56 protein-coding genes (1 of these 56 only partly in view) are annotated in these 57,671 nt (G+C 42.2%); 15 read left to right on the plus strand and 41 right to left on the minus strand.

Annotated elements, in window-relative coordinates:
- Positions 1 to 62: 62 nt before the first annotated feature.
- The 4 genes from MTO98_RS10955 to MTO98_RS10970 form a co-directional block, all read right to left on the minus strand.
- Positions 63 to 668: a nucleotide exchange factor GrpE gene (locus tag MTO98_RS10955; RefSeq protein WP_243486693.1), complete on the minus strand. Its 606-nt coding sequence runs from the start codon at positions 666 to 668 to the stop codon at positions 63 to 65.
- A 266-nt stretch (positions 669 to 934) separates the two neighbouring features.
- Positions 935 to 1,615: a cell division ATP-binding protein FtsE gene (locus tag MTO98_RS10960; protein WP_121229733.1), complete on the minus strand. Its 681-nt coding sequence runs from the start codon at positions 1,613 to 1,615 to the stop codon at positions 935 to 937.
- Between the two features lie 5 nt (positions 1,616 to 1,620).
- Positions 1,621 to 1,824 carry a fructose-6-phosphate aldolase gene (locus tag MTO98_RS10965; RefSeq protein WP_121229732.1) on the minus strand — a complete coding sequence of 68 codons (204 nt, stop codon included), beginning with the start codon at positions 1,822 to 1,824 and terminating at the stop codon, positions 1,621 to 1,623.
- A 123-nt stretch (positions 1,825 to 1,947) separates the two neighbouring features.
- Positions 1,948 to 2,973 (minus strand): acyl-CoA reductase, encoded by a 1,026-nt coding sequence (locus MTO98_RS10970; RefSeq protein WP_243486694.1) that lies wholly within the window; start codon positions 2,971 to 2,973, stop codon positions 1,948 to 1,950.
- 101 nt (positions 2,974 to 3,074) lie between these two features.
- Here MTO98_RS10970 and MTO98_RS10975 point away from each other — a divergent pair, with 101 nt between their 5' ends.
- On the plus strand, positions 3,075 to 3,428 hold the full coding sequence (locus MTO98_RS10975; protein WP_121229730.1) for a 4Fe-4S dicluster domain-containing protein: 354 nt from the start codon (positions 3,075 to 3,077) through the stop codon (positions 3,426 to 3,428).
- A 254-nt stretch (positions 3,429 to 3,682) separates the two neighbouring features.
- Positions 3,683 to 4,444, plus strand: a complete 762-nt coding sequence (locus MTO98_RS10980) for a C40 family peptidase (RefSeq protein WP_243486695.1) — start codon at positions 3,683 to 3,685, stop codon at positions 4,442 to 4,444.
- Between the two features lie 13 nt (positions 4,445 to 4,457).
- Here MTO98_RS10980 and MTO98_RS10985 read toward each other — a convergent pair whose 3' ends face one another.
- From MTO98_RS10985 to MTO98_RS11040, 12 genes are all read right to left on the minus strand, one after another.
- A complete protein-coding gene (locus tag MTO98_RS10985) occupies positions 4,458 to 7,769 on the minus strand; it encodes a T9SS type A sorting domain-containing protein (RefSeq protein WP_243486696.1) in 3,312 nt (1,103 codons plus the stop codon).
- Positions 7,770 to 8,139: 370 nt separating this feature from the next.
- Complete coding sequence (locus MTO98_RS10990; RefSeq protein ID WP_243486697.1) at positions 8,140 to 9,051, minus strand: WD40 repeat domain-containing protein; 912 nt, start codon at positions 9,049 to 9,051, stop codon at positions 8,140 to 8,142.
- 81 nt (positions 9,052 to 9,132) lie between these two features.
- Complete coding sequence (gene hisIE, locus MTO98_RS10995; protein ID WP_243486698.1) at positions 9,133 to 9,720, minus strand: bifunctional phosphoribosyl-AMP cyclohydrolase/phosphoribosyl-ATP diphosphatase HisIE; 588 nt, start codon at positions 9,718 to 9,720, stop codon at positions 9,133 to 9,135.
- Positions 9,721 to 9,868: 148 nt separating this feature from the next.
- Positions 9,869 to 10,624: an imidazole glycerol phosphate synthase subunit HisF gene (gene hisF / locus MTO98_RS11000; RefSeq protein WP_121229720.1), complete on the minus strand. Its 756-nt coding sequence runs from the start codon at positions 10,622 to 10,624 to the stop codon at positions 9,869 to 9,871.
- 115 nt (positions 10,625 to 10,739) lie between these two features.
- Entirely contained in the window at positions 10,740 to 11,489 is a 750-nt protein-coding gene (locus MTO98_RS11005) for a HisA/HisF-related TIM barrel protein (protein ID WP_243486699.1), read from the minus strand.
- A 5-nt stretch (positions 11,490 to 11,494) separates the two neighbouring features.
- Positions 11,495 to 12,085, minus strand: a complete 591-nt coding sequence (gene hisH, locus MTO98_RS11010; RefSeq protein WP_243486700.1) for an imidazole glycerol phosphate synthase subunit HisH — start codon at positions 12,083 to 12,085, stop codon at positions 11,495 to 11,497.
- Between the two features lie 96 nt (positions 12,086 to 12,181).
- Positions 12,182 to 13,324 (minus strand): bifunctional histidinol-phosphatase/imidazoleglycerol-phosphate dehydratase HisB, encoded by a 1,143-nt coding sequence (gene hisB / locus MTO98_RS11015; protein WP_243486701.1) that lies wholly within the window; start codon positions 13,322 to 13,324, stop codon positions 12,182 to 12,184.
- A 45-nt stretch (positions 13,325 to 13,369) separates the two neighbouring features.
- Positions 13,370 to 14,416, minus strand: a complete 1,047-nt coding sequence (gene hisC / locus MTO98_RS11020; protein WP_243486702.1) for a histidinol-phosphate transaminase — start codon at positions 14,414 to 14,416, stop codon at positions 13,370 to 13,372.
- Positions 14,417 to 14,545: 129 nt separating this feature from the next.
- Entirely contained in the window at positions 14,546 to 15,832 is a 1,287-nt protein-coding gene (gene hisD / locus MTO98_RS11025) for a histidinol dehydrogenase (RefSeq protein ID WP_243486703.1), read from the minus strand.
- Between the two features lie 91 nt (positions 15,833 to 15,923).
- Positions 15,924 to 16,775 (minus strand): ATP phosphoribosyltransferase, encoded by an 852-nt coding sequence (gene hisG / locus MTO98_RS11030; protein ID WP_243486704.1) that lies wholly within the window; start codon positions 16,773 to 16,775, stop codon positions 15,924 to 15,926.
- A gap of 699 nt (positions 16,776 to 17,474) precedes the next feature.
- Positions 17,475 to 18,995 (minus strand): hypothetical protein, encoded by a 1,521-nt coding sequence (locus MTO98_RS11035; RefSeq protein ID WP_243486705.1) that lies wholly within the window; start codon positions 18,993 to 18,995, stop codon positions 17,475 to 17,477.
- Positions 18,996 to 19,256: 261 nt separating this feature from the next.
- Complete coding sequence (locus MTO98_RS11040) at positions 19,257 to 19,922, minus strand: D-glycero-alpha-D-manno-heptose-1,7-bisphosphate 7-phosphatase (RefSeq protein WP_371825414.1); 666 nt, start codon at positions 19,920 to 19,922, stop codon at positions 19,257 to 19,259.
- Positions 19,923 to 20,032: 110 nt separating this feature from the next.
- On the opposite strand from MTO98_RS11040, the gene MTO98_RS11045 reads away from it, so the two are divergent.
- Positions 20,033 to 20,362: a YbjQ family protein gene (locus MTO98_RS11045; RefSeq protein ID WP_243486706.1), complete on the plus strand. Its 330-nt coding sequence runs from the start codon at positions 20,033 to 20,035 to the stop codon at positions 20,360 to 20,362.
- 70 nt (positions 20,363 to 20,432) lie between these two features.
- Here MTO98_RS11045 and MTO98_RS11050 read toward each other — a convergent pair whose 3' ends face one another.
- The 4 genes from MTO98_RS11050 to MTO98_RS11065 form a co-directional block, all read right to left on the minus strand.
- The gene (locus MTO98_RS11050; protein WP_243486707.1) at positions 20,433 to 21,302 is read right to left on the minus strand and encodes a collagen-like protein; all 870 of its coding nucleotides are present in this window, start codon (positions 21,300 to 21,302) and stop codon (positions 20,433 to 20,435) included.
- A 307-nt stretch (positions 21,303 to 21,609) separates the two neighbouring features.
- Positions 21,610 to 21,807, minus strand: a complete 198-nt coding sequence (locus MTO98_RS11055; RefSeq protein ID WP_243486708.1) for a hypothetical protein — start codon at positions 21,805 to 21,807, stop codon at positions 21,610 to 21,612.
- 45 nt (positions 21,808 to 21,852) lie between these two features.
- Positions 21,853 to 22,338: a hypothetical protein gene (locus MTO98_RS11060; RefSeq protein ID WP_243486709.1), complete on the minus strand. Its 486-nt coding sequence runs from the start codon at positions 22,336 to 22,338 to the stop codon at positions 21,853 to 21,855.
- Positions 22,339 to 22,449: 111 nt separating this feature from the next.
- Positions 22,450 to 22,641, minus strand: coding sequence for a hypothetical protein (locus MTO98_RS11065; RefSeq protein ID WP_243486710.1), 192 nt, complete (start codon positions 22,639 to 22,641; stop codon positions 22,450 to 22,452).
- 357 nt (positions 22,642 to 22,998) lie between these two features.
- Between MTO98_RS11065 and MTO98_RS11070 the strand changes: the two genes are divergently transcribed.
- On the plus strand, positions 22,999 to 23,943 hold the full coding sequence (locus tag MTO98_RS11070; protein WP_243486711.1) for a hydroxypyruvate isomerase family protein: 945 nt from the start codon (positions 22,999 to 23,001) through the stop codon (positions 23,941 to 23,943).
- On the opposite strand, the gene MTO98_RS11075 is transcribed toward MTO98_RS11070, so the two are convergent.
- Entirely contained in the window at positions 23,936 to 24,862 is a 927-nt protein-coding gene (locus MTO98_RS11075; RefSeq protein WP_243486712.1) for a hypothetical protein, read from the minus strand. The genes MTO98_RS11070 and MTO98_RS11075 overlap by 8 nt on opposite strands.
- Before the next feature lie 86 nt (positions 24,863 to 24,948).
- Between MTO98_RS11075 and MTO98_RS11080 the strand changes: the two genes are divergently transcribed.
- The 3 genes from MTO98_RS11080 to MTO98_RS11090 all read left to right on the plus strand — a co-directional run bounded on the left by MTO98_RS11080 (position 24,949) and on the right by MTO98_RS11090 (position 27,031).
- Entirely contained in the window at positions 24,949 to 26,100 is a 1,152-nt protein-coding gene (locus MTO98_RS11080) for a M28 family metallopeptidase (protein WP_243486713.1), read from the plus strand.
- A 23-nt stretch (positions 26,101 to 26,123) separates the two neighbouring features.
- Positions 26,124 to 26,675 (plus strand): GNAT family N-acetyltransferase, encoded by a 552-nt coding sequence (locus tag MTO98_RS11085; RefSeq protein WP_243486714.1) that lies wholly within the window; start codon positions 26,124 to 26,126, stop codon positions 26,673 to 26,675.
- Positions 26,676 to 26,815: 140 nt separating this feature from the next.
- A complete protein-coding gene (locus MTO98_RS11090) occupies positions 26,816 to 27,031 on the plus strand; it encodes a hypothetical protein (RefSeq protein WP_090526601.1) in 216 nt (71 codons plus the stop codon).
- 145 nt (positions 27,032 to 27,176) lie between these two features.
- Here the strand turns inward: MTO98_RS11090 and MTO98_RS11095 are convergent, their stop codons facing one another.
- Together MTO98_RS11095 and MTO98_RS11100 are read right to left on the minus strand one after the other, a co-directional pair.
- Positions 27,177 to 27,938: a hypothetical protein gene (locus MTO98_RS11095; RefSeq protein WP_243486715.1), complete on the minus strand. Its 762-nt coding sequence runs from the start codon at positions 27,936 to 27,938 to the stop codon at positions 27,177 to 27,179.
- A 14-nt stretch (positions 27,939 to 27,952) separates the two neighbouring features.
- The gene (locus MTO98_RS11100; RefSeq protein ID WP_243486716.1) at positions 27,953 to 28,651 is read right to left on the minus strand and encodes a YdeI/OmpD-associated family protein; all 699 of its coding nucleotides are present in this window, start codon (positions 28,649 to 28,651) and stop codon (positions 27,953 to 27,955) included.
- A gap of 84 nt (positions 28,652 to 28,735) precedes the next feature.
- Between MTO98_RS11100 and MTO98_RS11105 the strand changes: the two genes are divergently transcribed.
- Positions 28,736 to 29,413: a GNAT family N-acetyltransferase gene (locus MTO98_RS11105; protein ID WP_243486717.1), complete on the plus strand. Its 678-nt coding sequence runs from the start codon at positions 28,736 to 28,738 to the stop codon at positions 29,411 to 29,413.
- A gap of 108 nt (positions 29,414 to 29,521) precedes the next feature.
- Here the strand turns inward: MTO98_RS11105 and MTO98_RS11110 are convergent, their stop codons facing one another.
- Positions 29,522 to 30,052 carry an RNA methyltransferase gene (locus MTO98_RS11110; RefSeq protein ID WP_243486718.1) on the minus strand — a complete coding sequence of 177 codons (531 nt, stop codon included), beginning with the start codon at positions 30,050 to 30,052 and terminating at the stop codon, positions 29,522 to 29,524.
- A 99-nt stretch (positions 30,053 to 30,151) separates the two neighbouring features.
- The gene (locus MTO98_RS11115; protein WP_243486719.1) at positions 30,152 to 31,318 is read right to left on the minus strand and encodes a galactokinase; all 1,167 of its coding nucleotides are present in this window, start codon (positions 31,316 to 31,318) and stop codon (positions 30,152 to 30,154) included.
- A 149-nt stretch (positions 31,319 to 31,467) separates the two neighbouring features.
- Between MTO98_RS11115 and MTO98_RS11120 the strand changes: the two genes are divergently transcribed.
- Entirely contained in the window at positions 31,468 to 31,758 is a 291-nt protein-coding gene (locus MTO98_RS11120; protein WP_243486720.1) for a YciI family protein, read from the plus strand.
- A 101-nt stretch (positions 31,759 to 31,859) separates the two neighbouring features.
- Here MTO98_RS11120 and MTO98_RS11125 read toward each other — a convergent pair whose 3' ends face one another.
- From MTO98_RS11125 to MTO98_RS11150, 6 genes are all read right to left on the minus strand, one after another.
- On the minus strand, positions 31,860 to 32,267 hold the full coding sequence (locus MTO98_RS11125; protein ID WP_243486721.1) for a hypothetical protein: 408 nt from the start codon (positions 32,265 to 32,267) through the stop codon (positions 31,860 to 31,862).
- 565 nt (positions 32,268 to 32,832) lie between these two features.
- On the minus strand, positions 32,833 to 33,696 hold the full coding sequence (locus tag MTO98_RS11130; protein WP_243486722.1) for an aldo/keto reductase: 864 nt from the start codon (positions 33,694 to 33,696) through the stop codon (positions 32,833 to 32,835).
- Between the two features lie 210 nt (positions 33,697 to 33,906).
- Positions 33,907 to 34,311, minus strand: coding sequence for a DUF1761 domain-containing protein (locus tag MTO98_RS11135; RefSeq protein WP_243486723.1), 405 nt, complete (start codon positions 34,309 to 34,311; stop codon positions 33,907 to 33,909).
- Between the two features lie 205 nt (positions 34,312 to 34,516).
- Positions 34,517 to 37,240 (minus strand): carboxypeptidase regulatory-like domain-containing protein, encoded by a 2,724-nt coding sequence (locus MTO98_RS11140; protein WP_243486724.1) that lies wholly within the window; start codon positions 37,238 to 37,240, stop codon positions 34,517 to 34,519.
- A 158-nt stretch (positions 37,241 to 37,398) separates the two neighbouring features.
- Positions 37,399 to 38,361 (minus strand): hypothetical protein, encoded by a 963-nt coding sequence (locus MTO98_RS11145; RefSeq protein ID WP_243486725.1) that lies wholly within the window; start codon positions 38,359 to 38,361, stop codon positions 37,399 to 37,401.
- A gap of 291 nt (positions 38,362 to 38,652) precedes the next feature.
- Positions 38,653 to 39,618 carry a hypothetical protein gene (locus tag MTO98_RS11150; RefSeq protein WP_243486726.1) on the minus strand — a complete coding sequence of 322 codons (966 nt, stop codon included), beginning with the start codon at positions 39,616 to 39,618 and terminating at the stop codon, positions 38,653 to 38,655.
- A gap of 86 nt (positions 39,619 to 39,704) precedes the next feature.
- Here MTO98_RS11150 and MTO98_RS11155 point away from each other — a divergent pair, with 86 nt between their 5' ends.
- Positions 39,705 to 40,172 (plus strand): CYTH domain-containing protein, encoded by a 468-nt coding sequence (locus MTO98_RS11155; protein WP_243486727.1) that lies wholly within the window; start codon positions 39,705 to 39,707, stop codon positions 40,170 to 40,172.
- Positions 40,173 to 40,179: 7 nt separating this feature from the next.
- On the opposite strand, the gene MTO98_RS11160 is transcribed toward MTO98_RS11155, so the two are convergent.
- Positions 40,180 to 40,473, minus strand: coding sequence for a DUF3892 domain-containing protein (locus tag MTO98_RS11160; RefSeq protein WP_243486728.1), 294 nt, complete (start codon positions 40,471 to 40,473; stop codon positions 40,180 to 40,182).
- A 277-nt stretch (positions 40,474 to 40,750) separates the two neighbouring features.
- Here MTO98_RS11160 and MTO98_RS11165 point away from each other — a divergent pair, with 277 nt between their 5' ends.
- Entirely contained in the window at positions 40,751 to 41,089 is a 339-nt protein-coding gene (locus MTO98_RS11165; RefSeq protein WP_243486729.1) for a helix-turn-helix transcriptional regulator, read from the plus strand.
- Positions 41,086 to 41,508 carry an SRPBCC domain-containing protein gene (locus tag MTO98_RS11170; RefSeq protein ID WP_243486730.1) on the plus strand — a complete coding sequence of 141 codons (423 nt, stop codon included), beginning with the start codon at positions 41,086 to 41,088 and terminating at the stop codon, positions 41,506 to 41,508. Before MTO98_RS11165 ends, MTO98_RS11170 begins: the two co-directional genes overlap by 4 nt.
- A 138-nt stretch (positions 41,509 to 41,646) precedes the next feature.
- On the opposite strand, the gene MTO98_RS11175 is transcribed toward MTO98_RS11170, so the two are convergent.
- The 4 genes from MTO98_RS11175 to MTO98_RS11190 all read right to left on the minus strand — a co-directional run bounded on the left by MTO98_RS11175 (position 41,647) and on the right by MTO98_RS11190 (position 49,211).
- The gene (locus MTO98_RS11175) at positions 41,647 to 42,066 is read right to left on the minus strand and encodes an ester cyclase (protein WP_243486731.1); all 420 of its coding nucleotides are present in this window, start codon (positions 42,064 to 42,066) and stop codon (positions 41,647 to 41,649) included.
- 224 nt (positions 42,067 to 42,290) lie between these two features.
- Positions 42,291 to 43,769, minus strand: coding sequence for a glutamate synthase subunit beta (locus MTO98_RS11180; protein WP_243486732.1), 1,479 nt, complete (start codon positions 43,767 to 43,769; stop codon positions 42,291 to 42,293).
- Positions 43,770 to 43,772: 3 nt separating this feature from the next.
- Entirely contained in the window at positions 43,773 to 48,290 is a 4,518-nt protein-coding gene (gltB, locus tag MTO98_RS11185; protein WP_243486733.1) for a glutamate synthase large subunit, read from the minus strand.
- Positions 48,291 to 48,929: 639 nt separating this feature from the next.
- A complete protein-coding gene (locus tag MTO98_RS11190; protein ID WP_243486734.1) occupies positions 48,930 to 49,211 on the minus strand; it encodes a pyrimidine/purine nucleoside phosphorylase in 282 nt (93 codons plus the stop codon).
- A 164-nt stretch (positions 49,212 to 49,375) separates the two neighbouring features.
- Here MTO98_RS11190 and MTO98_RS11195 point away from each other — a divergent pair, with 164 nt between their 5' ends.
- Together MTO98_RS11195 and MTO98_RS11200 are read left to right on the plus strand one after the other, a co-directional pair.
- Positions 49,376 to 49,939 (plus strand): DUF6252 family protein, encoded by a 564-nt coding sequence (locus MTO98_RS11195; protein ID WP_243486735.1) that lies wholly within the window; start codon positions 49,376 to 49,378, stop codon positions 49,937 to 49,939.
- A gap of 155 nt (positions 49,940 to 50,094) precedes the next feature.
- Positions 50,095 to 50,649 carry a hypothetical protein gene (locus MTO98_RS11200; protein WP_243486736.1) on the plus strand — a complete coding sequence of 185 codons (555 nt, stop codon included), beginning with the start codon at positions 50,095 to 50,097 and terminating at the stop codon, positions 50,647 to 50,649.
- Here MTO98_RS11200 and MTO98_RS11205 read toward each other — a convergent pair whose 3' ends face one another.
- Entirely contained in the window at positions 50,650 to 50,898 is a 249-nt protein-coding gene (locus MTO98_RS11205; RefSeq protein WP_243486737.1) for a hypothetical protein, read from the minus strand. It lies immediately after the preceding gene.
- A gap of 109 nt (positions 50,899 to 51,007) precedes the next feature.
- Positions 51,008 to 51,943, minus strand: coding sequence for a DUF5996 family protein (locus MTO98_RS11210; RefSeq protein ID WP_243486738.1), 936 nt, complete (start codon positions 51,941 to 51,943; stop codon positions 51,008 to 51,010).
- 206 nt (positions 51,944 to 52,149) lie between these two features.
- Here MTO98_RS11210 and MTO98_RS11215 point away from each other — a divergent pair, with 206 nt between their 5' ends.
- Positions 52,150 to 53,373 (plus strand): CehA/McbA family metallohydrolase, encoded by a 1,224-nt coding sequence (locus MTO98_RS11215; RefSeq protein WP_243486739.1) that lies wholly within the window; start codon positions 52,150 to 52,152, stop codon positions 53,371 to 53,373.
- A gap of 241 nt (positions 53,374 to 53,614) precedes the next feature.
- Here MTO98_RS11215 and MTO98_RS11220 read toward each other — a convergent pair whose 3' ends face one another.
- The 3 genes in view from MTO98_RS11220 to MTO98_RS11230 are tightly spaced (at most 29 nt apart) and all read right to left on the minus strand, a layout consistent with a single transcriptional unit that may run on beyond the window.
- The gene (locus MTO98_RS11220) at positions 53,615 to 54,559 is read right to left on the minus strand and encodes a DUF1735 domain-containing protein (RefSeq protein WP_243486740.1); all 945 of its coding nucleotides are present in this window, start codon (positions 54,557 to 54,559) and stop codon (positions 53,615 to 53,617) included.
- A gap of 18 nt (positions 54,560 to 54,577) precedes the next feature.
- The gene (locus MTO98_RS11225; protein WP_243486741.1) at positions 54,578 to 56,029 is read right to left on the minus strand and encodes a SusD/RagB family nutrient-binding outer membrane lipoprotein; all 1,452 of its coding nucleotides are present in this window, start codon (positions 56,027 to 56,029) and stop codon (positions 54,578 to 54,580) included.
- Positions 56,030 to 56,058: 29 nt separating this feature from the next.
- Positions 56,059 to 57,671, minus strand: partial view of a SusC/RagA family TonB-linked outer membrane protein gene (locus MTO98_RS11230; protein ID WP_243486742.1) — the 3' end only. The gene runs 1,633 nt beyond the window's last position; only the last 1,613 of its 3,246 coding nucleotides appear in the window; the start codon falls outside the window, past its right edge — the gene reads right to left on this strand; its stop codon occupies positions 56,059 to 56,061.

Consider the following 57,671-nt stretch of genomic DNA (forward strand, 5'->3'; position numbering starts at 1 on the left):
AACTGAATTCGGCAAACAAGCATCAATCACTAATTCGCTAATTCAATAATTCACTAATTAATTTACGCTCCAACTACCACTTTGGCAAAGCGGATCACTTTGTCATTCAGGGTATAGCCTTTTTCCATTTCGTCCATTACCTTGCCTTTAAGGTCATCGGTAGGTGCCGGAATATTGGTAATAGCTTCATGCAGGTCGGCATCAAAGGCGTTGCCTATCGATGTCATTTCTTTCAGGCCTTTCTGGCCCAATATGTTTTTTAGCTTGTTTTGGATCAAAGTAACGCCCTCTTTAACAGGTGCTACTTCGGTAGCCTTATCCATTGCACGCTGTGCGCGTTCAAAATCGTCGAGTACAGGTAATAAAGCCACAATCACGTCTTTACCTTCGGTTTTGCGGGCTTCCTCGCGTTCTTTAATGGTACGCCTTCTAAAGTTATCAAATTCGGCATATAAACGCAAGTACTTGTCATTAGCCTGTGCCAGTTCGTCTTTCAGCTTTTCTTCGGCTGTTGGGGCAGCAGTTTCCTGTTGGGTTTCTGTAGCTTCAGTTTCCTGGGCTTGTTCCTGTCCTTCGTTTTGTAATTGCTCGTTATTCACTTCGTTTATATTTTCAGTATTATCCGTATTTTCTTTCTTCTTTTTCTTCAACATATCGTTAAATTTCATAGCGAGTAGTGCCAATCAAGTATCCTGCCATAGCTGCAAAGCGGTCAAGCTGTCAGTGGCATGAAGCAATTTTAAGAAATGGTGACATAATGCACCGCTGATTTGTCACCGCTGGTTTTTTGATTACGATGATTGCATTGATTGCTTTTGATGCGTGTTACGATTTTGTTAACCGGCTTAGATCTGCTGGCAAAGTCAAAACATCAATCAATAAATCATTAAAATAAAAACTCAGCGAAATCAACGTAATCATTAACAATCAGTGGTCATATCTCTACATCTTCCAAAACCTTACCATTTTCGCATTTAATAATGCGTGAGGGGAAGGCGCGGATAATGTGATAATCGTGGGTTGCTACCAGTACGGCTGTGCCCGATTGACTGATCTGTTTTAGCAGTAATACGATCTCTTCGGATGTTTCAGGGTCGAGGTTACCTGTTGGTTCATCGGCCAGGATTATTTCGGGATCATTAAGCAGGGCGCGGGCAATAACCACACGCTGTTGTTCGCCGCCCGAAAGCTCATGCGGCATTTTCTTTAATTTTGAACGCAAACCAACTTTTTCAAGCACATCAAGAGCTTTATCGGCTATTAGCTTTTTGTCGTTCCAACCGGTGGCCCGCATCACAAAATTCAGGTTTTGTTCAATAGTACGATCGGTAAGTAACTGAAAATCCTGAAAAACTATACCCAGTTTACGGCGCAGATATGGAATTTCGCGGCTGGGAAGCTTGCTCAGCTCATAGCCGCAGGCATGGCCGGTGCCGGCTTTAATTCCTAAATCGCCATAAATTACTTTCAGCAGGCTGCTTTTGCCTGATCCTGTCTGGCCTATCAACCAAACAAAATCGCCTTTGTCAACATGTAAATTTACGTTTGAAAGTACCAGGTGCGCCTGTTGAAAAATATCAACGTTGTTTAGTTTTATTATAGAATTTCCAATCATCGTTTTTATAGCTCTAATTTTAAGATCTGCCCAAAAGGAAGGTCTTTGATAATATTCATGATGTGCTCGGCCTTATCACCTAATCCCACCTTATCCAGCGATTTTTCCGGCCTGTCAACCCTGAAATAAGCCAGCAGCGTAAACTTATCATCGCGCAGCTGTACATAATCGGGTATTTTGGCAACGCCTTTAACTTTTATGATATACATGTTTTTAAGGTTAAAGCTGCTTTTAAGGTTAAAGGACAAAGGCGAAAGGTAAAAGGTAGGAACCTTTCACTTTTAACCTTTTGCCTTTGTCCTTTCACCTTCCTTCCCAAAGGTATTATTTATTTAAAGACTTGACAAAAATTCCATCGTATCCACACCATCGGCATAATCCCATAATTTAGGTTGCTGGCTTTGGCCAAAACCTACTACCTGGTTTTTTACATGCAAGGGCAGGGTACTCACTATACACTGGATGTTTTCGGCATTCTGGCTGATCATGTTTTCGGCTTCTGCCATGTCATGGTAGTAGTTAAAGAATAATGCTGACAGCGGAGATGTCAGCCTGTCATCTTCTTTAACCATTAAAAAGCCGTTGTCTAAATGCTTATCACTGTTAACCAGGTATATGGATTTGTTATAATCGTAATTGTTATTGTATTTATGATGGTTGATGATTGCTTTATGATCTTCTATCGATTCAAAAAAGAAAGTGAAATCATAACCCTCAGGCACCAGTATTTTGGATACATTACGGCAGCCAAGGCCATAATAATCTAAAATATCATGGCCCAGGTTAAAAAGATCGTCGGCGGTTTCCTTGCCACTTAAAACAGCAATGCTGTTACGGTTTTTGCGGATGATATTGGGCACCTTGCCAAAGTAATAATCAAAATAGCGCGAGCTGTTGTTGCTGCCGGTGGCAATAATGGCATCAAAGCCTTGCAACCTGTCAACAAAGCTGAAAGTATCTGCAAAAGCAGGATCAATAACTACCAGTTTTTCGAGTACCGCTTTGATGAGCCGGGCATCCTGCGATGATGCCTTGATTAGCGCTTTATTACCCGATGCTATAACACAGAGTACGTCATGAAAACCAACCAGCGGGATATTGCCGGCCAGGATCAGCCCTACGTTTTTGGCGGGCTTATCTGTTTCAAAGTCATATTTTGAAAGCCAGGTGCTTAGGTCAACTTCGTTGAGCATATTACCTATGGCCGTTACGGCTTCCGAAACGCTTGCCGGTGTAAACCAGGCGTTATGATATTGTTCGTTTTCAATAAGGGCGTTTAATGCAGTATCTGGAGATAGAAGTTGCCTGCCCAGTTCCGAAAATGAATTTATTGAGTTTTTTGGATTAATTTTTGACATATATATGTTAGGGGATTAAACCCTTAAAGCCTTTTTTTGTTATATTTGTGCGCTTGCAATTTGCAGGCAAAGTTAATTGAGATTATTAGATATTTAGAAATATGGCGATTAAAATCACCGACGAATGCATAAACTGCGGGGCCTGCGAACCGGAATGCCCTAATAATGCTATTTATGATGCAGGAGCGGCCTGGCGTTTTAGCGACGGGACGGGCCTTAAAGGGGTAATTGATTTTGGCGATGGCAATACCCTGAATGCTGAAGAAACACAAGCTGCCTTATCTGACGATATATATTATATAGTACCCGATAAGTGTACCGAATGTGTTGGTTTTCATGATGAGCCTCAGTGTGCAGCAGTTTGCCCGGTTGATTGTTGTGTTGATGATGAAGATATCCGCGAAAGCGAAGAAGAACTGCTTGCCAAAAAAGATTGGCTGCACATGAACGAATAAGATTTATTTTTCAATGATATTGTAAGGGATATGCTATGCATGTCCCTTTTTTGTTTAGTAGTAAATTAAATTTTATGAATTGTTAGGCTGCTCAGGTTTGATTGAAAATTCTAAAAATATTTGTATTATCGTATAGTTTTTACCCCCTGGGCTACCGATACCAATTATAAAAGTAACATCATATTAAAATGCTAACCGTGTATTTGTTTTAAAATGCGCGCAGAATTTTTGTTTATTTGACATTTACAGAAACTATGGAGTACGGGATTTGTAACCTGTCCGTGATCCCTGTTAGGGCCGAGCCTAACGAACGGAGCGAACAGGTGTCGCAATTATTATTTGGCGAAGCATTTGAAATTACCGAGTGGCAAAACAACTGGGTTAAGATAATTGCCGAAAGTGACGGATATGTGGGCTGGATAGGCAGGCTGCAATTTGCAATGCTTGGTCATATAGCTTATAAAAATATCAGGAACCATCCACCAAAGCTTACTTATCATGCGGTTACACAAGCCTGGAAGATAAGCGATAACAGCGTTGTTTATTTACCTGCTGGCAGCTCGCTTGCTTTTTTAGAAGGTACTTCATGCCGTGTTGGTAACGAGCGGTTTGAAATAATTGGAAAAGTTGGCGAGCCCGAGGATATTGCTGCTACCGCAAAATCGTTTCTTAACTCGCCCTATTTGTGGGGAGGCCGCACACATTTTGGCATTGATTGCTCTGGCTTTACCCAGATAGTGTATAAACTTAAAGGCCTTAAGCTTAAACGTGATGCCAGTATGCAGGTAAAAGAAGGTAATAAAGTTGAGTCGATAAAAGATGCCAGACTGGGCGACCTGGCTTTTTTTGATAATACCGAAGGCCGGGTAACGCATGTGGGTATTATGCTCAATAATGAACACATTATCCATGCATCGGGCAAAGTAAAAATTGATACCATCAATGAGGATGGGATATACTCGCTGGAGCAAAAAAAGCATACCCATAACTTATGCGGTATCAGGCGTTTTTTTTAGTTTGCCGCTGGGCCTACTGTTTGATGAATTTTTTATATCCTATAACTGTATTGTCTTTACTGCTAACAACCTGCATAATGTAAGTGCCCGGTACAAATGAGGCTACATTGTTTTGCCAGTTGGGTTGCGATGATGTAGCTGTGGCCATTACCTTACCTTCGCTGTTGGTGATATTTATTTTGTACTTAAAGGTATTTCCATCACCGATTTTCATTTCGGTGTGAATTACATCGATAGCAGGGTTGGGATACAGGTTCATAACGCTGCTTATGGTGTTTTCTGGTTTGTTGGTAAACATTACGGGAGCAATTTTTGAATAGATGAAATCGCCATTTAAGTCAACCTGTTTTAAACGGTATTGGTTTAAGCCCTGTGCGGGTGTTTGGTCATTGAGCGAATAGTTTTTTGCCCCGCTTGAATAAAGTGTGCCTATTGGGTTGAATGTTTTACCATTGTCTGTACTCCGCTCAACAATATAGGTTGTGTAGTTGGCTTCATTTTCTGCAAGCCAGCTAATTTGGGCGCTGCTGTTTATTTTCTTAGCGTCAAAACTAAGTAAATGCACCATGAGGGCCTGATTTTGACGCAATACCAGTTGAAGTCTGTCCGGGCCAAAAGTAGCACTGTTGCTTTTATCTATAGTAAAATCGTATTCAGGATGAGCCTTGATATTCACCGAGTCTTTTGAAAAATTGTCCTTTAGCCAAACCTCGTACAAATCAGGAAGGTTATTTAAGTCGGTTAGTTTTAATTGGTATGGGCCGGTTGCTGTTGCATCAGCAAACAGGCGGATGGTTTCGTCGGTTTTGCCCGGCAGGGGACGGCGATTGATCGAAACCTGCACGCTATCGCTCGATAATACTGAAAGGCTTTCAAGGGCACCGCTGCCACCCAGGTCTTCGGTATCTTTATCTTTATCAAAAGCAGGCGAAACATCTTTAACAAGTACTATTGCTACACCATCCTGGTTTAATGAATCTTTAATCAGCTGCAATCGCATCAGTGGCCCCGGCCCTGTAAATTGATTGTTTTGAGGTTCTGCAGCAGCAAAACTGCTTTGTTTGCTGCTTGCCATTGCTAATGGCAAATTTCCCTGGGGGGCGCTAAGCACCTTAAGCAGCGTTGTTGATACCGGGGGTTGGGTATTTGTTTTAGCCGATTCCCTGAAAATCAGGCTTTGACCGGTTCCCGTAGCCCTGATAAAAAAGCCCTGTCCACTGGCTATCATATTACTGGCTGCCCCGTTGCTAATGCTTTGAATACCCGGATTAATTCTTGTTGTGGTATCCGCAGCTGAAGTTATTTGACTGGCATTTTGCTGGTAACTTTCATATTGTTTGTTTGTTGGATTGTAAACCCACATAGACAAGACAGGCGGCACGTTGGCGGCCACAGCAGTGTAGATCTGCGCTTTTTGACCCGAAATATAAATGGACGAAGACGGATCGGCATTTCCGCCGGATACTCCTTTACGATTAAGTTTTTCAAAATTAATAGTACTTGCGTAAGGGTTACCTACAAGATTATAGCCTTGTACCCTGCTGCCGATTGTATTGGTATATAATAATGAGCTTGACCCGTTATACCAGTGTTTAAATGTGATATTTCCCTGGTTTAAAGATCCTGTACCGGTAAAGGTGGTATTTTCGGGCACGTGCGCTACTACTGTTGCCTGGGCTATGGTTGTTGATCTGTCGCCCCTGAAAAAAAAGAGGAATCCGTTGCCCGCGTATAAAGTAAAAGTTCCGGATTCGTTATCAAATGAATAGGGTGATGAGATAATGCTGTTTACCCCCCTGTAATTGCCGGTTGTGAAACTTGTATTTGACCGTGCTGTATTTTCCCTAAAAAAATATATAGTAGGGTTATTTGCATTGGGCGAAGGGTCAAAGCCGCCAGCCGCCATAGTAGTGCCCGTTACATATGAATTAGCTTTGAGGTAGGCCAGCGTAAATGCACCGGACCCGTTGTTTACCGGCGATGTAAGCAACCTGTACCCACGGCGGCTTGCACCCCCGTTAATATAGCGCTGTGCATTTACATTGCCGGTAATGGCTGTACCCGGCGGAACGCTTGCTACAGTGGCCGAGCCCGATGCGTCAGAAATTAAAGTGAGTATGCCTCCGGTGGCCAGCGTTGCTGTACCTCCCATAGTTAATATACCTAATGATGATACGGAGAATTTACCGGTGCCCGACATTGTTTTGGTACCGCTGTTCTGAACAAAAACATTTTTAAAAACAACGCCGTTACCGCTGTCTGACGCTGTGTCTTTAAGGGACTGGGTTGTGCCTTTGAATATAACATTAGGGTTATTTGTTACAGCGTCAACTTTGCCTAAAACCGAGGTCCAGTCGCCATACACGGTCAGGTCGCCGGAGTTGATTGATTTTGTAGCTGACGACGAAAATTTTATGTTTTGGCAAACTGTTGGGATCGTATCCAGTTGCGTGGTGGTTTTACTGTATACCGTTTGCGAGGTGGGGGTAGTACCCCCATAGGCATATTCTACAGTGCAAATACCTGTCCCTGTTCCTGTATTATGGTAAAAATCAATTGAACCATCGTTGCTGCCCGGTTTAATTGGTGTGGCATTTGTTAACTTAAGAGTTGGGTTAAGTGCTGAGCCGGAAGGCACATCGACATATATATTGGCCGTAGCACCGGTTCCAAGCGTTAGGGAAATACCTGTTGGTGAAACCGAGGTATTAGTATATAGCTGCCCACCAACGGTTGTTGTGCCGCCACGCACGTAAAAAGCGGAGTTATTAATTTGGAGAAGATTTATTCCTAAAACAGCGCTTGTAGTTCCGTAGACACTTACATCGCCCGATATCTGTAAATTATTAACCGTAGATATTAATGATGTTTGGTTAACTGTAATTGCTCCAACGCTTAAAAAGCTGGTATTGCCAACCTGCAACGATGAGCAAGTTATAGTACCGGTACCCGTAATGGTATTAACAACAGAACCAAGACCAAGCAGCGTTACTACAGGTGGATTTTGGGCGATTAACCCTGCACCTGTTCCTGTACCTGATACCGTCAGGGTTCCGTTAACTGTAAGTGAGAGTCCACTTGTTGCATTAAAGGTGACCGACTTACATACGGCTGCGGTTCCGCTTGCAATTATTGGTTGAGATGAATTTAATAAAGCGAGGTTAATTACAACATCTTCACTTGCCGTTGGAAAATGGCCTAAGCTCCAATTGCTGTTATTGATCCAGCTTGTTGTTCCTCCAATGAGTGGAGGGTTCCAGATATTTTGCGCTGATGCCGCATAACTAAGAAATAAAAATAAAATCAATAAGATTGTATTTTTCATAAATATACAATTTTGATACTATTTTTTATATTCTTAAAAGCTATTTTATTGATTACTAACAGCTTTTAAAGATGACCAGTATCAACGTATAATTACGATTAAACGCCTGTAAATGTTATTGTTTTTAACGAATGAATAAAATGAATAAACAAAATAGGAATGAACAAAGCGGTCGACTTATCTATTAATATAAGTAATTTTTAGGTATGAATAATGTATTTAATAATATTTTTAACGTTTAAACATGAGTTTTAACAAACGTATAAATGCCTTAATAAAGAACACAGGTATTTAAGTTGTAAAATACGTTCACAACCGTAGGGAGGGGGAAATGATAACTGATAAATTATATAATCCGGGCTATAATTTGCTATTCAAATTTAATTTGCCAGTTGATGATGTTTTTGTCGTCGCTTACTGAAAGCAACTGATCGGGGGCGGCCCAGGCTATTTTATTGATAGAGAGTACATGACTGGGGAATCCTTTTTCCCTGCTGATGTTTTTGTAGAGTTTAAAATCATCTGACCCCCAAATCTTGATACTTTTATCCATGCTTGCAGTGGCAAAATAAGGCAGAGTGGGGTGGAACACTATATGGTTTACCGCGAACAGGTGCGCCGGAATGCTTTTTATTTCGTGATAACTGCTGGTATCCCAGATTTTTACCTGGGCATCTCTTGAGCCGGAGGCAATGTAGCTTCCATCGGGGGCGTAGGCAAGTGCAAACACAGCCATGGTATGGCCGTGGAGGGCTTTAATAATGGTATAATCTTCCAGATCGTAAACGGCAATGTGATTATCACGGCAACCGAAACACACTTGTTTCTGATCGGGAGAAACTGCTATACAACGCACCGTATCCTTAGCAACCGTTATCGTGTGCACTATTTCAAGCGTCTTAAGGCTCCATACCGACACGGTACCATCTTCAGAGGCTATTAGTAACTCATCTTTTTTAACAGACGATTTGATGTCAAAAATCGCTTTACGGTGATGACGTAATGGCTTAAGTAATTTTTGCTGAATAAAATCAAACACCAAAACCTCGCCGCTGCGTAAGCCGGCAAACATTAGAGGATGGCCCTGAGGGCAGTGAATAGCATAAATTGAAGCATTAACCGGAAACATCACCTTAATGAACGAAAAATCATTCAAACTCCACTCAACCAAGCCTTTATCGTTGCCGCCGGTAAATAATATCCCCGGCTTCTGCGATAGTTCAAGCGTGAATATAGGGTTGACGTGGCCTGTAAGTTCGGCTGTTTTTTGTACGGTGATCATTTTTTAGTTCATGGTTGATGGTTCATAGTTCATAGCCGAATAAGATGGCTTGGGCTGTTTAGCCATGAACCATGAACAAAATTACTTATGTCTTGATTCCAGGTTTTTGGCTATTGTTTCTAATGTTAAACCTTTTTCGCGAAGCAGCACCAGCAAATGGAAAACCAGGTCTGATGATTCGTTGATCAGGTCGGTTTCTGTTTCGGCAAGGGCTGCTATTACAGTTTCAACCCCTTCTTCACCAACTTTCTGGGCTATTTTATTGAGGCCTTTGTTGCGAAGCTTGTTTACGTACGATCCTTCAACCGGGTTAGTATATCTATCGGCAATGATGTTTTCCAGCTCCAGTATAAAGTTTTGATTAAATTCGGTATTGAAGCAGCTGCGTGAACCTGTATGGCAGGTAGGGCCGTCAGCTTTAACTTTAATCAGCAGGGTATCGTTATCGCAATCAATACTGATATTTTTTACATGCAGGAAATTGCTGCTGGTTTCGCCTTTGGTCCACAGGCGATTTTTTGAGCGGGAGTAAAAAGTTACGATATTTTCCCGTACGGTTTTATCGTAAGCTTCCTGGTTCATGTAACCCAGCATCAAAACTTCAAGTGTTTGCTCGTCTTGTATGATTACGGGGACAAGTCCGCCGGTTTTTTCAAAATCTATGTTCATAATAGCTGCTTTTCAATTCCCCTCTTGAGAGGGGGAGCGTAGGTTTGTGAGCTGGCAGGGGTGTGTTCTAAGCTTGACGAGAAACACACCCCTGCACCCCTCTCAAGAGGGGAATCGCGCTTGGCCACCACTTTTTATTTTAACATTATCAAATTCTAACTTCTATCTTATTATCCTGCAATATCCGTTTTAAATCCGGTATCAATATCTCACCATAATGAAATACCGAAGCCGCCAGGGCTGCATCAACATTGGTTTTTTCAAAAACATCAACAAAGTGCTCCACCTTACCGGCACCGCCAGAGGCTATTACCGGTATATGAACTGCATCGTTCACTGTTTTAAGCAGCCCATTGTCAAAGCCTCCCTTGGTACCATCATGATCCATGGATGTAAGCAGGATCTCGCCTGCGCCACGGCTTTCGGCTTCCAATATCCATTCCAACGTTTGGCGCTCTGTTGGCAGCCTGCCGCCATTCAAGTGTACTACATTTTTATCGCCAATACTGCGGGTATCCACTGCTATTACCACAAACTGAACGCCGAAAGCAGCAGCCAGTTCATCTATCAGCTTAGGGTTACGCACCGCTGCCGAGTTGATGGAAATTTTATCTGCGCCCGCATTAAGCAGCGCATCAGCATCGGCTATTTCATTGATGCCGCCACCAATGGTAAAGGGAATATTGATTTGTCTTGCAACAGCTTTTACAAGCTCCACCATGGTTTTACGGCGCTCAACGGTTGCGGTAATATCCAGGAAAACGAGTTCATCGGCGCCCTGGTTGGAGTAATTCCAAGCCAGTTCAACGGGGTCCCCGGCATCGCGAAGGTCTACAAAGTTTACGCCTTTAACAGTACGGCCGTCTTTAACATCTAAACAGGGAATAATTCTTTTCGCAAGCATGGGGCTATTTAATACATCCGTCATTGCGAGGTACGAAGCAATCCCCGACTATACAGGGCGGACCTGCCGGTAGGGGATTGCTTCGTACCTCGCAATGACGTTTTTTAATACATTGTTATATTGAGATGAGGGCATCCAGATTCCAGTGCTTCACATCTTCAATAGTGATGTGACCTTCGTATATCGCTTTCCCAACTACTACCGACTCAACTTTTAAGCGGTTAAGTTTTTCGATATCGCCCATAGAGCTTACGCCGCCTGATGCTATCAGTTTAATGAATGGTGAATGATCAAGCAGTTTTTCGTATAGTTCAATACCTGCGCCGCCCAATTTGCCATCCTTGTTAATGTCAGTGCACAGGAAACGGAAGAAACCTAAGGCAAGGCATTTATCAACATAATCCATTAGTTTGATGGGCGAGCTTTCCATCCAGCCGGAGTATTTGATCACCTCGTCGAGTACGTCGATGGCTACAACAACCTGGTCAGAACATTTGTCTTTTCCGCAGATCTCTTTGCTGAGCTCTGGTAAAAAATCAGGGTTAGTAAGGGCTTGCGTGCCAACAATTACGCGGTGAACGCCTGCATCTATCAGTTCTTTTACTTTTTCGATACTGCGGATGCCACCGCCGTATTGCACCTTCATGTCGGTTTTGCGGATCACATCAAACAGGTATTGCTGATTGCTGAAATCGTTTTTTGCGCCGTTAAGGTCGATAATATGAATGAAGTTGGTGCCGTTGCTTTGGTAGCGCTCAATCATTTCTTCAAGGGTAACGTCGTATTCGGTTACCTGTCCGTAGTCGCCTTCACGAAGGCGGACTACCTTCTTGTTCAAAATGTCAATGGCAGGAATAATGTACATATCCTTTATATTTTTGAGAAATTAGTTAACAATGTTTCGCCAAACACACCCGACTTTTCGGGGTGGAATTGTACGCCATAAAAATTATCAAGCCAAATTGATGCCGAAAATTCATTTCCGTAATCGGAGGCCAATAAAGTGTATGCTTTATCATACTCAATAAAGTATGAATGTACAAAGTAAAAATGTGAACCTGACGGTATATTTTCAAATAGCGGGTTTTCTTTTTCGGGGTAAACCCTGTTCCAGCCGGTGTGCGGAACTTTATGATCGGCGCTATCTTTAAATCTTAAAGTTTTAACCGGTATGATATCCAACAGGTTAGAGTCGCCCTCTTCCGAGTGGGAAGTAAGCAGTTGCATCCCCACGCAAATACCCAGCGTAGGTTTTTTAAGCGCCTTAATAGCCGGCACAAGCCCGGTAGCCTTAAGCTTGTTCATGGCCGCACCCGCATGGCCAACGCCCGGGATGATGTAACGGTCATACTTATCAAAATCTTCTTCGCTGTTGATAAAGCCATAGGGGATACCTAAGCGCTCTAAAGCGGCAGTAAGGGAAAATATGTTTCCGGCTCCGTATAGTATAATACCTATCATTTTTTTAGATTAAAGATGTCAGGAACCAAGATTCAAGAAAAAGACCTTTTTATTAAAATCTCTTGCTTCCTGATCTCTTGTTTCTTGCCTCTGGGCTTATAAAAGCCCCTTTGTACTTGGTAAAACCATCTTATCTACATCACGTTTTACGGCTACTTTTATTGCCTTGGCAAAGGCTTTAAATATAGCTTCAATTTTGTGGTGTTCGTTCTGTCCTTCGGCCTTTATGTTCAAATTACTTTTTGAAGCATCGCTGAATGATTTGAAGAAATGGTAAAACATTTCGGTTGGAACATCGCCCACTTTTTCGCGTTTGAAATCGGCATCCCAAACTATCCAGTTACGTCCACCGAAATCGATAGCAGCTTGCGCCAGGCAATCGTCCATAGGCAGGCAGAAACCGTAACGCTCAATGCCCATTTTGTTGCCCAAAGCAGCGGCGAATACTTCTCCTAAAGCTATACCGGTATCTTCAATGGTGTGATGCTCGTCGATATGGAGATCGCCCTTGGCTGTAATTTCCAGATCGATGCTGCCGTGGCGCGCGATCTGATCCAACATGTGGTCAAAGAAATGCAGACCGGTTGATATTTTAGCATCGCCCTTACCGTCGAGGTTTATTTTGATATAAATATCAGTTTCCTTGGTAGCACGACGGTGCTCAAATACCCGCTGACCGAGTTTCAGAAACTCATAAATCTTTTGCCAGTCGGTAGTTTCCAAAGCGATCACATCATCAATATGATCTGCTTCACTAAATTCGCTTCCGCCTAAATTGCTGTTGTTGTTAAGCCAGATAGCTTTTGCGCCCAGGTTTTTAGCCAGCAGTACATCGTTTTTACGATCGCCGATGGTGAACGAATTTTTCAGGTCGTATTTCTCCGCATCTAAGTACTGGGTAAGTAATGCTGTGCCGGGTTTGCGGGTAGGAGCGTTGTCGCGGGCAAAAGTACGGTCGATGATCTGGTTGGCAAATTTTACGCCTTCTCCTTCAAAGGTTTGAAGAATGAAATTGTGTACAGGCCAAAATGTATCTTCAGGATAAACAGAGGTGCCCAAGCCGTCCTGGTTGGTAACCATTACCAGCTCAAAATCAAGCTCTTTAGCTATTTTGGGCAGATAGGTTAACGCGCCGGGATAAAACTCAAGTTTGGCAAATGAATCAATTTGCTCATCGGCAGGCTCTTTGATCAGCGTGCCGTCACGGTCAACAAACAATATTTTTTGAAGGTTGCTCATCCTGTATAATTAGTGATTTAGTGAATTATTGAATTGGTGATTTTTTTACCTGAAAGTATTAAGGGTTTCGAGTAAAACGGTGTTTTCATCCGGAGTGCCTACTGTTATCCTCAGGCAGCCTTCGCAAAGTTCAACTTTTGACCGGTTACGTACGATAATACCCTGTTTTACCAGGAAGTCGTAAATGCCATTGGCATTAGTGGTTTTTACAAGGATGAAGTTAGCATCAGATGGATAGATATCTACCACAAAATCAAATTCTTTCAGTTGTAAAACCAACCTGTCGCGCTGTGCAAGCGTTTCTTTGATCCATTCATTAACCTGACCAACATTTGCCAAAGCCGCCAAAGCCAGTTGCTGCGATGATTCGTTTACGTTATAAGGTGGTTTTACCTTGTTCATCACCTCAATGATCTCTTCGCTGGCGAAGGCCATGCCCACGCGTAAACCAGCCAGGCCCCATGCTTTAGAAAGAGTTTGCATTACCACAAGGTTAGCGCACTCGGTAAGTTCCTGTATAAATGATTTTTGACGGCTGAAATTGATATAAGCCTCATCAACCACTACAATTCCGCTAAAGTTGGCGAGCAAGGTTTGAATATCATCGCGGTTGATGGAATTGCCAGTCGGGTTATTTGGCGAGCAGATAAAGATGAGCTTGGTGTTTTTATCGATAGCCTCGGCAATGCCTTCTAAATTAAGCTGGTAATCTTCGGTAAGGTTTACCTTACGTGCTTCAATATCGTTGATGTTCGCTGATACCTCGTACATGCCATAGGTTGGCGGCACCAGGATCACGTTGTCGACACCCGGATTGCAAAAACTACGGAACAGGATATCGATAGCTTCATCGCTGCCGTTACCCACAAAAATATTGCGCGGCGGTACGCCTTTAATTTCGGTGATGCGTTTTTTTAGATCGTACTGTAAAGGATCTGGGTAGCGGTTAAACTGCTGATCTAAAGGGGAGCCAAAGGCATTTTCATTGGCATCAAGGAAAACGCTTGCTTCGCCCTGGTATTCGTCACGTGCCGATGAATAGGGCACAAGGCGTTTTATATTTTCTCTAAGGATATTATTTATGTCGAACATTGATCATTCATATAAATTATGTCATTGCGAGCGATAGCGTGGCAACCGCACGGAAGCATGGCTGCTCTGTATAGCAAGCGATTGCTTCGTCGTTCCTCCTCGCAATGACATGTGGTGTTAAAACTATTGTTAATTGCTCATCCTCACACTCACCGCATTTCTGTGCGCATGCAAGCCTTCCAGCTCGGCCAACACTTCAACGGTATGGCCAATGTTGTTAATTCCCTCGCGGGTGATATGCTGAAAGGTGATCTTCTTCACAAACGAATCGACCGATACGCCAGAATAAGCCCTTGCATAGCTGCTTGTTGGCAGCGTGTGGTTAGTGCCTGATGCATAATCACCAGCGCTTTCGGGAGTAAGGTTGCCTAAAAATACCGAACCTGCATTGATGATACTGCCGGTGATCTGCTCCCAGCTATGAGTGGCCAGTATCAGGTGCTCCGGCGCGTATTGATTGCTGAAAGTCATTGCTTCACTTAAGCTACTGGTTACCACTATGTACGAGTTATCGATGGCCAGTTTGGCTATCTCGGCGCGGGGTAATACCGGTAATTGTTTTTCAACTTCGGCAATGGCTTTTTGGGCAACATCGGCAGAGGTACAAACCAATACCGCCTGGCTGTCGATACCATGCTCGGCCTGGGCCAGCAGATCGGCTGCGATATAGGCCGGAATAGCGGTTTCATCTGCTATGACCAATACTTCCGACGGACCAGCTGGCATATCAATGGCCGTAGTAGTGGTTGATTGGATGATGGTTTTAGCCTTGGTTACAAACTGGTTACCCGGTCCAAAAATCTTATCAACCTTCGGGATGCTCACTGTTCCGTAAGCCATGGCTGCCACAGCCTGTGATCCGCCAGCAAGATAGATCTTGTCAATACCCAACATCAGTGCCACATAAGCTATAAAGGCATTTACCTTACCGTTTTTTTGCGGAGGAGAGCAAACTACTATTTCATGACAGCCTGCTATACGTGCCGGGATACCCAGCATCAAAAATGTACTTGGCAATACCGCCGAACCGCCGGGAATATACAAACCAACTTTTTCAATCGGCCGTAGTTCGCGCCAGCAGGTTACACCGGGCATGGTTTCAACCTTATCCTCGGTTTTTAGCTGCGTTTGGTGAAATTTATGGATGTTGCTGTAGGCCGTTTCTAATGCTGCCTTCTGATCGGCAGATATCGCTTTGGCTATTTCTTCCAGTTCTGTTTTATCAAGATAAAGCTTGTTTAGTTCTACCTTATCAAACTTTAAGGCATAGTCAAATAAAGCACTGTCACCATGCTGCTGCACGTTGGCAATTACATCTTCAACAATAGCTCTGATCTCATTTGCCGGGTCAACATTGCGCTGAACCAGTTTCTGGATCTCGGTAGATGAAAGTTCTGAATAATTGTATGTCTTCATGAGCCCCCCAGCCCCCTAAAGGGGGAGTTATGTTAGTAAATAAACAGCCCTCCCTTTTACTCCCCCTTTCGGGGGCCGGGGGGCGCAACTACTATAAAATGATCTTCTCAATAGGCATTACCACAATGCCTTGTGCGCCGGCTTGTTTAAGCTGGCTTATGCGGTCCCAGAAATCGCGCTCGGGGATCACGGTGTGTACTGCTACCCAACCTTCTTCGGCTAATGGCACTACTGATGGACTTTTTACGCCTGGCAGTAAAGCCGTAACCGCTGCAAGGTTCTGTTTTTCAACGTTAAGTACCACGTATTTAGTCTCTTTAGCACGTAAAACAGATTGGATGCGCTGGATCAGTTCCAGTACAAGGTTGCTCTCTGCAATGGCTTTGCTGCCAATCAGTACCGCTTCTGACGACATTACATCGGCAAAAGGTTTCAGGCCGTTGCTTTTTAATGTACCTCCGGTTGATACCAGGTCGCAAATAGCATCGCTCAAACCTAAACCCGGTGAAATTTCAACCGAACCGGAAATAGTGCGGATATCTGAAGTAATATTTTGTTGTTTCAAAAACTTGCCTAAAATGGCAGGGTAGGTGGTAGCAATTGCTTTGCCGTGTAAATCGGCAAGGGAATTGATATCGCTGTTGTTTGGTACAGCTATTTTGAGTGAGCATTTACCAAAGCCCAAACGTTGCAGGTAGCTTACTTCAACTTCGGTTTCCTGGATCACGTTTTCACCTACGATACCCAGATCGGCAATGCCATCCTGCACATATTCAGGGATATCATCGTCGCGAAGGAACAGGATTTCTAAAGGGAAATTGGATACCGGGGAGATCAGCGAGCTTTTGTAGTTTTCAAAATTTAAGCCGCAATTTTTTAATAATTCAACAGATTTTTCGTTGAGCCTACCCGATTTTTGGATAGCTATTTTAAGTGTTTTCAAAAGATTGAATTTAAGAGACTATGATAAAAAAGAATATAAACGGAGGTTGTTATTTCGCGTAGAAACATACATATTAACTGATCACCACATGGTGGTGATGCAGATGAAGATGATGTAGTGCGATACCGTTCATTTTTTATATAGTAAAACTATAGATTAGCGCTGCAAATATAGACAGATGTTTTTTAAATCAAAATTTAATGTAAAAAAGTATGCCCATGCGTGAAATTTTAAAGAAGTTTCATAGCTTTTTAGGCAGGCTTTTAGAATTTAATTTTGTTAGCTATCGGATTTTTTGCCGCTGTTGGTGTCGTCATCGACAACTTTACACCATGCATAATTACTTTGTTAATTCATGATAAGGAAACAAAGTTGTTCGTGACAACACCATAGCCGTTAACTTAAGGGAGTAATTTGGCGCAAACCTTTTAAAATCCCCTCTCGAGAGGGGGCGCGTAGGAACGTGTTGTAGCAGGGGTGTGTTATACAAGCGATGAGCCGCACGTAGAATAACACACCCCTCCACCCCTCTCAAGAGGGGAATCGCACATTCCCACGCTTTTAAGGAGTTTTTACTTTAAGTTAACGGCAATAGTGACAACACTAACAACGGCAGGAAGGTGTTATCGGTAACAACGTCGGGAGCTGCGAAAAAGAGCAGCTTTTATTCAATTCATGGTAATCCTAAAATCCCGTAAATCACGGTTCAGAAACATATTCATAAATCGCACCCTCTTCGCCAAAATCCTTGATCTTTTTGAGGTTTTTAACTTTTTGGATGTCCTTTAGGTTGATAAGCTCCGGGTTTTCGAGCACGTTAAACCAGATGAGGTAGTAATGCTTTGCGTTATAAAACTTATCAATATCCTTAGTGAAAAAACGGTGAGGCACCAGGTAGGATGACATACCTGAAAAGAAGTAAACGGCCTCATGGGCATCAGTATAAATTTTTACTCCGGGTTTAAAGAGGCTTTGATCGCCGCTACGCAGGTATATAGCAAATTCAGAGTCTATCCAGCTTTCGTCGGTAAACCCAGGATTACCGTACTCATCAACCACCTGATCATGGTACCGGGCCTTGTCAATCAAAAATTCGCTTGTGATAAAGCCAAGCATCAATACAACCATTAGTGCGCTAACCATACGCCGCGTATTGATATTGTGTAGTTTTTTCAGCAAAAGGAGGGCCCAGCTGGTATATCCCCATAGGGCCGTAATATACAACGGTGATAACAAACGGTGATTGATACGTTCGTACCTCGAAAACGTAGATGAAAGCACAATAAATGCCCCGTAAATTAAGGCGAAGGTAATGGCAAGGTTTTCAAAACTATCAATTTTGCGGCGAAAGTAATTAAATGCAAGCGCCGCAATAAAGCCCAGAAAAATAATGACGGCCAAAGGTATTGCAGCCCAGTATTGATTGGGCGTAAGGCCTATCCAATCGCACATTACAGTACCAAAATAATAAAGGTTTTTACTGAATGGTGTAATGGACGGTTCGCGCGGACCAGTTGTTGTACCTGTTACAAAAGCATTGAAAACCAGGTTGCTTACCAATAATGAGATACAAACTGCTCCGTAAATAATAATATGAACGATTTTCTTTTTTAATGGTAAAACCCTGTCCAGCAGTAAAAGTAAGCCGCCTGTACCTACAATAGTAACTGCAGCATAGCGGGTGATACAGCTCAGGGCAGCAATTGCAGCTGCTATGATCAATGCTTTGATTGTATGCGTAAGGAGGTATTGCCTGAAGGCTACCAAAAAAAACAGGATCTCAAGAATAAACAGGGTCTCCGACCATAAGTAGGAATAAACCTGCAGCAACGGCGGGCTCAGGATAATAGCTGCAAGCATAAGCCATTTATAAACCCTTGATGCCGGCACAAAACGCTCCATTATCCACCCGCTGGTAAAAATGAGTGCAGCGAACATGATCCCGTTCATTATCGCGCCAAACTTAACCGGATCTATCTGTGTGATGAACGAAATAATACCGAGATAAATAGGGTAAAAAACCGGGAAATCAACTATTGGCACATGGTTAAACGTGAATAAGTTACCATGGCTTTTAAAGCTTCTGGCCGCACTGGTGTACATAATACTATCCGGCGAAACACCAACACCGCTATACCTGAAAAACAAGCTTAATATAAACCAACCGATAAGGGCGGCTAAAACAGCATCGAGATTTTTTAGGTAGCGGCTTTTTTGCATAGGATAATATAAATATTGGTAAAAAGCAGAAAAGAAGAAAATGTTTTAGGGCAAGGGTTTTATTTTAACCGAAAGGCATCTTTATAACCGTGATTGTTTCGCTCCTACCATGACAAGTTAAAAAAAACGTTTGTCATGCTGAGGAACGAAGCATCTTCTTCGCTCTGTATAGCGGCTTTGCCCATCGAAGAAGATCCTTCGCTATCGCTCAGGATGACAAAGGGTTATTAGCGCAATGATGTGGTTAAGATTATTTTTGTCTTAAGCTATCTGATCCAGCACTGTGCTAATAGGCTGGTCGCTGTCAATCAGGATGCCTTTTACGCCAGCTGCAGTTCCAGCTTCAACATCACGCTCACGATCGCCAATAAAGTATGATTTTGAAGGGTCGATATTGTATTTGGCTATTCCCTGCAGCAACAGTCCTGGTTTGGGCTTGCGGCAATCGCAATCGCCGGTAAAGTTAGGGTGGTGCGGGCAGTAAAAAAAGTCGGTAAGCTCAACGCCATGCTCATGATAAACCTGTTTCAAATGATTGTGCATTTTTGCCAGTTCATCCTCAGTATACCAGCCTTTGGCCAGCCCTCCCTGATTAGTAGCAATCAGCAGCATATAACCGCGATCCTGCAGGGTTTTAAGGGCATCGAAGTTGTCAAGTACATGGAAATCCTCAAAACGGCGAACATAGTCGCCCATTTCCTGGTTTAAAACCCCATCACGATCTAAAAAAACAGCTTTAACTTTATCAGGCATCGATTGTAAATTTTCGGCAAAGGTACGGAATTTTAGTTCATGGTTGATAGGTGATGAATCATGATGCCTTCTGAAGTAATGATCTGAATGAAAAGAAACCCGGTAATCCTTTAATCCCCAAAACAGGTTCAGACAAATGAGACGAAAAAAGCAACTAAGCTCCATCTCTAACATTCATTTTTCAAGCACAAAAAATAAAAACATACAACTACGTAATATCGTTAAGGATACTGCATCTAAATAAAAATGGCAGGTAAATACCAGGCCAACAAACTTAAATTAAAATGGATACATCACTTATTACAACAAGCACATCTTTAGAAGGGTATAAAGTTACCAGGCATTTGGGCGTTGTTCGCGGCATTACAGTTAGAAGCCGTAGTGCGCTGGGCAATATTGCTGGCGGGTTTCAATCATTGTTTGGCGGCAGGCTTTCAATTTATGTTGAGCTTTGTGAAAATGCCCGCGAAGAAGCTTACCAGCTTTTAATTCAGCATGCACAAGCTATAGGCGCAAATGCCATCATTAATATGCGTTATGATGCTAACGAGGTAATGCAGGGCATTACCGAAGTGCTTGCCTACGGCACCGCAGTAGTGGTTGAAAAGATTTAAAATATAAAAACCGGGAGTGATAATTCGCTCCCGGTTTGCTTAGTGAGGGTTAAGGTTATTGAAAGTGTCATTAATTATTGATACGTAGGTATCTGCGTACCGACTCATAATCGTTTATATCAATATTTTTGGCTACTGATGCCGCCACACCGCCCGGAATAATTACATAGCGATATTGTAACACGGTGCTAAGGTTTACCGAATTTGAATTATCAAGTGTATAGCGGGTAATATTAAAGTGCTTAAACCTGGGTGCAAAATTGATGACGCTTGCTTTGTTACCGGCATAGGTTATATGAGGCAGGGGGAATACGCCACCACCATAGGTAAAGTAAACCTGTATAAGGGCGTGTGACAGATTTTCGGTTGTCAGATCGTTGGCAGGGATATCCGCAACATGCATCAAACTGTTATCGATGGTACTGTCACGAAAATTTTTGGCGTACACCCAATCCGAATAAATGACATTGGCTGTACCGGCAGGTCCGCGCAAACTAAAAGCTGCTCCCCATGTTGAGCCAACTTTAGGGCCATATAAAGCGTAGTTATTTTTATCAAGATAATAATCACCGGCTTTGCCCAGTGTAGCTGCCGGAGCGCCTGTGCCACTTAGCACTGTATTTCCGTTGGTGCCGGCCGCACCTGATGGGCCTTTTAATGAAAAATTAGTTCCCCACCCTGCTGCTGTTTTAGGTCCGTATAATAAACCGCTTGTAGTATTGAGGTAAAAATCACCTTCTTTACCAATCGCTGCTGTGGGTGCAGTTGTGCCGCTATAGATGACACTTCCATCGCTGCCATCGGCGCCTTTAGGGCCTGCGGGCCCGATTGGGCCCACAGCGCCGGTATCGCCTTTGGGGCCAACGTCGCCTTTTTTACAAGCTTGCACAAGCACAAAAAGCGCAACAAATAAGATTAACAGGTAATTGATTTTTTTCATGTGGATTTGGATAAATGTGTTTGGATGTTTATTGCTGACGGTAGTAGCAAATACCTGCCTTCAGTTGCATGATCCAAAAATGCCAACCTCGCAAAACAAAATAAATAGCAGAGTTACGCTATCATAAGCGAACATTTACCCAATTAAACCACGTAGTTTAACGTTCCCTGTTTCGGTATTAACGCACACCTTATCACCGATTTTTGTAGAAAGAATAGATAAAAATGTTATCCGAACCTATCGCTATAAAACAAAAAGCACGCTGAAAATAGTTTCAGCGTGCTTTTTGTTTTATACTTAAAATACCTTATTTAAAGTATGAAAGCGGGATGGTTTTCCACATACCATGGGCAAGGTTGCCTATCAATAACTCATATATAAGATAAACCGGCCAAAACACGTAGTGGATAATAAGTAAAATTACGCTATGGTTATAATACCAGCTTATCATTAGTGTGTATAAACCTAATATAAGGTAAAGTATACTGGTTTCACGCTTTTCCATTTCGGGCTTGTTATTTTTTCAGTTAATTTACAAATAGCATTTAAATTAATGGCAATTTTTCATGTTGTAAATTACCGTGTAATCGGCGGTGCTATTGGTTTGCTGTTTGCCGGTTTTTGCATCGTATTTATAAGGCTTTTGTGCAAGCTTGTTGCTTCTGAGCTGAAATTCGACACTTAACGTATCCGTGCTGCCTTCCTGGCCGTAAGTCCATAATGCTTTTATCACATTGCCATTTAAATTACCCATCAATGAGCCTTTTCGGGCATCTTTTTCTTTAGGCAGCCAGTCCATATCGCCCGTAACTTTGTTGCCGTTAATGTGCAGGTTTATTTTTGTAGTGTCCTGACTGGCAGTTCCTTCGGTAGTATAAAAGCAATACTCCATGTTTACAGCGGGGGCATCGGGGGCGTTAGCCATGGCGGTGTCTTCCTTTTTTATTACCGTATCGGCATCATTTGTTTTTTGATTGCCCGAGCAAGAGGCAACCGTTATTGCAATAAGGGAAACAAAGCCTATTTGAAATTTCATAACTGTGGTGATTTTTTTGTTATGACTATTAAAATAGTAAAAGGTTCAATCACTAAAGGCTACAGCCATTAAATAGTTACAATATACTGATTAATATTGTTTGAACCCCGGCTATGCTTGTTTCTTTTCGGGTGGGGTTGACACAATTTCACCAAATTCATTTACATATGCCAGCATGCTCTCAAGATCGCCGCTGGTTGCATTTTGTTTGCGCTCCTGTTTACGTTGTTCTTTATCTTCCTTTTTTTTCTGGCGGTTTTTTTCCAGTTGTTTTTTCATGAATGTTGCTTGCGATTTAGCCATAATTATGATTAATTAAGTTAAACAATAGCTATTCCGTATAGCGATAAAAAGGCCGGGCAAGGCTATAAATGCCTGTTTAAGTGTGCATGAAATGATCTTTAAGTTAAGTTCCGGGCAGCAACGGTATCAGCGGGAATAAAACAGATCAGCATCAAAAATAGCTTGGCGCTGTAAGCTGGAATAGCTTTAAAATTTTGCCGTTATACACAAAGATAGCAAAAATAGCCGGATTTTCAATAGTTCACCTTCATGATGCCATAAGCGTAGCCGAAAAATTCGATATAAAACAATCTTACATGTATTTTAAAATGGGGGATAGATGTTATATTTAGCCCGCAAACCAATTCAACAATCCTCATGAAACGCAGAAACTTTGTTCAAAGCTCGGTATTGGCCGGTGCTTCGTTATTTACTACAAGTGTTTTAAAAGCTGCCTCACTTACCGGCGGTTCTGAACCTGCCGGCGAAGCAACAATAATTGCCGGCGACAAGCCTTTTAACCTTAATTATGGTATTCATGATGGCATGTTTAAAAACCATGCCGGCGATGATTTTATTGATCAAATAAAATTTGCTTATGATAAGGGGTTTCGTGCTATTGAGGATAATGGTATGAGTGGCCGACCAGTTGAACAACAAAAGAAGATAGGTGACACCCTGGCAAAACTGGGTATGGCTATGGGCGTTTTTGTACAGCCTGGGCTGGGTAATGACAGCAACATGCTTGCCAACGGCAATGCCGACCAGGTTGAAAAATTCATAGCTTCCTGTAAACAGGCTATTGAAATAGCCAAGCGTATAGGTAGCAAGCTGGTTACCGTTGTTCCCGGCGATTTTGTACGTAAGCTGCCCATTGGTGTACAAACGGGCAATGTTATTGAAGCCCTGAAAAAAGGAACGGCTATACTTGAACCACATGGCATTATCATGGTGCTTGAGCCGCTGAGCGATAATCCCGATCTTTTTCTGCGTACTCCCGATCAGGCTTATGCTATTTGTAAGGCTGTAGGAAGTCCGTCATGTAAGATCCTGTATGATATGTACCACGTACAGCGTAACCAAGGCAACATCATTCCAACGCTTGATTTAGTGTATGATGAGATAGGTTATTACCAGATAGGAGATAATCCCGGCAGGAAAGAACCCGGTACCGGCGAGGTTAATTATAAAAATATCTTTAAACACATTTATAATAAAGGCTACAAAGGCGTAATGGGTATGGAGCACGGCACAGCAGGAGCAGGGAAAGAAGGCGAACTTGCACTGATTAAAGCTTACCGGGAGGCTGATAGTTTTATTTAGCAGATGGGAGCTTTTGCTGAAGCTGTTTCCCAATGTCAATAAAACTCCTGTGATTGAGCGGGAACTCCAATATTACATGGGCGAGGCTTAAAATAAACAACCACTTGATGCCCATGCGATAATTGTAAAAATATAAACTTACCGAAGCTACCCAGAGCAGCAGGATCATAAGTGCGTTAACCTTGCTTACACGATGCCAGTTGATGACCTTTGTTTTGCTGAACCAGTTTATGTAATGATAAGTATAGGCAAATGCTATTGTTCGGGTTAATATGATACTGGCAGTGTTGGTGTATATATTGATAGTTTGATTACGCAGCGTGGTGGTGTTTATGCGGGCAAAATGCTCATAGGAGTGTATTGCCCATTGTGTTGGCACGTTGTGCATATTGTTAAATAATAAGCTTAACAACAATGGGCAAATTAAAAAGGTAATGAAAGCGATATAACCCGAAGCTCCTTTATGCTTTAATGCTCCCAGCAGTAAAAAAGCCCCGGTAAAAATATAAACGTGAATAAGCGTAGGGATATATAGTCCGAAAATAGTACGCAGTATGTTGTTTGATAGTAAAAAGTACCCCATTGCAATCAGCAATAAAAAGGCAAAAAACCTGTATAGGTTGGTGTTGATTACCAGTAATATGAACGAAAGGCCAAAGGTATAGTATACCAAATTAGCCGAAGGTATTCTCAATACCAACGAAACGATTACAACTCCTGCAATTAATAGGTAATCGTATTGTTTAAGCGTGAAAAACTGGCGGGTATTCAGCCATGATATCTCGGTGAGGTAATGCAGCGGGCCCAGTATGGCGTATGATAACAGTACCAGCTCAAACGGAATAAACAGTGCAAATACAGCCGAAGCCAGCATAGCCACTATGTTTAAATAATTGATGCGGGTAATAATGGCGGTCATTAATTGCTGATAGAAATTGTATTAGGTGAATTTACCGGCAAATTACGCAATCGCCAAATAGTAAACTAAATACTTATTTTTAATCGATGAAACTTAAGCTTCTCCTCTTTTTTCTTCTAATATCGAACACCCTTTTTGCCCAGGATACTCTTTTTGCCCGAAAATTAGTTGATACATTAACATCCCCTTATTTTTGGGGCAGGGGTTATGCTAAGGATGGTGTGCAAAAAGCTGCCGTGTTTTTGAGTGCCCAGTTAAAATCATATGGTGTAAAGCCTATGGATGGCAAAAACTTTTTACAGGATTTTAGCTATCCGGTTAATACTTTTCCAAGTAAGATGGAGGTTACGGTTAATGGGAAGCAACTCAAACCCGGCAAGGATTTTATCGTTTCGCCGGATAGCCGCGGAGTGACGGGTACCGGGCAACTGATCAAAAAAGATAGTACCCATTTTATCGATCAGCAAAACAGGATCATTTTATCGCTGGAGGATAAGCTAACCTGGTCGGTAGAGGGGAAAACTTTGGATTATACGGTGATACAGGTTGATAAAAAAGCTATTAAAGAAACTCCGGTAACGCTTAGCGTTGCTATTGAGAACAAGCTGATACCTGATTTTAAAACAGCCAATATTTGCGGTATAGTAAAAGGGACATCTAAACCCGATTCCATTATCGTGATCACTGCACACTATGATCATTTGGGCGGCATGGGCAATAAAACTTATTTCCCCGGCGCTAATGATAATGCCAGTGGCATTGCCGAACTGATGGGGCTTGCCCGCTATTATGCTAAAAACCCCTTGCCGTTCAGCGTAGCTTTTATTTGTTTTTCGGGCGAGGAAGCCGGTTTACTTGGCTCAAAATATTTTACGCAAAACCCGCTTATCGCACTTAAAAATATCCGATTCCTCATTAATCTTGATTTAAACGGAACCGGGGTTGACGGCATAACCGTGGTAAATGCCAGCGTTTATCCCAAAGAGTTTACCACTATACAACAGATCAATAAGGAGAATAATTATTTTGTAAAAGTGGCTCCGCGCGGTAAGGCAGCTAACAGCGATCATTATTTTTTTACCGAACAGGGTGTCCCTGCATTTTTTATTTACACATTGGGCGGTATAAAAGCTTATCATGATGTTTTTGACATCAGCGCTACGCTGCCACTCAATAAATATGCTGAATTGTTTAACCTGATAGTTAAATTTAACAGTAGAATTGCTGGTTCCCGATAGCCGGTTAATCAATTTAGTTATTTATGCTTAATCCAAACTTTAATCCGTTTCCTGTTTTAATAACCGAGCAACTCATCTTAAGGCGTTTTACCGTTGAAGATGCTGCCGATCTGTTTGAGATGAGATCTGACGAAACGGTGATGCGGTACATCCATCGGCCAATCAGTAAAACTGTTGATGATGCCTTTGCTTTGATAGGCGTGATAGATGAGCTGATTGGTAAAAATGATGGCATTACCTGGTGTATCTGCCTGAAAAACAGTGATAAGTATATAGGGAGCATAGGCTTTTGGCGAATTGAAAAACAGAATCATCGTGCAGAGATAGGATACCTTTTAAATCCTGCGTTCCAGGGGCGCGGGCTCATGCAGGAAGCCATGGCAGCGGCTGTCAACTATGGGTTTAATGTGCTTTTGCTACACTCGGTAGAAGCCCGTGTGAGTCCGGATAATGTCGCATCAATTAAATTGTTGCTTAAAAATAAATTTGTGCAGGAAGCCTATTTTAAAGAGGATCACTTGTTTAACGGTGATTTTGAAGACACTTTGGTGTATACGTTATTAACACAAAATTAAATCTGTTAACAAATTAATTATGCCAGCTATTTTTAATTAAAAAAAAATGATGCATGTTTACGCATAGAAACCAATTATACCTGTGCTGAAAACAATTCAGTTTAAATGGGGTTAACATTAAAAAACAAAAGAAACTTATCATGGCAACAGAAAAAGGAAGCGGTATTACCGCTTATTCAGTGAAGACAAAAACTAAAAATGTACCGATGATCAATCCCGTTATCGACGTAAAATCGGGCAGATACATTGCCACAGGAACTGACAGTGAAGGTAATAAGATGGCTGCCATTATGGGTAAAGCTACTGCCGAAGAACATATCAAAAATGGTAATGCAAAAAAAGGCTCAGGCTGGTAAATAAAAATTAAAAAAAGAATCGCCCTGTATTTTTATTAAATGCAGGGCGATCTTGTGTTTTATACCGCTGTGGATAACATACTTCGCCTTTGCTTTTCTTTTGGCAGTTCGGGTATAACTTGAAATCTGCAGGAACGCAAAATTGTTATTGATTTGCCCATTTGTAATCAGACTCATCAGTAAATTCGTGGAAAGTTATTCGTCTTAAATATCCTTCCAGTTCGTCAAGCGTATTAGTGTCAGGGCTTATTACTATTTCTGAACCCTGTTTTTCAAGAGATGCTTTAATAATTACTTCGTAATTTTTGGTGTGGATTCCAAATTCAAGATTGTTAAACCATTTATTGTTGGCTATTATTTTTCCATAAAACATCGCATGATGAAAAGATTTAAGTAATTCTGCCGATTTCAAAAGATCACCTTTTAAATCAAAGAAATTTACCGAAATTGTGGCCGAATCGCCATTTTTTTCCAATAGTAATGAGGCTTGGTGTTTTCTATCTTTAGAAGGTTTTCTCTTTAATTCCTTTTTATAGATGAACCCGCATTCAATTACTTTATGATAAGCGCTGTCGAAAACAGCTTTATCCCATCCGTATTTTTCTGCACAAAGAATAGTTATCCTGTGTATGGCGTTCAGGATAATTTTATTCTGATTTTCGGGTGAGCTTAGCCAATATTCCTTTTCGTTAAAAACAGCTTCAACATGTAGTATGCTTCCAAAATACCCTCTTATACAATCTTCATTTCCAATGTCAACGGAAATTCTTGTAGTACCTGTAGGTTTGTAACCGTTAAGAAAATCAATGTATAAGTCGGAGATTAGATTGTTTCGAATAGCCAAATCTTTATTGTTACTGTTTTCAGAGTGGCAGTAAAGCGTAATATCATAAAATCCGTAACGCATAATTCTCTTTAGTTTTACTTATCCGATGGGTTCTTCTTTTTATTCTGCAGCATTTCAACCATTTTAATTAAACGGTCCCGTCGGGTTTTTTCCTGTTTGGCTGTGAGGATCCAAAGCACATATTCTTTTTTATGACTGTAGGCCAGTGATTGAAAGTAATCAAGAACGCCCGAATGTCGCTCCAATGTTTCCTTTACATAGTCGGGCAGGGTAACTATTTTGTTATCGATATCAATAAAAGCACTGTGCTCGTTGTTCCGAACAGCGTCATTACGCCCCTCAGAAACCTTTACTGCTTCAACAGGGCGGAAACGTAATGCTGTCCATACTTCGTTAATTGCTGCTGAGGCTACCGGCCGAAGGCCATATTGCGCGGGTGCGTCCCAACTGCTCATCATTTCCAGGTCTGTTTGGATACCCGAATTTTTTTTGGGGTAGATGATCCAGAAAACGGTGTCGGTTTTAAGCAAAGGGCTTACTACCTTGAGTTCAGAGACAAGTTCGCTGCTGTTTTTTACAAATAACTGTATGCCATTAAATTCGCCGTCGGTACCAAAAATGAGGTTGGTGTTATCAGGCAAGGGGGATAAACTGTCGGGATAGCCATTAGGAGCATTTTTAATTAGCCAGCGCGAATTTGGTTTGATCAGCAATTTTTTGGCAAGGGCATTCATTGTAAATAGTTTGATAATGGATGAGGCTAATGTAAGCATTAAATTAAAATAGAATGACAAGCCGCAACCCCCGCTACGGGGTATTTTTAATAGCTTTGCCCTTACCACCATCAGCCAATTTCAATGACGCATATACTTGATAACCCTGCCTGGAACGCGCTTAGTACCGGTAATAAAACTCTTGCACAGGGAAATGATACTGCTAAATATTTCCCGAAAGAAATATCACCCTTTGTTGGGATTCCCGAAGTATCTGCCGAAAACTTTAGTGCCCTTTATGATTCCATTCCTTTTGAAAGTTATTTCATATTTATAGCCCCGCATGATATTGTGATACCCGAACGGTGGACAATAGTGCAATATCTGAAATGCCTGCAAATGGTTTTTGAGGGAGAGGTGCCTGCCAATATTTCGGATGATGGCCTTGTACCGCTTACAGGGCAGCATGTGCCTCAAATGCTTGAACTGACCCAATTGACCAACCCGGGCCCTTTTATAGACCGAACCATTGAATTTGGACATTATCAGGGTATTTTTGATGATGGTAAACTGGTTGCAATGGCTGGCCAGCGTTTAAACCCCACGCCTTATGCCGAGATCAGTGCTGTTTGCACCCATCCCGACTACCTGGGGCGTGGTTATGCGGGCAAATTATTGTTGAACCAGGTTAAACGCATTGAAGAGGCTTCCGAAATACCTTTTTTGCATGTAAAGGCCGAAAATGAAAGGGCTATTAAAGTATATGAAAAGCTCGGTTTTGTGACCAGAAAGGAAATGTCGTTTTATGTGTTAAAGAAGTAATTTCAAAAAAATGTCATTGCGAGGAGGAACGACGAAGCAATCGCATGCTTTACAGAGCGGCTATCCCTCCGTGCGATTGCCGCGCTGCGCTCGCAATGACATATTTATTTATATCGCCATCTTGGCAAAAAAGTCCCAAAGCACGATCCCTGCGGACACAACAATATTAAACGAATGCTTGGTGCCAAATTGAGGGATTTCAATACATTCATCAATAACCTGCATTACTTCATCGCTTACGCCGTTTACTTCGTTACCAAAAATCAGGGCGTATTTGCCGTCTTCGGCGGGTTGAAATTCGTGGAGCATGGTACTGTTTTCGGCTTGCTCAATGGCTATGATCCGGTAGCCTTCTTTACGTAATTGTTCAACGGCCAGTAAAGGGGTATCGTAGTAGGTCCAGTTAACGGATTGGGTTGCACCAAGGGCGGTTTTTTCGATTTCGCGGTGGGGAGGCTGGGCGGTGATACCACAAAGGCAAATCTGTTCAACCGCAAAACCGTCGGATGTACGAAAGATAGAGCCGATGTTATGCATGCTGCGTACGTTATCTAACACAACAGCTACCGGTAATTTATCCTGTGCTTTAAATTCATCAACCGTAGCCCGGTTCAGCTCATCCAATTTTAATTTGCGCATCCCTATAGTTTATTAGTTAAATGGTTCATTAGTTCATTGGTGTTTACCGCAATGAGCTAATGAACCATTATGAGGGCGCAAAAATATTAAAAAAAGCTGTTAGTTAAGTACAGATGCAAGTTCGCCTACGCCATCTCCAATAAGGGAGCTGTAAACAGATGGGGCATAGCCTATTTTTTGCGTATAATATTCGGTAACTTCCTTGCTGAAATTGTCAAATGCGTCGCCTTTTACCAGGGCAATAGCACAACCACCGAAACCTGCACCCGTCATACGTGCACCCGCAACGTCAGGGTTGGTTTTGCTGTATTCAGCAACAGTATCAAGTTCAACGCCGCTTACCTCGTATAGATCACGCAGTGAATCGTGCGAAGCGTACATCAATTTACCAAACTCTGCCAGATTGTTGGCAGCAAGGGCAGCAGCGGCCAATTTTACGCGGTCGTTCTCTTCAATAACGTGTTTGGCGCGTTTTAATACTATAGGGTCTGTTATAAGGTGTTTGTATTGCTCAAAAGTAGCACTGTCTATTTCACAAAGGTATTTGATATCCAGTTGCTGTTGCAAGGCGCCAAGGGCAGCCTGGCATTCCTGCACGCGTTCATTGTATTTTGATTCGGCCAGTTTGCGGGGCTTGTTGGTGTTTATAATAGCAAGTACATAATCACCAAGGTTGCTGTCAACTGCCTGGTAATCCAGTGTATCACAATTAAGCATTAAGGCCTTGTTTTTTTCGCCGAAGGCTACTGCAAATTGGTCCATAATACCGCAGTTAACGCCAATAAAGTTGTTTTCTACATCTTTTGATAGCTTTACCAAGTCAAGCTTGCTGTAACCGCTTGTAAACAGATCGTTAAGTGCGTAGGAGGTAACCACTTCGATAGAAGCAGATGATGAAAGTCCGGAACCAATAGGGATATCGCCATAAAATAACATATCCAGTCCTTTTAGCTGATGACCATCCTTAATAAAACGGTTAATTACGCCAATAGGGAAGTTAAACCAGTTTTCGCCGGTTTTTTCGTAATTAAGTTGCAACGGGATATCTTTTTGCTCATTAAAATTTAAACTTCTGAAGCGGAAAATGCCATCCTCATTTGGCGATGTCAATAAATAAGTGCCAAAAGTAATGGCGCAAGGCATAACCAAACCTCCGTTGTAATCAATGTGCTCGCCTATAAGGTTTACACGGCCCGGCGAAAAGTATGCGTTGTCTGCTTCTTTGTTAAAGATCTTAATAAATTCCTGGTGCAAATTATTCTTCATTATTCAGGTTAGTTTTTCGGAAAACAAATATTATAAAAATTGTCAACTTTACAGTTATAAATTTAATTTAATTTTTAATTTATTTTAATGAGATAGTTTTGCAGATATTCGAACCGGATAAAATCAGTTTAACAAGTCAAATAAATACTATGAAGCAATACCTTGTAACCGCATATGATTATACTGATGCTGAAGCGTTTGATCGCCGTATGGCAGCACGTCCGCACCATGTTGATGGTGCTAAAGCGCTTAAAGCCAACGGTAATTTAGTTGCGGCAGGAGCCATGCTCAATGATGAGGGTAAAATGGTGGGTTCAACAATGATTGTACAGTTTGAAACTTACGAGGAACTGGAAGCGTGGAAACAGGCAGATCCTTACATTACTCAGCGTGTTTGGGAAAGTGTTGATGTGAAGCCGTTTAAAGTGGCGGACTTGTAGGTACTCATAAATGTCATTGCGAGGGACGAAGCAATCGCACGGAAGCATGGCCGCCCTGTATAGCATGCGATTGCCACGCTACGCTCGCAATGACATGATTTTTAACCATTGTGCTGCGCCCATCGGCTCATTTTCCAATAACCCTGGGCATCTTTGGTATAAAAGGCTATATAGGCTTTACCCTGCATAGTGAAATTAAAATCAAATTCGGTTACGGAATTATCGTCGGGCAAAAAGTTGGTGACAATACTGTCGGCAACGGCAGCAAGGGTGATACCAAATTCATCAATCGGTTTAGCCTTTTTTTCAATGCTATCTATAAAATCGGCATAATTATTAAATTTATAATCGCCCGACGCTTCCTGCTGTCTTGCTGCTGTAAATGCCGCTTCTGCCCATTCCTGCTTATAGGTTTCCATAGCTTTGAGCAGGTCACCGGCGCTTATTTCTGGTAATCCATCGTTTCCGGTAGTATTGTAACTATTCAGTATTTCTTCTTTACTTCTCATACGGTATCAGTGGCTCGTAATTATCCTCAGGTAACTATTTTCCTATTTATTAAAATAATAAAAGGATGCCAAATTACTGACATCCTTTTAATTTTTTGAGAAATAGATCAAAACCTGTGTCATTGTGTTCTCTAACGATCCCTCGCCAGAGGACCCTTAGGTTCGGCGCTCTCCAAACATCTGATATGATATTCAAAACAGCGAATTTGCATGGCGTATACATCAGGGGGCTTTGCAAGTTTAAGTTAACCCGCAAAATTGTTTTGTCGTTTAATCAGCAAGGCGCTTTGTTTTGCCCCTCTGGGGCAAAGGGTATTTCATACCCTTTATGCTACAAACCCTTTTGCACCTCTGGTGCATCTGTCCTTAAGCATCTCAATTAATATCAGATTATGTTATAAAACCTTGCAGGCCCCAGCGGGGCCACCTGTTTATAGCTTTAAAAAAGCACATTTTTGGGCTCCGTAGGCGCCTCCTGTTGAAATTTAAGGTTGACGAATTTTGTTGGTAAACTTAAATTGCAAGAGACCCTGATGGGACGTTGTTTTTTAATTTTGAACTTTCATTAAGCCTCAGCCAAACCATTCAATACATCTATATCATCTTCTGATAGCTGAATATCGGCGGTTTTCATATTTTCCTCCAGGTGTTTAACGCTTGATGTGCCCGGAATGAGCAGGATGTTAGGCGAATGATGTAATAGCCAGCTTAAAGCAATCTGGTGCAGCGTGGCGCCATGTTTGGCTGCAATGCGGTTCAAGATAGCTTCGCCCTGTACATTGCCGCCACCAAGCGGAAACCAAGGAATAAAGGCTATGTTATGATCGCGGGTATATTCCAGCTCGGCTTCCCATTTGCGGTTATCAACGCTGTACATATTTTGTACAGATACAACCTCAAAATATTGTTGGGCAAGCTTGATGTCTTCAACGCTTACTTCAGATAAACCAATATGCCTGATCTTGCCTTCCTGTTGGGCTTTTTGTAAAAACTCAAATGATTTTTCGGCAGGCACCTTAGGATCTATCCGGTGCAACTGGTACAAGTCGATACGATCTACCTGGAGGCGTTTCAAGCTGCCTTCAAGAGCCTCTTTCAAATGTGCCGGCGAAGAGTCTATCGGCCATTCACCCGGGCCTGTACGTAACAAGCCGCCTTTGGTACCAATTAAAAGATCGGCAGGATATGGATGCAAAGCTTCGGCAATTAATTCTTCTGATACATTTGGTCCGTAGCTATCTGCTGTGTCAATGAAGTTAACTCCCAGCTCAACGGCGCGCTTCAGCACACGGATACTTTCTTCTTTATCTTTCGGTGGCCCCCAAATACCGGTGCCGGTAATGCGCATTGCACCGTAACCCAAACGATTAATAGTAATGTCGCCACCAACGGTGAACGTTTTTTCAAATGAACTTGTTGTGCTTGCCATGGTAATGTTTTTTGGTTTTATTACTGTAAAGTTCAACTAAAAAACATCACTATTGTTCATGAAATCTATAACACAAATGTCATTTTGAGGATACACTAATGGCACTAATAAAATGTGCACGAATTACACGAATTAGCGCGATTTTCCTGCGCTGTAACTATTCGTGTAATTCGAATAAATTCGCTTTCTATTAGTGTCTAATTGATTATCTTATCTCCATGCGCCCAATATCAATCCCATCAGCGTAAGTGATACCACACTGTAGCCGCCGTTTATAAATATCAGCCGCCAGCTTTTGAGCTCGAACAAACTATGAATGGCTATAGCGCAAAATGTCCAGATACCTGCAAGAAAACCGGCTGCTGTGCCCCAGGCAAGGTCGGTTTTAGCATCGGCTAAAAACATAGCGAGATTTACGGCCATAATAACGGAAAAGAAAGCTGTAAAGCCGAAAGCCCGGCCTTTATTTGATGCCTGGAGTTCGGCACTGGTCAATTTATTATCTGCCATCCAGGCGTTAGCAAACAGGGCAGGAGAATACCAGATGCCGCCAACTAAAAATGCAGACAGCGCTGCAACCACAACGGCCAGCCAGTTGATGAGTTGAAAATTCATGATATTAAAGTTTAAATTAATTGGTTGTACTAATATAATTAATAAAAGCTAAAAGCCTAAGGTTTAAAGCTTTACGTGAAACTGATTAAAAGGCTTTGTATAGTTGTTCACGCTTTTAATTAATATGGATAAGGTGAGAATAAAAAGCCCCGATTACTTTAATAGCAATCAGGGCTTCTTATTTAGTTTAAATGTGTGTTGTATGCTATTTTACGTTGTAGTGTATCACGCTGCGGCCTATGTTACCCTCGGCGTCAATACCTTCAATGATGGCGCGGTATGAGCCGCGTTGATCACTATTAAAGAAATTGATTGTTGCAGTGCCTGTTGTTTTATCGGTAATTACGTTAGGTTTCCAATAAATGGTATTGCGTAAATCGCCGCCAAGCGTACCTGCTTTGGTTACATCATATTTAGGAGAGTAAAACTCTTTGGCTTTGGTATAGCCCTGTACCGCGAAGGTTACCACATTTTGTTTTGGAATAAGCTCCTGTAACTGAGCAAGTGTGATCTTTTGTTTTTTAACAACCTTTTTATTGATCACCATTACACCCTTGGTTTGCGTACTGCGGTTGATACCACTTACACCGTCGTTTAAAAAGATCTCGACAGACTCAACTTCATTTGATGCCATGCTTGATAAAAAGTTGGCGTCAACAGGCAGGCTGCCTACATATATTTGTACCGGGGTGCGGCTGCCTGAATTGTAATCGCGGGTGATATAAAAGTTGTTATCAACATAGGTAAGCCCCATGGCCATGGTTGATAAACAGTTTATCAGTAAGGGACAACCATCTAATTGCTGTGCCGATATTTCGTGATCAGCCTGCATTGGTAAACCTGCAAATGTGCCATAATCTGTATGGCTGGCTTTCTTTACAATTTTGGTTGCCTTTACAACAACTTCCTTTATTGTACGTGAGCTTTGATATTGCTTATAGCTGTTTTGTAAATAAGGGCGGAAGGTACTGTCAATGTTCAGGATCTCATCGGGAATGTTATTGTTTTTGCTCAGCTTTTGGTAAGCCTCGCCGTTAACAGATATCACCAGGTTGCGTCCATTAGGATTATTACGGGCACTCAGGGTAATTTTTGAGGTATCCGGTACATTTACGTTCGAGAATTTAAAGTTACCCGACATATCGGTTATGGTTTCTGCCGAAAAGTTTTTATCAGGGATCAGTAATCGTAAACTGCCTTTGGCAACCGGAAGCCCTGTGTTGGTTCTTAACGTCCCGGTAACATCAATACCTTGTTCTGGCATCAGGTAGATCGGCGGGTTTTTATCGGCCAGTATATCTTCGTAATCAAAACGACGATAACCCTGGGTAAGCATTAAAATATCCAGGTTGCCCAATTTTTCATCATCAGGTTTATTGAAATAATAATTAGGCTTTTCGATATATCCTTTCAAATCGGAGGTGAGCAACATGTTACTCAATATGGTTGACTCTGCATCTTCATTTGAAGGTACGGTGCCATCATCAACAACTGCTACCGAAAAACTGCCTTCGGTTGGGGTTGTATTGTTTTTTGCAGATACGGTGATCTTGACATTGCCCCTTGTAGTATATGATGGTTTATCGGTTTTAAGTGCCAGGTTCATCTGATCGTTATGCTGGATAAATACTATCCGCTCGCATAAAGCGTATCCGCCAGATGAAAACAGCGTTACCTGTACAATACCTGTAGGGAATTTACTTTTAGGGATATTGGCCGAATAAGTTGTGCTTTGCAATACTGTTTGCGCAGCATAATAGATAACACCGCCGCTTTGCGCTACCAGGTAAAAACTTTTGTTTTGTTTACGCTGAAAAAACAAGTCGTTGGCCGATATTTTTACGGTAAGATTGGCAGGATCTGTATTGTAAACAGAAATATTTATCCCCATTGATTGTACCCGCGGCAAGTTGTAAGTAGCCTGCGAGCCATCAGGAAATGTAACGTTTGCTTTATATGATTTTTCAATATCAGGAGTAAGCGCAAATACGCCCATACCTAAATGCGCACTGCTGAACTGGGCAACTTCGGCACCTTTATCATCAACAATGGTACCTTTAACATCAACCCCCATGCCGCTTGAGGCTATCGCTTTAAAAGCTACTTTAGTCCGGATGCCATTTGTTAACTGGCCGCCTTCCGGAAAAAACTGTACGTCGTAACCTTTAACTGCAGTACGCATAGAAAAGCTGCTGCTGATAGTTTTGCGGTCGCCTACGTCAATGGCAGTAACCAGGATGCCTCCTGTAATCACGTCGGCCTGGCTTTCAGGCAGGTCAACCTGTAACACGCCTTTATCATCGGTGGTACCATGGCCTTTGCTTACCGGGTCGCCGTTTTTCATCAGCTGCCAGTTTACTTTTTTGTTGGCATACGGAGAGTTATCGGGCCCTTTGTATAGGATTGTTGCATCAACTTTAACGCCAGTTTTTTTGCTTGAGCTTTTGTAGGTGATATTAGTGCGTACCTGGTTATCAATGGCATTACCTACATTAAAGGTATGGTCATAAAAATAATCGGGGTCAAAATTGCGCATCCAGTTGGTATAGCTGCGCAAACGATAGGCCCCCTGCTTATAAGTATCACCGTTAAGTACAATATTGCCGCTTGCAAAACCATTAGTAACCGTAATGCGCTGGCTTTCAACTACCGAATCGCGATTGTTGATGAGGTCGACATAAACAATGCGGCTCAATGCAGATGGCTGGTGCTTTTCAATAGTTACATAAGCCTTAAACCAAATGGTATCGCCAACAGCGTAGTAGGGCTTGTCAGTATGCAGATAAACTTTCTCTATCGGATAGCTGCTGCTAAACTTGCTGGTTTTTTCAATTATGGTTGTTAGGGGGATGCTATCCTGCTGGGCAAAAACGGATGCACCAAAAGCAGTTAACAGGCATAATAGGAGTAAAAATCGACGTATGATCATCAATGTAAATTAAAGAAGTAACAGGGGCTAATATAAACATTTAGCCGTATAGCATTTTTAGCCGCCATTTATTTAACACTTTTTTACAAATGATTTTTGGCTGCCCGGGCGAAAGTTAAACGCTAAAAGCTATATGCTTATATAAAATAGCACAATTGTTACTTAGCTGCAGTTTTGGCCTTGCCTTCAACATGCACCGAAACCATGCTTGAGTGGATCATGCCCAGTGTTGTGCCTGGTTTTACGTTAAGATAGAACTTAAAATAGCTCTCCATAACTGCTTTTGAAGAGTGGATATAATCGGCTTCAATCTCTTTTTCTCCGTTAAATCCAACAAGAGGGATGCCGTAAAATAACCGGCCCTTATCGTCAATATACATGGTGAAGGAATAGTAAAAATCCTTGTATGCGTTTTTGATCACAATGTCGTAAGTCGGGTCAAGGTAATCGTCAGAGTTATCGAAGTTGTTGAGGATATCGGGTTTGGTGGTTCGGCGTGAAACGGTAACCAGCGGGCTTCTGCTACTTATTTCGGCCGGTTGTCTTGCTGCAAAAGCTTTTGTGTAGTCTGCTGTTGCTTTTGCGGCCAGTGAGCGAATGAACAAAGTATCGGCACGGCTTGGCTTTCTAAGTGTAGTTGTATCGGTGTGCAAAACGTTCTTTACGTAATTATCAGCAAAAAAACGCATGAATACTTTGGTGCCCTTAACATCAAGCGAATCACCTTTTTGGATCAGGATCTCCATGGTTATGCTGTCCTTATTGATTTGCCTTATTTTTAACCATGAACGGGCTGCATTAAAGATAGAATCGTAGCCACGGGTAAGTGGGAAATTAATAAAAGCGTTTTTGGTGGGACTGAAAATGCTTACCGAATCGTCCGAAACAAACTTTAGTTTCCATTGGGGCTCTAACTGGTAACCATATTCGTTAAATGAAAGCCCATTGCGCTGCCGTCTTGATACTTCCGAATAGTTGATCCCGTTGTAAGGCTTAAAAGAGATCAGCTCTCTTTTCTTTTGGCCCGATTGGCTGTTACCGCAACCACAGATACAAGCAGATGATATGATGAACAGCCCAAATGCTGCCGTTTTTAATGTTTTTAGATTGATGAGTAGCATTGCCGCTAAAGATATAGATAATTCAATAAAAGGCTAAAAAAACAGGGAAATCGCGTTTAAAATGAGCAGACCTACAAATAGAAGGAGGGTCGGGAATTTTTACACGAATTGATTTTCAAATTGGCCACAGTTAATCGAATTACACGAATTTTTCATTGATGGCAATTTGAAATTAGTGTAATCCTGTTAATTCAAAAAAAGTTGTGTGAAAATGTCTTATCTATCCTCCTCTAATAGTTAACACTTTTTTAAAAACAATTTCCCTGGGGACATTGCGCTACAGGAAGGACGTCATTGTGAATTTCTTGCTAATACCTGTACAGTTGGTCTGCCGGTAACATGAACCGCTATCTCGCTGGTATGCGTTATGCCAAGCGTTTTACCGGGAATCAAAGTGAGATAATATTTAAGATAACTATCCATCACTGCTTTTGATAGATGGATGTAAGTGACTTTGCGATCTTCTTCTAAAAACACGGTTAGCGGTTTACCATAATGCATTTGGCCGGCAGGGTCAACAAATAACGAAAATGAATAATAAAAACTGCTATATGCTTTATTTATGGTGATATCAAATTCGGGGCCCATATAGTCGTCAGAAGTACTAAAATTATTAAGCATAGTTGGCTCAGTATGGCGTTTGCTAATAGTAATTAATGAGCTTTTACTTTTCAACTCAACAGGTTGCCGGGCGGCAAATGCTTTAGTAAAGTCTTTATTGGCAGTATCGGTTAACGATTGTATGTATACAGTGTCTTTTCGACTGGGGCTTTTGCGTTTGCTTATATCGCCATGAAGAACGTTTTTGATATAATTATCGGCATAAAAAATCATATAAACTTTGGCACCGCGCGTATCAACCGAATCTGCATAGGCCTTGAGCAGCTCAATGACCATACTGTCTTTGGTCATGGTTTTAACCTTGAGCCAGGTACGGGCCGTATTAAAAATAGAATCATAACCACGGGTAAGCGGAAAGTTAATGAACTGGTTTTTGATAGGACTATAGATACTGGTTGAATCGTTAGAAACAAATTTCATTTTCCATTGAGGCTCTAACTGGTAGCCATAGTTGTTGAATGAAAGTCCGTTTTGTGAACGGCGTGCTATTTCGGTATAGCTGATACCTAAAACAGGCTTAAAGGAGATCAGGTCTTTTTCACCGTTATGTTTAACAACCTCACGTTGCTTGCAGGCGAAGCAAAACAAAGTCAAAAAGACGCAGGTTAGTTTTGTAACAGGTTTAGCTTTTAGCATATAGGTTTGATAGTATCATAAATATATGATATTTACTAATGCTCAGATGTTAAATAATGCTAAAATTGCAGGCTAAAACAAATTTGATGGCAACTGAAATAGAGCGTAAGTTTTTAGTAGATCATGAAAAGTGGCAGCGGTTAGAAAAGCCAGAGCCTATGCATTTCAGGCAAGGGTATATTTTTAGCGACGAAAAGAAAACCATTAGGATACGGGTTACTGATACCGAAGCATATATAACCATAAAGGGGGGCACAGCCGGCTTTAGCCGCAGCGAGTTTGAATACACCATTCCCAAAGCCGATGGTGTTCAATTGCTTGATAGCTTTGCCGCCTCAGAGCTGGAAAAATACCGTTATTGTATAACCCATGCAGGCAAGCTTTGGGAAATTGATGAGTTTTTAGGTGATAACCAGGGGCTGCTTATGGCCGAGATTGAACTTGACAGTGAAGACGAAGAGTTTGAATTACCTGCCTGGACAACTATCGAAGTAACCGATGATAAACGATACTATAATTCCTTTTTAAGTATTAATCCGTTTAAAAGCTGGTAAAAGGTTTTCAGGCACATTCAGGTAAACCAAGCAGGTAATCGGGTTCCGATTCGTCATCAACAGTCTTTACATATTTGTTGCCTTCAGGGCAAACAGCCGGGATCAGGCTGGTTTTATTACCCTTACTATCTATGATGTAAGCATCACCGTCTTCGTTTTTTATCCAGTCGTAAAGCTTTGATCTTTCTGTGAGGCCTTTTACATTGATCCGTTCGTTGATCCACTCAAGTGCATCGATAGCCACATAGGGGTTTTCATGTGGCCGGGAATCTGTTTTTATACATACTATGCGTACTGCCATTGTGTTATCTGCATTAAATGTTCAGGTGCGATAAAAATATGGCAAAAAACAAAACGGCGAAATAGGTATAATCACCCAATTTTCACTACGTAAAATTACCTATAGCATACGGGTAGCTACTTTTTTTGGCGTAGTAAGCGTTTAATAATGAGGGTAATAAATGTAAATTGAAAAGCTTGGTAGCATTGAGCTGTGAAAAATAACAAAAGCTATTGCGTAACCAAAAGGTTTCATTTAAATTTGTAACCGAACGGTTTCATTTAGCCGTTGGCTTACTATGCGAAGAGATGTTTTTCAGGCCATTGCCGATCCTACCCGCCGGGAGATTATTAGCCTTCTGGCTCACCGGGAGATGAACCTTAATGCCGTTGCCGATAATTTTGACATCAGTCGCCCCGCCGTATCCAAACACATTAAAATATTGACCGAATGCGGTTTGCTTGTTATTAAACAACAGGGCAGGGAACGCTATTGCCGTGCCGACCTGAAGCAGTTAAAGCAGGTTACAGACTGGGCCGAACAGTACCGCCAATTCTGGACGCAGAAACTGGATGCCCTGGATACTTTTTTAGCCGATGAACAAAAAACAGATAACCATAAAAGCAAAAAACTATGAGTACGCAACCATTTGTTATTGAAAGGGTTTATGCAGCCCCCATCCAAAAAGTATGGGAAGCTATTACCGTTAAAGAAAAAATGAAAGCATGGTATTTTGACCTTGCCGAATTTAAACCCGAAGTGGGTTTTGAATTTGAGTTTACCGGGGGCGATGAAAATAAGCAATATCTTCACCTGTGCCGCGTAACTAAAGTTGTTGAAGGAAAAACCATTGCTTACACCTGGCGATATGACGGATATGAAGGCGAGTCGGAAGTTACGTGGGAGCTTTTCCCGGAAGGGGAGGGCACTAAATTAATTCTTACCCATAGCGGTCTTGAAACCTTCCCGCCGCTGGATGCCTTCAAAAAGGAAAACTTTGCTGCCGGCTGGACTCACATTACAGGTATTTCGCTTAAAGAATACCTGGAGAAATAGGCATGCTATACTAAACTTACGAAGTCTTCAAGACTTCGTAAGTTTTAAGGAAGGCGTGGAGAACCTTCCGTGAAGTAAATAGCTAAAACAATAAAGTTGGGTAAACGCCCGACTTTATTGTTTTTAGCCATTAGTGATTTAATGCAAGCTAATGCTCGCTCCAATTTGTTTCAATATCCCAAGCTCATCCGAGCTTCCCCAACGTTCAATCATTTTACCGTTTTCAAATTTTGAGATTTGCATTCCGCGGGCCTCAATGCTTTTATTTGTAGCTGGGATACCATTAAAGTCGCCTTTGTGCGTTCCGGTTAACGTATATGCGAATGATACGTTCTCATCGTCGGCAACTAATTGCTCAACAGCCAGCTTCATATCGGGAAAAGCGGAGCTCAGCTTAGTGAAAAAATCAATATATCCTTGTGGACCTGCAACCTGGCCTGGAGCCGGATCGTGATCTATAGAATCGGCAGCTACCAAATCATTAAATGCTTTGAAATTTCTGCTGTTAACAGCTTCGCCAAACTTTTGCTGTGCGGCGATATTGCTTTGTTTGCTCATGGTGTAAATGTTTTGATAGTGATTAACAAAGCGGATGCCGATAATGGTTTCATCCTGAAAATATTACTACAAACCCACAACCTAACAGAGTGGAAGGCAGCTGCTACGGAGTAAAACAACAAAGCCGGGCATTTGCCCGGCTTCATAATTAAAACAATATGATAAGGAGATATCTGCTTTAGAAGTCCAATCAACCTCTGATCTATAACCTCCAATCTCTACCACTAAAACACCTGGTCGAACTGGTTAACGGCATCTTTGCTTTCCAGCAGGGAATGGCCCATCAAAAATTCATCAACCTTACGGGCGGCTTCACGGCCCTCAGATATAGCCCATACAACCAATGATTGTCCGCGGCGCATATCACCTGCTGTAAATACTTTACTTACGTTGGTACGGTAAACGCCTTCTTTGGCTTTAACGTTTTTACGTTCGTCAATATCAACACCAAGCTGACTGATGAAAGTATCATGCTGCGGGTGTAAAAAGCCCATAGCCAGGAATACGCGCTGGCAAGGAATTTCACGCTCCGAGCCTTCAACTACATGGAATTTTACCGGGCGACCCATAAAATCCTGCTCCCATTCAACATCAACTACCCTTAGGGCACGCAGGTTGCCTTCTTCATCACCTAAAAACTCTAAAGTGTTTACACCCCAGAAACGGTCGGCTCCTTCTTCATGCGAGCTGGTGGTTTTCAATACCATTGGGTAAGTAGGCCATGGCATGTGCTGTGTACGCTGAGCCGGTGGCTGGAACATTACCTCAAATTGTTTAACAGATGCGGCACCCTGGCGGTTTGAAGTACCCACGCAGTCAGATCCGGTGTCACCACCGCCAATTACAACAACGTCTTTGCCTGTAGCAATGATCTCCTCGGCAGTAACTTCAATATTGCTAACACGTTTGTTTTGCTGTTTCAGGAAGTCCATTGCAAAATGGATGCCTTTTAACTCGCGGCCCGGAATGTTCAGGTTACGCGGGATGGTTGAACCACCTGCCAGGATCACGGCATCGTTATTACGTACCAGTTCATCGGCAGCTACGTTTACACCAACCTCGCTGTTGTATTTAAATACAACACCATCTTTTTCCATTACTTCAACACGGCGCTCAACAACCCATTTCTCTAATTTAAAGTCAGGGATGCCGTAGCGAAGTAAACCACCTGCACGGTCATCACGTTCGTAAACGGTAACGGTGTGGCCAACTTTCACCAGCTGAGCTGCAGCGGCTAAACCCGCAGGGCCCGAACCTACAACAGCTACCTTTTTGCCTGTTTTAACAAGTGGGGCAGTAGGTTTTACAAGGTTCTTCTCGTAAGCGATCTCGATAATATGGCGCTCAATTTCCTCAATAGCTACAGGCGGCTTGTTGATGCCCAGTACACATGCTGATTCGCAAGGAGCAGGGCAGATACGGCCTGTAAACTCAGGGAAGTTATTAGTTGATGATAATATGTGGTACGCTTCTTCCCAGTTTTTACGATATACGGCATCGTTAAACTCAGGGATGATGTTACCTAAAGGGCATCCCGAGTGACAGAAAGGGATACCGCAATTCATACACCTTGCCGATTGCTGGTTAAGCTTCTCTTCGGGGTACAAATTAACAAATTCGTTATAATTCTTAACGCGTTCAGCAGCCGGAACTTTTGATGGAAGTTCGCGATTAAACTCCTGAAATCCTGTAGGTTTTCCCATTTCTTAGCCTATAGTTTGATATTGTGACTTCTCTAATACTTTTTTATACTCTCTCGGATATACTTTCACAAACTGGGTTGATGCTTCATTCCAGTTGTTCAGGATTTTTTGAGCCAGTTTACTACCTGTAAGGGTGATATGCTTGCGCAGCAGGGTAAGGATCTGCTCTTCGTCTTGTACACTTAGCGGGTCAAGATCAACCATTTCGGTATTGCAGTTTTCGGCAAAAGTACCTTCAGGGTTATAAACCCAGGCAATCCCACCGCTCATACCTGCAGCAAAGTTGCGGCCTGTATTGCCAAGGATAAGTGCACGGCCACCGGTCATGTACTCACAACCGTGATCGCCAATACCTTCAACAACAGTTGTAGCACCTGAGTTACGTACCGCGAAACGTTCGCCGGCCATACCGCCTACAAACAACTCACCTGATGTAGCGCCATAAAGGGCTACGTTACCGATGATGATGTTATCTTCAGGTACAAATGTTGCGTTAGCTGCCGGATAAACGGCTATCTGAGCGCCCGACAGACCTTTACCTACGTAGTCATTAGCTTCGCCTTCCAGCTCGAAAGAAACACCTTTGGTGGTGAATGCAGCAAAGCTTTGACCTGCCGAACCTTTGAATTTGAAGTTAACGGTATTGTCTGGTAGCCCAGCCGAACCATACACTTTAGAGATCTCGTTAGATAACAAGGTACCGATGGTACGGTCAACGTTGATCACATCAAACGAAGCAAATACCGGGGTTTTATCTTCAATGGCAGGCTTTGCAGCTTCCCATAGTTTCCAGTCAAGGATATTGGCCATGCCATGATCCTGTGATTCGCTGTTGTACAAGGTCATGCCTTTGGTGTTGGTAACCGGGTGCAGGATGCCACTCAGATCGATCTTTTTGGCTTTCCAGCTTTGCAGGTTATCTTTTACTTTCAGGAATTGTACGCGGCCAACCATTTCATGAATGGTGCGGAAACCAAGCTCGGCCATGATCTCGCGTAACTCTTCGGCCATAAAGCGGAACAGGTTAACGATATGTTCAGGTTTGCCCGAGAATAATTTACGTAATTCAGGATCTTGTGTAGCAACACCTACAGGGCAGGTGTTTAAGTGGCATTTACGCATCATGATACAGCCGCCTGCAACAAGGGCAGCAGTAGCTACACCCCATTCTTCGGCACCCATAAGGGCTGCGATAGCCAAATCACGACCGGTTTTCAGCTGACCATCTGTTTGTAATACCACACGGCTACGTAGTTTGTTACGTACCAGTGTTTGGTGTGCTTCGGTTAAACCAAGTTCCCATGGTAAACCAGCATGTTTGATAGAGCTTATTGGCGATGCACCTGTACCTCCGTCATAACCGGCAATCAGGATCACATCGGCGTGTGCTTTGGCAACACCGGCTGCAATAGTACCTACACCTGCTTTTGATACCAATTTAACGTTGATACGGGCAGCGCGGTTGGCATTTTTAAGGTCGAAGATAAGTTGTGCCAAATCTTCGATAGAGTAAATATCGTGGTGCGGCGGAGGTGAGATCAAACCTACACCCGGCGTAGAGTGACGGGTTTTAGCGATCCAGTCGTCAACCTTGTGGCCCGGCAGCTGACCGCCTTCGCCTGGTTTTGCGCCCTGCGCCATTTTTATTTGTAACTCATCGGCGTTGGTAAGGTAATTTGACGTTACCCCGAAACGGCCTGATGCTACTTGTTTGATAGCCGAACGTAATGAATCGCCGTTTGGCAATTTATCATAACGCATTTCGTCCTCGCCGCCTTCACCTGTATTGCTTTTACCGCCAATACGGTTCATAGCAATGGCCATGGTACTGTGTGCCTCGTGCGAGATAGAACCGAATGACATAGCGCCTGTAGCAAAACGCTTCATGATGCTTTCTGCAGGTTCAACCTCATCAATGCTGATAGATTCGCGGTGATGCGCAAAATCAAGCAAACCGCGAATGGTAAAATGCTTTTCGGTTTGCTCGTTAACTACCTTGGCGTAGTTTTTATAAACTTCATAGCTATTGCTGCGTGTAGCATGCTGCAACAAGTGAACCGTAGTAGGGTTAAACAAGTGGGCTTCGCCGCGGCGTTTCCACTGGTAAATACCACCCTCTGGTAACAGGTTATCAGCACCTTTAGCCTCAAAGCCCATTTTGTGTTTGCAAAGTGCTTCGCGGGCAATTTCGTCAAGGCCTAAACCGCCTATACGGGTAACAGCACCGTGGAAATATTTGTCAACAACAGTTTTGTTCAAACCAAGGATCTCAAATACCTGTGCCCCATGGTATGACTGCAATGTGGAGATCCCCATTTTTGAGAAGATCTTCAGCAAGCCGTCATTAATAGATTTAACGTAGTTATTACGTAGCTTTTTGATATCGTAGCTGGTTTCAAGGCTACCATTGTCTTTAAGCGTTTCAATGGTTGAAAGCGCCAGGTACGGGTTAATAGCAGTAGCACCGAAAGCCAGTAAGCAAGCAAAATGGTGAACTTCCCAGGCGTCGCCGGTTTCAACAACCAGGCCTACAGCACCACGACGACCTTTGCGGATCAAATGGTGGTGTACTGCAGATACGGCAAGTAGGGTAGGGATAGGGGCATGCTCAGAATCAACTGCACGATCCGAAAGGATCAATACCTCAAAGCCGTCATCAACAGCATCTTCGGCATAGCGGCAAAGGCGGGCAATACCTTTTTCCAGTGAACCTGGCAGGCCATCAGCCTTAAAATATGTTTGCAGTGTTTTAGCGTGGAACAAACCGGTATCGATACTACGCAGTTTTTCTAACTGGTGGTTTTTCAATATCGGGTGTTTCAATACCACGCAATGACAATGCATTTTATCTTCGTCCAAAAGGTTGCCATTGTTACCAATGAAGGTAGCAAGGCTCATCACCAAGCGCTCACGGATCGGGTCGATTGGCGGGTTGGTAACCTGGGCAAAGAATTGTTTGAAATAGCTTGAAAGGTGCTGAGGTTTATCCGAAAGGATAGCCAAAGGCACGTCGGTCCCCATTGAACCTACAGGCTCCTTGCCATCAAGAGCCATTGGTTTAATAATGGTGTCGATATCTTCACGGCTGTAACCAAATACCTGTTGGTAACGGTATACAGAAGCTTCAGACAGGTTGGCGAAAGCCAAACGCGGTTCTGTAAGCTCGCTCAGGTTAATTTTATAGTTTTCAAGCCAGCGGCCATATGGCTGCTGTGAAGCAATTTGTTGCTTGATCTCTTCATCAGTGATGATGCGGCCTTTTTCGGTATCGATCAGGAGCATTTTACCCGGCTGTAAACGGCCTTTGCGTAAAACAGTGCTCTCATCAATAGTTAAGGTACCTGCTTCAGAAGCAGCTATCACCCGGCCATCATTAGTGATCACAAAACGCAGCGGACGTAAGCCGTTACGGTCAAGCAGGGCACCTACCAATTTACCATCGGTAAAGGTAATTGCAGCAGGACCATCCCATGGTTCCATCAGGGTAGCGTGAAACTCATAGAATGCTTTTTTAAGCGGATCCATAGCTTCGTTGCCATCCCACGCTTCCGGTACCAGCATCATCATTACATGTGGTAATGAACGGCCTGAGTGCAGCAATACCTCGATGATATTATCCAAACAAGCCGAGTCCGACTGATTGTTATCGATCACAGGCAACAACATCTCCATCTCTTCGGCAGTAAAGTATGACGAAGCGTATGATTTTAAGCCGGCGTAAAACCAGTTTAAGTTACCGGTTAAGGTATTGATCTCGCCGTTATGGGCAATTAAGCGGAACGGCTGGGCCAGTTTCCATGAAGGGAAAGTATTGGTTGAGAAACGCGAGTGGATCATGGCAAAGCCTGATGCAACACGCGGATCAGAAAGGTCGGCATAGTATTTACGCAACTGGTAGGTAGTAAGCTGCCCTTTGTAAATAATTGTTTTACAGCTTAATGATGTAAAATAAAAATTTTCAGAAGCACCGGCTACAGTTTCGGTAATGGTTTTGTTGATATACCTCCTGAGCACAAACAGTTTACGCTCAAAATCTTCGGCGTTGGTAATATGATGCGGACGGGCAATATAAATTTGCTCAACATCGGGCTCGGCCTGACGGGCTGTTTCACCAATAACTGACGAGTCAACGGTAAGTTTACGTTCGCCCAGCTTATGTAAGCCTAATTTTTCAATTGCATTGTTAATAATGGTACGGCAGGCCTTTTTCTGGGCCGAATCCTTGGGTAAGAAAATCATACCTACACCATACTCACCTGGTTCGGGCAGGCTGATCTCGAGGTTTGAGCATTCTTCCATTAAAAACTCATGGGGCAATTGTATCAATATACCCGCTCCGTCCCCGCTTTCGGGGTCGCATCCGCACGCACCACGGTGCTCCATGTTTTCAAGCATGGTCAACGCGTTATCGATGATATCGTTGGTTTTATGACCGTTTATATTGGCTATAAATCCCGTTCCGCACGAATCGTGTTCAAATTCCGGTCTGTAAAGACCCTGGTGGCTATCAGTTTGATCCATTGTTTAAATTAAACCGTTTATAAAATTTATAAGGGGTGTAACCACGAAGTTACCAAAACTCAAATAAATTATAAAATTTACGGTAATTTTTAAAGAATTCTAAAAAATCAATTATTTATATCATAATTATTTAACATTATCTCAACAAAAAGAGATAAATATTATGATGTACAAAATGAAAGTACGAAAAAAATTATTTAGAATCAATATAAAGTTGCAGTAACTGCGATTTAATCATTTATTAAAACTGCAAACTATGCTATAACCAAATTAAATTTTGCCGCAATTGCCTATGTGGATGGTATATATTGGGGAGAAAGGATCATGGTTGATGCTTCATAGATCATGGCTGATAGTAGAGTGTATGTGGTTTATGATATTGGTTTTGTAGCATAGCCGTGAAAAAGGAGAAGAAGTAAGCATTCAATCCGATGAATCTGTTAATCTTATAAATCAAGGTTCGGAAAAAGCGAGGGATAGAAGTATAATGCTTAGTAAAAGAAGAGTACTGAGCGGTTGCTCAGCGGGCGGAAGACTTCCGAAGTTTTTAAAACTTCGGGAGTCTGGATCTTTAGCCTGAAAACCCAGGCTTAACTTTCTTATAAATGAAATAGTTAATAATTCCCTATGAACCATTAACTACCTGTAAACACATAAATATGAACTCTGCACTTCCGTTTTAACCTTAAATGACGTATTGGCTTCAACCTCAAATGTTTGTCCGCCTGTAAATGTTTCCCATTTGTCCTGTCCGGGCAGTAATGCTTCAAGGCTGCCTTCAATTACGGTCATGGTTTCATGGCTTGATGTGCCAAATTCGTATTCGCCGGGTTCAATAACACCAATGGTTGAACGGCCCTGCGGAGTAGTGTATGCCAGTGATTTAACGGCACCTTCAAAATATTCGTTTACGTTGATCATGTTTAAAAATTTCGGCCTAATATGGTTAAATAAAATGATTTGTATTATAATTGGGGCTTAACTATTAAAAGCCGCCACATGGGCGAATGTTAAAATATGTGAAAAAAGTAACTTCCGTTGTGATTATTACTTCTTAAACATCGTTATTTGCATAAAATTTATATATGAGGAAAATCCAACTATTAATGCTGTTCGTTTTATCAGCTATAATATTCCAGGGCTGTAAAAAGGACGTTGTTACTTCTGCTTCTACTACTTCCGACCAAATACTTGCTGCTACTATAAATGGTACATCATGGATCCCTGATGATGTTACTGCTTCAATAACTTATGATGGTACCGCTAATACAAAATCATTTGATGTAATGGGTACTATTGATTCAAAGAGGGTTAAATGGACAATTACTTTAAGCGATGCAGCTTCTGCCACCAATGTAAATACTTTTCCATTAAGCACATACAGGGTTGATGGAACGGATAGGGTGAAGATGACATATTATACATCGGCAGATGGTACCACTTACGAACAGGTGGGTAATGTTGAACCGGGTTCGGGCACTATTATAGTAACATCTATTGATCCAACCAAAAATGTAATAACCGGTACATATACCATGACTGCAAAAAAGGTTAACTATAATGACGACGGAAGCATTGAGTCGATAGAAACGTCACAAATTTTAAGCGGTACATTCACCAATTTACCATATACCTTCAGCACTAAATAATATAATACACTAATAACAAGTGTAAACAAAGCCCCGTTACAGCATATGTAAACGGGGCTTTGTTTTTGTATACCCATGCCGGGCGAATGACTGTATTTAGTTGATTTAGTAGGAATTGCAATCAATTAAATCTAAATTAGGTTAAAAGTACCCGTATGGAAAACTTCTGGCAGGAAAAACATGAATGGTTAAACAAATTAACCTTAGAGGATGCAAAGTTCATATTTGAACAAGCGGAAAAAGCATTTGACTACACTATTGAAACAGCCAAGGGCATTTACGAACGATCAAACGGATTGCTGACATTGGTTTCGGGAATCCTGATTGGCCTTGTGGCTTATGCCATAGGAAAATGGAAGGATACGCCACACATGGATAGCCTGTTGTTTACGGCCATTGTAGGGATATTTTATTTTTTGATAGTGGGATTGATGTTTGTACTGCAAGGCTTAACACCAAGCGAATACTTACTGCCTGGTACAAAACCTAAGATTTATTTTGATAAGGCATTTTTTCACAAGGATATTGCCGATAATGACAGGATCCTGAGATTTTATAAAGTGGAGATTATCAATTTTCAGGACAGGATTGATCAAAACACGAAGAAAAATGACTACAGGTGGAATATTTATGTGCTTTGTTTGAGGGCAATATTCTTTTCGCCTGTAGTAATGGGCATTGCGTTTGCCGTTGCAACTATAGCTTCCTGATTATTCAGATTCAAGATAATCTGCCTGATCAGATGATGATAGGTCATCACCGTTCCACAGACCTGGCGTGTCAAAATCGCCTTCCAAATAAGGTTCGCTGTCTTCGGCGGCAGGCATGGCCTCATCAAGGTTGATATCTGACCTGCCCACACGGCCCTTGCCTGATGTTTTGATATCCCAAATGTCAGGCACATTTGCACCGTCTTCTTCGGGTGTGGGTATTTCGTCCGGGTCTGGAAGTTGGCTCATAATCAAATAATTATTGCTGATTAAAGTTAATTTATTATTTGTATAAAAGCAAATGATACATTGATATCAATCGTTTATTCAATGTTCTTCAAAAAACGAGCTCATCAAATTATAGGTTCTTTAATGCTGACAGGTCGCACTGCAAATCCTTATCCCAGTTTCCGGTTTTAGCTGCAGCCTCATAGGTAGATTGCAAAAACTGGAGTAGCGTATGGTGTGGATCAGCTGATCCGGAAACAACTTCATAGGTCAGTAAAAATTCGCCCATTTCGCCGCTGTAAAAGGCTTCGGGGGGCGATACCTGCTGTTTATTAAATTCGTCAGGAGTTGGATAGCAGTAAGCATAAAAAACCGGATGGGGAAAGGCATCCGAACCAGGCCAGAAACCGCATGAGCTCACTTCCTGCGAATAGGCTTCCTGCATTACAATTGCAGGCATATTAGGAACGCTGCCCTGGTGTTTTGGTGCGGGCCTGCCCGAAAAGCGTGTAACAGCAAGGTCAAACCCTCCCCAAAAGAAATGTACCGGGCTGTTTTTACCCTGGAAACCTGCCCTGAATTCAGTAAAAACATTATGCACCCTCACCAGTGCCAGCCAGTAATTATGCATAGCAGCTGCATCATATTTACAGGGTGTATGGTTTTCAGCAAAAGGAATGGCGGGCTCCACTTCGTTAGGTACTGCATATATTTCAACTGCTGCATTAACCGAATTGAGATTGTCCATGAGCGAGCCATAAAAAGCAGCCACGCTGCCGGTGCCCAGCCCAAACGACCGCTTTGCCCCGGTGCTGGTAGATATATTGAGCGTATGATTAATAAAATCAAGATCGATCTGGAAAACACCGCCTTCAAAAGGCATGCTTCCTGTGGTTAATCCGGTTGAACTCACGTAAAGCGTAACCTGCCATGAATGATTGATCCAGGGCATTTGCTTCAGCCTTACCTTGCCGATGATTTGGGTCCACATATGAACACTTGCTATAGTATCTTTAAAGTTGTGGTAATCAAGCCTGGGCCAGTGTGCTGATGTCAGGTTGCTCATTGGTGTAGTTGTTAAGTTAAAATGATTAACCCTAAATTACTAATGTTTTTGCGGTTGTTAGCTTGATTTTTTAAAGCGAATATTTCAAATTTTGCCTCCTCTGTCACATTTTTATATCATTTGAACCTGTTAACGGTTAGCTAACATGAGCGGGCTAAGTTGGCTGCTTAAAGTATTACGTACAAAAAAATCTACAGAAATTACTTATGGTACTAAAAACTAACAGCAAAATTAGACTGTTAATTAAAACTGGCTTAATAATTATGGTGGCGGGCTGTATGAGCAGTGCGGCAATGGGGCAAACGGCACATGTAAATCCCTGGGCTCCCAAACCGTTGGGCACGCTGCCACCTCCGGCCAGCCTGAGCAATGGTGTTTGGCTTAAAGGCGAGTTGCACATGCACTCAAGGCATAGTAAAGAGTCGTCAAATAATTCAATCAGCAAGATCATTGCTTTTTGTAAAATGGTGGGGATAGATTTTCTGGCTATTACCGATCATGATAACCACGTGGAAGGTGACATAGCCCATAATACCTGGACAGACCCCGAATTTAAATCAGACTCGGTATTACTGCTGTATGCTGCCGAATGGACAACCACCCGCGGCCATGGCAACGCTTTTTCGGCAAAACCTTATGATCATCAGCAGTTGTACGATGTGCGTGACCAGCGTGATACTGTTGTAGGGCGTATAAAAAATAAGCTGGGCATTCACCTGTCGGCCAACCATCCCAGCGGTAAGGATCATTTCGGATACTCGTATGATATGGTCAATTCTATCGAAGTATGGAACTCTGCTATCTGGTCAAAAAATGCTAATGCTATCATGATCTGGGACGATATGCTTTCATCGGGCCGTAAACTAACAGGCAGGGGAGGAAGCGATGCTCATCACGGTGTTCCGGTAGGTGATGAAAAACCAGGGCCTAATACCTACCAGGCCAAAGCTAATTATGCCGGTACGCCTACTACCTGGGTATTTGCTACTGCGCGTACAAAGCAGGCTGTAATTGATGCCCTAACTAACGGACGCGTGTCAATAAGTTCAAACCCATATGCTCCGCGGGTTGAATTTTATGCCGATTTAAATGGCGATGATAAAATGGATATAATGATGGGCGATAACGTAAAGGCGACAGGTAAACCTGTTAAATTTAAAGTACAGCTAACCGGAAGCAGTATCAAAGATACTACCTATACTGTTAGTATTGTAAAAAACGGCGATCCGTTCAGTACGCTTAAAATGGACGGAAAAACAGCTTCAGTTGAATTTACAGATACACCGGCAATTGCGGGCCGCACCTATTACAGGGTAACGGTTGAAGGGCCGTCTACACCTTATCCGCAAGTGCCGCAATCGGCAGCGCTGAGCGGAAATATGGTAGGGCTATCAAACCCGATCTGTTTTAATTTTGATCCGAATTTCTGATAGCGGGGTATATAACAGGAAAAACCGTACACGAGCTTACGGTGTACGGTTTCTTATTTAACTATTAACTAAAAGAACGAAGCTGCAGTTAGAAGTTTAGCGCTTTATATAATTTGAAAACGCGCCCTCAATTCAGGTTTATTTTGATCATAGATAAGGTAGGTACATCGTTATTGGTTTTGTACTTTAACAGGTTATAAAAAGAGCCACACTATAACTTTAATGCGGCTCTTTTTATTTATTAACGAGAACCGGAATATTTTAAGGTGATATTTGCTATCCTCTTATTGTGTATATCTGCTCCCCAGTCAAAGGCCAGATGGAATGTTTTAGCATCCGGGTCATAATAATTATCTGCCCCCGCTGTGTTTTTTAATGTAGCATTGCCTGTGGCCGTTACCGTAACTTTATTTGTTGCAGGATCAACGGCCAATTGCAGGCCGGCTATACCGCCCACACCGCCGCCGCTTGCCCAAAATATCTCAAATGTATTGGCATTTGGAGCTATAGTTGCTACGGTTGATGTAACGTCGTCGCCATATGTGCCACCTAAATCGGTATCGGCTACATCGTCTACAAATCGTTGGATGGTACCTGCTAATGTGTATTTGCCATCATAAGCATTTTTTACACTATAAATAGCGTAAAGGGTATCTTTACTTGCCGCATGAATGTCTACACCATCAGCATTAGTTATTTTGTAAGGTAAAGCATAAGTTTTTGACAAATCCATTTTGCTTCCATCTAACTTTATAGTAAACGTTTTTTGAAAATCACCGCTTGCAAACTTGAAAGTATACGTGTTGGATGAAATTACAAGATCAGGGGATGTTACTACAGTATAAAGTGATGATGGCAATAATTCATATTCTGTATCATTGTTTTCATTGTATTTATTGATCGCATCCGGAAGCAGGGTTACTACGAAGTTGTTTGCCTTCATTAAATCTGCATTGTTCTTTGCGTCTTTTTTTATGCTGAAAACATCAATTGTTTTAATGTTGGTAAACGGATCGAAAAATGTAGTGTTTTCCATTCCCGTCGGAAAACCAACCATGGTTTTGCCGTTATTAGCCGCTTGTCCGGTAACTTTATCGGCAGGTGTTTCTTTCCTGCAACCGGTAAAAGTAACAACAGACACCATACCAGCAAGAAGCAGATATTTATTGAATATATTCTTTTTCATGTTGTTTCAATGTTTAAATTAATTTGACCTTGTGTCCCACCATACGTGTGAATCCTGGCTATCGCCACCAGATAATCTCGCAACAGCTGCATTTACGTTTACACCATTAGTATTGTATTCGCTGGTAGCATATACAAACCTGCGTACAATTTTCTTTGATGAGTTTACTGCATCAGGAGCTGGCGTAAGGGCAGGCCATCCGGTTTTTCTCCAAATATTCCAGCCCAAGTGACCGTCAGGATAGCTTGAGATCCACCTTTGAGTAGATATATTTTTCACCTGGCTGCCTGTAAGCGATGCGTCTTTAGTATCGGTAACCGGGAACTGGTTTAAATATGCGTTTGAAGGTGTACCGGCACCCCATTGATCAAATGAAGCAGTTACGCCTGCTTTATATGCAGCAGAGATAGATTCTGAACTCCAACCCAGGTTGGCGGCTTCTGCACGTGCCAGCCATGTTTCTGCAGCACTTATAAGCATTACATAACCATTCTCTAACCTTAAGTCACCACGCAGGATACGTGCCCACTTAGGGTTTGCATCGGTAAAGGCAGTAACATTTAAACGGGCCAGGCCGTAAGGTACACCAATGTTTGATGTAGTAACATTACCGGCAACTTCACTTTCGCCGCCAAAGGCAGCCTGACGTGCATCGTTAGTTGAGCCAGTAACATCTGTAAGGGTTTTTGACTCAGCAAAATCCTTACGACCGTTATAAAGGGTCCACCATGTGCTTTTGTAATTACCACCCGGGTATTGAAGTTTAAAATTCTGATCGTTTGTGGTGATTACTCCAGATGTGATAGCTTCGCTGGCAGCTGCGGAGGCAACAGCAGAAGCAGAAGTAACATTTGACATTTGAACAGCAACCAGCAGCTTAAGCGAGTTAGCCATTCTTTTCCATGATGCTACATCGCCACCATAAATGATATCACCGGTTATCGGCGATGAATCAAATGAATTTATAGCTTCTGTTAAAGTGGTAATGATTCCTTTATAGATGCTTTCCTGGGTATCATATTTAGGCAATATGTTGGCCGATCCCTTTAAAGCCTCGCTGTAAGGCACATCTCCCCATGTATCGGTTACTATCCAGAAAATATATTGCTGCAATATTTTGGCAACATTAACCATATTCTTGTTAGGATTTTGGTTAATCACAATCTGCAGGTTATTCAGGTTGCCGGAATAGTTGCCTGTAAAAGAGTTTTGAGGCAGGTTATATAATGAGGTTCCTGAATATTGCGTTTCGGTAAAATATTGAGCGTACTGACCACCGCTTATAGCCTCGGTACCATTTGATGCATAACCACCCAGGTTAGATTCAACATTTGATAACAGGGCAGAAGGTATAGGCGTTACAGTTGCAGCCGGATTGTTGTTCACATCGCCAAAATCCTTTAGCTTATTACAGCCCGCGCCCAAAAAGGTAAACGCGCCTGCTAATGTATATAAATATATCTTTTTCATTTTTTCTTGATCTAATAATCCTTAATCGCTTAGAATGTTACTTTTAAGTTGAAACCAAAGCCTCTTGTGCCTGGATATTGAGCAGTTTCACCTTCTGTTGCGCTGATCTCTGATGGGTCAAAATCTTTTGATTTGGCGTATATCAACAACAAGTTACGGCCGGTTAAATCAATCCTTGCAGATTGGAATACATTTCCTAAACCCCATTTTTTAATTGGCAGGTTATAGCCTACAGCAACCTCACGAAGTTTAATGAAAGTAAGGTCATAGATATATGGGTCGTAAGTTTTATTGTTTGTTAAACCCTGGTAATATGTTTTTGCGTCAACGTAGTAGGTAACAGGGTTGTTATTGGCATCAACACCTGTAACTTTAACACCACCGCCATCAGCAACAGGGTCACGTACAGACATGCCTTTATCGTTAAGTGCAGCAGTATTAGCTGTTAACCCGCTATACTGGCCCCAACGGTTTGATAACGAAACAAATTTACCACCAAACTGATAATCGATATTTGCACTCAATACAAACTCTTTAAATAAGGTAAAGGAGTTTTGCAAACCACCTGTGTATTTAGGAAGCGCACTTCCGAAATATACGTTAGGGTCATTCACGTAACCACCTGATGAATTAACGATTGGGATACCAGCCGAGTTACGTTTAATACCGTTACCGTAAATTTGTCCCCACCATTTGCCTTTTTGGTTAATGAGGTAAGGCATATCCGAACCTGTGCCCCATACACCCGCAACTGTTACACGGTCAACACCATATTTGGTACTGATATCAACAACTGTGTTGTCAATTAACTGCGCAAAGTTTGTGCTTATGGTCCAGCTAAAGTTTGGTAATTTAATAGGGGTACCGCTTGCGGTGATCTCAATACCTCTTCTTTTAATTAAACCTACGTTGGTAAGAATTGATGATACACCGCTTGCTGCGTTAACTGCCAGGCCCAGCGGAATGTCCTTGTCATCGGCAGCCCAGTAAGTAGCACCAAAAGTTAAGCGATCATTAAAGAAACCTAAATCCAAACCAACCTCTTTTGAAGTTGTGGTTGTACCATGTAATGATGGGTCAACAAATTGGGTTGGGCCACCTTGAAGCAAAGCACCGTTCCATTTGTTTGCAGCAATGCCGTAAACGGTATTGTTCCTGTAAGCACCAAACCTTTCGGTTGTAGTACCTAAAGCTAAAGGCACCTGGCCCCATGATCCTCTCACTTTACCATAGCTCAGCCAGTCTTTATATTCGGGAAGCAACTCGCTGAATACAAATGAACCACCAAATGATTTAGATAATACTGAGTTAGCATCGTTTGTTGTAGAAATAGTTGAGAACCAGTCGTTACGTAAAGTCGCATCAACATAAACTATTCTTTTATAGTTTACTGATAATTTGCCGAATACAGCGCGGTATTGCTCCTGGATCCTGTTGTTGGTAGCGGTGATCGGGTCAACAGAGTTTGCCAAAGTATAAAGATCCGGAACACTTAAGCCGTTGTTAGTAGTGGCAAAGTTGTCTTTATAGCTATAATTATAAAAATCACTACCAGCATTAACATTCACGTGAAAATCTTTGATCTGCTTGTCGTAATTCAACAAGGTTTCATAGTTTTCGCGGTTTTCATAGCTGTTGGAAG

The organism is Mucilaginibacter sp. SMC90 (assembly GCF_022811725.1).
Taxonomy (GTDB): domain Bacteria; phylum Bacteroidota; class Bacteroidia; order Sphingobacteriales; family Sphingobacteriaceae; genus Mucilaginibacter.

Bases quoted from the DNA above. Each gene is read 5' to 3' on its own strand.
- MTO98_RS11080 (WP_243486713.1), top strand. From the start codon at position 24,949: ATGAAACTTAAGCTTCTCCTCTTTTTTCTTCTAATATCGAACACCCTT.
- MTO98_RS11200 (WP_243486736.1), top strand. From the start codon at position 50,095: ATGGAAAACTTCTGGCAGGAAAAACATGAATGGTTAAACAAATTAACC.
- MTO98_RS11120 (WP_243486720.1), top strand. From the start codon at position 31,468: ATGAAGCAATACCTTGTAACCGCATATGATTATACTGATGCTGAAGCG.
- MTO98_RS10980 (WP_243486695.1), top strand. From the start codon at position 3,683: ATGGAGTACGGGATTTGTAACCTGTCCGTGATCCCTGTTAGGGCCGAG.
- gltB (WP_243486733.1), bottom strand. From the start codon at position 48,290: ATGGATCAAACTGATAGCCACCAGGGTCTTTACAGACCGGAATTTGAA.
- MTO98_RS10960 (WP_121229733.1), bottom strand. From the start codon at position 1,615: ATGATTGGAAATTCTATAATAAAACTAAACAACGTTGATATTTTTCAA.
- MTO98_RS11180 (WP_243486732.1), bottom strand. From the start codon at position 43,769: ATGGGAAAACCTACAGGATTTCAGGAGTTTAATCGCGAACTTCCATCA.
- MTO98_RS11085 (WP_243486714.1), top strand. From the start codon at position 26,124: ATGCTTAATCCAAACTTTAATCCGTTTCCTGTTTTAATAACCGAGCAA.
- MTO98_RS11075 (WP_243486712.1), bottom strand. From the start codon at position 24,862: ATGACCGCCATTATTACCCGCATCAATTATTTAAACATAGTGGCTATG.
- MTO98_RS10990 (WP_243486697.1), bottom strand. From the start codon at position 9,051: ATGATCACCGTACAAAAAACAGCCGAACTTACAGGCCACGTCAACCCT.
- MTO98_RS11005 (WP_243486699.1), bottom strand. From the start codon at position 11,489: ATGTACATTATTCCTGCCATTGACATTTTGAACAAGAAGGTAGTCCGC.
- MTO98_RS10965 (WP_121229732.1), bottom strand. From the start codon at position 1,824: ATGTATATCATAAAAGTTAAAGGCGTTGCCAAAATACCCGATTATGTA.
- MTO98_RS11045 (WP_243486706.1), top strand. From the start codon at position 20,033: ATGGATACATCACTTATTACAACAAGCACATCTTTAGAAGGGTATAAA.
- MTO98_RS11225 (WP_243486741.1), bottom strand. From the start codon at position 56,029: ATGAAAAAGATATATTTATATACATTAGCAGGCGCGTTTACCTTTTTG.
- MTO98_RS11095 (WP_243486715.1), bottom strand. From the start codon at position 27,938: ATGCGTTACGGATTTTATGATATTACGCTTTACTGCCACTCTGAAAAC.
- MTO98_RS11115 (WP_243486719.1), bottom strand. From the start codon at position 31,318: ATGAAGAATAATTTGCACCAGGAATTTATTAAGATCTTTAACAAAGAA.
- MTO98_RS11195 (WP_243486735.1), top strand. From the start codon at position 49,376: ATGAGGAAAATCCAACTATTAATGCTGTTCGTTTTATCAGCTATAATA.
- MTO98_RS10975 (WP_121229730.1), top strand. From the start codon at position 3,075: ATGGCGATTAAAATCACCGACGAATGCATAAACTGCGGGGCCTGCGAA.
- MTO98_RS11215 (WP_243486739.1), top strand. From the start codon at position 52,150: ATGGTACTAAAAACTAACAGCAAAATTAGACTGTTAATTAAAACTGGC.
- MTO98_RS11210 (WP_243486738.1), bottom strand. From the start codon at position 51,943: ATGAGCAACCTGACATCAGCACACTGGCCCAGGCTTGATTACCACAAC.
- hisC (WP_243486702.1), bottom strand. From the start codon at position 14,416: ATGTTCGACATAAATAATATCCTTAGAGAAAATATAAAACGCCTTGTG.
- MTO98_RS11165 (WP_243486729.1), top strand. From the start codon at position 40,751: ATGCGAAGAGATGTTTTTCAGGCCATTGCCGATCCTACCCGCCGGGAG.
- MTO98_RS11105 (WP_243486717.1), top strand. From the start codon at position 28,736: ATGACGCATATACTTGATAACCCTGCCTGGAACGCGCTTAGTACCGGT.
- MTO98_RS11175 (WP_243486731.1), bottom strand. From the start codon at position 42,066: ATGAGCAAACAAAGCAATATCGCCGCACAGCAAAAGTTTGGCGAAGCT.
- MTO98_RS11050 (WP_243486707.1), bottom strand. From the start codon at position 21,302: ATGAAAAAAATCAATTACCTGTTAATCTTATTTGTTGCGCTTTTTGTG.
- MTO98_RS11170 (WP_243486730.1), top strand. From the start codon at position 41,086: ATGAGTACGCAACCATTTGTTATTGAAAGGGTTTATGCAGCCCCCATC.
- MTO98_RS11190 (WP_243486734.1), bottom strand. From the start codon at position 49,211: ATGATCAACGTAAACGAATATTTTGAAGGTGCCGTTAAATCACTGGCA.
- MTO98_RS11150 (WP_243486726.1), bottom strand. From the start codon at position 39,618: ATGCTAAAAGCTAAACCTGTTACAAAACTAACCTGCGTCTTTTTGACT.
- hisD (WP_243486703.1), bottom strand. From the start codon at position 15,832: ATGAAGACATACAATTATTCAGAACTTTCATCTACCGAGATCCAGAAA.
- MTO98_RS11155 (WP_243486727.1), top strand. From the start codon at position 39,705: ATGGCAACTGAAATAGAGCGTAAGTTTTTAGTAGATCATGAAAAGTGG.
- MTO98_RS11035 (WP_243486705.1), bottom strand. From the start codon at position 18,995: ATGCAAAAAAGCCGCTACCTAAAAAATCTCGATGCTGTTTTAGCCGCC.
- MTO98_RS11040 (WP_371825414.1), bottom strand. From the start codon at position 19,922: ATGTTAGAGATGGAGCTTAGTTGCTTTTTTCGTCTCATTTGTCTGAAC.
- MTO98_RS10955 (WP_243486693.1), bottom strand. From the start codon at position 668: ATGAAATTTAACGATATGTTGAAGAAAAAGAAGAAAGAAAATACGGAT.
- MTO98_RS11160 (WP_243486728.1), bottom strand. From the start codon at position 40,473: ATGGCAGTACGCATAGTATGTATAAAAACAGATTCCCGGCCACATGAA.
- MTO98_RS11110 (WP_243486718.1), bottom strand. From the start codon at position 30,052: ATGCGCAAATTAAAATTGGATGAGCTGAACCGGGCTACGGTTGATGAA.
- MTO98_RS11060 (WP_243486709.1), bottom strand. From the start codon at position 22,338: ATGAAATTTCAAATAGGCTTTGTTTCCCTTATTGCAATAACGGTTGCC.
- MTO98_RS11055 (WP_243486708.1), bottom strand. From the start codon at position 21,807: ATGGAAAAGCGTGAAACCAGTATACTTTACCTTATATTAGGTTTATAC.
- hisH (WP_243486700.1), bottom strand. From the start codon at position 12,085: ATGATAGGTATTATACTATACGGAGCCGGAAACATATTTTCCCTTACT.
- hisIE (WP_243486698.1), bottom strand. From the start codon at position 9,720: ATGAACATAGATTTTGAAAAAACCGGCGGACTTGTCCCCGTAATCATA.
- MTO98_RS11220 (WP_243486740.1), bottom strand. From the start codon at position 54,559: ATGAAAAAGAATATATTCAATAAATATCTGCTTCTTGCTGGTATGGTG.
- MTO98_RS11100 (WP_243486716.1), bottom strand. From the start codon at position 28,651: ATGCTTACATTAGCCTCATCCATTATCAAACTATTTACAATGAATGCC.
- MTO98_RS11135 (WP_243486723.1), bottom strand. From the start codon at position 34,311: ATGAATTTTCAACTCATCAACTGGCTGGCCGTTGTGGTTGCAGCGCTG.
- MTO98_RS11130 (WP_243486722.1), bottom strand. From the start codon at position 33,696: ATGGCAAGCACAACAAGTTCATTTGAAAAAACGTTCACCGTTGGTGGC.
- hisF (WP_121229720.1), bottom strand. From the start codon at position 10,624: ATGCTTGCGAAAAGAATTATTCCCTGTTTAGATGTTAAAGACGGCCGT.
- MTO98_RS11065 (WP_243486710.1), bottom strand. From the start codon at position 22,641: ATGGCTAAATCGCAAGCAACATTCATGAAAAAACAACTGGAAAAAAAC.
- MTO98_RS11140 (WP_243486724.1), bottom strand. From the start codon at position 37,240: ATGATCATACGTCGATTTTTACTCCTATTATGCCTGTTAACTGCTTTT.
- MTO98_RS11145 (WP_243486725.1), bottom strand. From the start codon at position 38,361: ATGCTACTCATCAATCTAAAAACATTAAAAACGGCAGCATTTGGGCTG.
- MTO98_RS11205 (WP_243486737.1), bottom strand. From the start codon at position 50,898: ATGAGCCAACTTCCAGACCCGGACGAAATACCCACACCCGAAGAAGAC.
- MTO98_RS10985 (WP_243486696.1), bottom strand. From the start codon at position 7,769: ATGAAAAATACAATCTTATTGATTTTATTTTTATTTCTTAGTTATGCG.
- MTO98_RS11125 (WP_243486721.1), bottom strand. From the start codon at position 32,267: ATGAGAAGTAAAGAAGAAATACTGAATAGTTACAATACTACCGGAAAC.
- MTO98_RS10970 (WP_243486694.1), bottom strand. From the start codon at position 2,973: ATGTCAAAAATTAATCCAAAAAACTCAATAAATTCATTTTCGGAACTG.
- MTO98_RS11070 (WP_243486711.1), top strand. From the start codon at position 22,999: ATGAAACGCAGAAACTTTGTTCAAAGCTCGGTATTGGCCGGTGCTTCG.
- hisB (WP_243486701.1), bottom strand. From the start codon at position 13,324: ATGAGCAACCTTCAAAAAATATTGTTTGTTGACCGTGACGGCACGCTG.
- MTO98_RS11090 (WP_090526601.1), top strand. From the start codon at position 26,816: ATGGCAACAGAAAAAGGAAGCGGTATTACCGCTTATTCAGTGAAGACA.